The sequence below is a fragment of the Desulfovibrio sp. genome (assembly GCA_016208105.1).
GTDB lineage: Bacteria > Desulfobacterota > Desulfovibrionia > Desulfovibrionales > Desulfovibrionaceae > Fundidesulfovibrio.
Genome location: JACQYS010000011.1, coordinates 115,344 through 157,059 on the forward strand (window position 1 = coordinate 115,344; position 41,716 = coordinate 157,059).

Sequence of the window (41,716 nt, forward strand, 5' to 3'; positions counted from 1 at the left end):
TATCTCGCTTGATCTCGAATTCTCTCCCATCGCACTCACACTCGACCAATCCATTCCCTTCGGGCTGATAGTAAACGAGCTGGTCACCAACGCGCTCAAGCACGGATTCATCGGCAGGGATGCAGGCACGATACGCGTTTCGACCTCCGTTGCGGAGGGTGCCGTGGCCATCGTGGTCGAAGATGACGGCGTGGGCCTGCCCGAAGGCTTTTGCCTGGAAGCTGTGGAAACGCTCGGCCTTCAGCTGGTTGTTATTCTCACCGACCAGCTTCACGGAAAGCTCGCCATCGAGTCCGCCTCGGGAACCACCTTCCTTCTGCAATTTCCCCTGCGCGCCCAGGGGCAGTAGCGTCTTACGGGACAAACGAACCCTTGTGGACAGCTGCCGGGGCTTTTGCGCCCTGGAATCAACCGGAGAGTCATCGCGCGCTTCGCTCAACGCGGCCTGAAGCAGGGCTTCCTTCAACCCCGCCCCCCCGTATCCCCGCCAACAGTTAGCCCCCCTTATGAACCCAGGCGGGCGCTTGATCGCGATGCCTATTGCCAACATATTCTATAATGGATAAAGGCTGGGCAACTCCTCGATTAGATTCACGATGGGCGCCGAAAATTCGGCAAAGACGTTCCCATGGAAGAGGCCATGCCAATGTCTACAGTCCCCATCGCTGAACTCCAGATCGGCTCGATTCTCTCAGCCGACGTCAAGTCCAAGCAGGGGCGGCTGCTTCTGGTGGCCGGGACCAGGCTCGAAGAGCGGCACATCAAGATTCTCAAGACCTGGGGCGTGTACGAGGCCCCGGTGAACGGCGCGGAAACCGGGCAGGAAGAGCCCCGGACCGTCCAGTCCTCCCAGGCGCAGCAGCCTCCCCAGGCCCCCCAGGCTTCACCATCCCCCCAGGAGCCCAAGGTCGACATCTCCGTGTCGGACAAGGCCTGCCTGGCCTATTCCCAGTGCCGTTTCCTGCTCAGCAAGAATCCCGGCCCCATCGACAAGCTGCTCATGCGGCGCCATTTCCTCAAGACCAAGGAGCGCGTGGACTCGGGGCAGGTGAGGCTCAAGGAACTCACGTTCGCCAAGTGCGTGGCAGCGGCCGAACTGCCCAAAATGGCAGCCCTCGACCCGGACAGGATCATCTCCGGCAACACCCAGCTGGCTTCGCCGCCGCATGTGTTCCGCGAAATCATAAAGGCCTTGCAGGACCCCAAGTCCTCCGTGTCCTACCTGGCCGACGTTATCGCCAAGGACCCGGCCCTGACCGCCAGACTTCTGCGCATAGTCAACTCCCCGTTCTACGGCCAGACCCAGAAGATCGACACCCCGGCCCGGGCGCTGCTTATCCTCGGCGCCAAGAAGCTCACCTCGCTGGCCGCGGGCATCGCCATCATGAGCGTGTTCGAGGGCATCCCCCAGTCCGTTGTCAACATGGAGCTCTTCTGGAAGCATTCCTTAAGCTGCGGCGTGGTCTGCAAGCTTCTGGCGCTGCAGGTGGAGCCGGAGCTTGAGGATTCGCTCTTTCTGGCCGGCATGCTCCACGACATCGGCAAGCTGGTGATGCTAAAAGACCATGCCAAGCACGCCGCCCTGGTGCTTTCGGCCTCCCGCCAACTGGCCAAGCCCTCCTATGAAATCGAAAAGGCCGTGTGGGGCTTCACCCACGCCGACATCGGGGCCCGCCTGGCCGAACAGTGGAATTTCCCCACCAGCCTGGTGAACGCCATCCGCTTCCACCACTCGCATTCCTCGGCCGCGGACCACCACGAGAGCGATTTCGTGCACCTGGCCGACCACGTCGCTTGCGCCATGGAAATAGGCTCAAGCGGGGCCTGGCTCTTTCCGCCCCTCCTGCACGTGCGTCTGGGCCGCCACGCCCCGTCGCTCAATCTCCTGAAGGCCATCCTGCCCATGGCCGAACAGCAGACGGAAGAGATAGTGGGGTTGTTCCTCTTATGAGCGCAAAGCACCTGGACCAGTGCGCGAGCACGCTCATAAAAAGCCGCGTCCAGCATCTGGAGTGGCTGGCCAAGAACACCTTCGAGGCGCTGCAGGTTGCAGCTTCCATGAACAACTTAAATGCCAGCGTCAGCACCTTCAAATCGCCCGTGACCATCCTTCAGGCCGCGACCACCCGGTTGAAGGAGCTCATCACCTTCGACAGCTACGCCTTCTTCCTTGCCGACAAAGACTCCGACCTCCCTCTCGCCTTGTGTGAACCAGCAGAGAATGCTGGTTTTTTCAAGGGAGAACTGGACAGGTTGATAGACGACGGCACCATCCCGGACGTGCTGAACAACAAGGGCCCGCTGTTCAAGGTGAAGCCCAAAAGAAACGGCAGCTACCTTCTGCACAGCGTTGCCACCACGTCGCGCATCAGGGGCCTTTACATCGGCGACGTGGGTAATCGCAGAAAGCACATCCAGGACATATCGCTCTTTAGCCTCACAATAGTCTTAAACGCCACGGCCAGCCTTCTGGAAAGCTACGAGCTCTACAAGATGCTGCGCCAGGCCAATACGAAGCTCAAGAAAAAGATAACCAACCTGCGAAAGGAAGTGGCGCTCCGAAAGAAGACCGAGTCTTCGCTTGTGCAGTCGCAGCGGATGCTGAACCTGGTCATGGACAACATTCCGCAAAGCGTCTTCTGGAAGGGCACGGACCTCTGCTACCTTGGCTGCAACAAGAACTTCGCCGCCAGCGTTGGCTATGGCGATCCCTCAGGCGTTATCGGCAAAACTGACCAGGATCTCCCCTTCAAGCCCGAGGAGGCGGCCCGCTTCCAGGCGTCCGACAAGCGGGTGATCCGGGAAAACCGTTGCGAGCTGGACATCCAGGAGCCCGTCACCCTGGCGGACACGAGCACGCGCTGGCTGGAGACCAACCGGGTTCCCATGCACGACGGGCAGGGCAGAGTGATAGGGGTTCTGGGCACCTCCCACGACATCACCGAGCGCAAGGCCTATGACGACCAGCTCTCCCACCTGGCCCTGCACGACGCCCTGACCGGCCTGCCCAACCGGGTGCTCTTTTTCGAGCGGCTCTCCTGGGCCATGTCTCGCAGCAAGCGCAACACCCAGACTCGCTCCTGTGTGCTGCTCATGGACATGGACCGGTTCAAGCAGATCAACGACGCCCACGGCCACCTGCTTGGCGACAGGCTCTTGGTGGAACTCAGCAAGCGCATCTCGCGCTGCCTGCGCGAATCGGACATCCTCTCGCGCCTGGGCGGCGACGAATTCACCATCATGATCGAAGACATCGCCAGGGACGAAGACTACACGGCCATAGTCGAGCGCATAGTGGTTGAAATTGAAAAGCCGTTCAACATCCTGGGCAGGGTGGTGTACACGTCGGTGAGCATCGGAGTGGTGGAGGACATCGCCAAGTACACCAATCCCGAGGACATCCTGCGCGACGCGGACATCGCCATGTACGCGGCCAAGGGATTCGGCGGGCGCAGGGTCGAAGTGTACAAGGAGTCCATGCACGAGAGCGTGATACGCGTTACGGAAATGGAGCACGACCTGCACTACGGGTTCGACCACAACGAGTTCTCGGTGGTGTACCAGCCCATCTTCTCCATCCCCGAGCACACGTTGCGCGGGTTCGAGGTGCTGGCCCGCTGGACCCACTCCAAGTTAGGCCCCATCGGACCGGACGTGTTCATCCCCCTGGCCGAGAAGACCGGGCTGATCCTTGAACTGGGCGCGTTCGTTCTGCACAAGGCCTGCACGGACTTCAGCCGGTGGCGGGCCCAGTTCCCCGAGCAGTCCAAGGGGCTCTACCTGTCCATCAACCTCTCGGCCCGCCAGCTCTCCAACCCCGATCTGGTGGCGGAGATCAAGGGCATCCTTGCGGCCAACGACATCCCGCCGGAGCTCATAAACTTAGAAATCACCGAATCCATGGTCATGCAGGACCCGGACAACGCGCTGGCCATCCTGCGCCACTTAAAGCAGCTGGGTGTGGGCATCTTCCTGGACGATTTCGGGACAGGCTATTCCTCCCTGTCGCACCTGCAGAAGTTCCCCATCGACACCTTAAAGATCGACAAGAGCTTCATCTTCAACCTGTCTGGCGGCAAAAGCATGGAGAGCACGGCCATCGTCCGCTCCATCCTGGCCCTGGGCGGCAGCCTGGGCATGCAGGTGGTGGCTGAAGGCATAGAGAACATTTCCCAGCGCGATTCGCTCGTGGAACTGGGCTGCACCACCGGGCAGGGGTATCTCATGTCACGCCCCCTGCCGGCCGAGAAGGTGGTGTCCCACATGGCCGACATGTGAGGGGGCGGCGCTCCCCCTTGCCGGTATACCCTGATTGATCAATTCCCCCTTTCGGATTTCTCCCTGCCGGACGCTCTCATTGGCGATATAGCAAAACGCCATTGCGCATCTTTTCAGCATAGCATGCTTTCCGCCTGCCGGTCGCCTGTTCGATCTCTCTGACAAATATCCAACAATAAAACGGTATGTTAACCGTGAACAACAGTGGCTTTTCTGTGTGGAAAATGAGCGGCCAGGAAGCCATTGACAGATTTTTACGATATTGTATAACCTATAGTTATTTCTGATAGTGAACAATTGAACAATCGGAGTAAGCCATGTGGACTTCTGACCCAGCAAACAAAGGCGCACCAAAGATTGACATTCTACGCCACATGAAAGTTGGCGTGAAGCTGGTCGGCGGTTTCAGCTTGATGGCCTTCATATGCCTCGTTGTCGGCGGAATCGGCGTTTATTCGGTCCAGAACCTGGGAGGCCACGCCCAGGTGATGGGCCTTGTGAAAATGCCAACCCTGAAGAACCTGCACTCTCTCCAGCAATCCGTTGATGAACTCGTTATTTCCCAGCGGACCCTCCTCGTCCCAGACCTGGACAAGAATGTCGCGGCGGAACAGCTCAAGCGGGCCCAGGACGCCAGCGAGAATAACGCCAAGGCAATGGCCGAGCTTAACAAGCTGGCCCCGGAGGCCTCGGTTCAGAAGCAGTGGGAGCCCCTAAAGCAGTCCTTTGCCGCCGTGCAGAGCGCCAATGCCCAGTATCTGGCGGCAGTGAAGGAAAACAACCGGGCAAAGATGACTGAGCTGGCTTTCGGTATTTGCCGCGAGAGCCTTGGGAAGACCCAGGAGCTGCTGACGAGCCTCGTGAAAACCGTGAACAGCGACGTGGACACCGAGGCGCGCATCGCCCACGACAAGTCGAACAACATGCTGTGGGTCACGCTGGCCAGCATGGTCCTTGGCGCTGGTCTTGCCTTCTTCACCGGCATCCATGTGGCCTGGGATTCGGTACGGCCGCTTCGCAAACTGGTCCACTTTTCCAATGCAGTGGCCGGCGGCAAGCTGGACGAGCAGCTTAAGATCACCCGGCGCGACGATTTCGGCCAGCTGGCCGATGGATTGCGCTCAATGCTCAAGGCCTTAAACGACCAGATCGCCGACGCGCACTCCAAGGCCGCCCAGGCGGACGCGGAGTCCAAGCGGGCAAAGGATGCCTCGGACGGGGCTCACGCGGCCAAAGCAGAAGCCGAACGCGCCGCCCAGAGCATCAGCCAGACGGCCATGGAGCTTGAAAAGATCGTCGGCGTGGTGAAGGAGGCTTCCGAGGAGCTCCATTCCCAGGTGGAGTTGGCCAGCCAGGGCGCGGCCGTGCAGTCGGCCCGCGTGGCCGAGACCGCCACGGCAATGAGCGAGATGAACGCCACGGTGCTCGAAGTCGCCCAGAACGCCTCCCTGGCTGTCGAATCCGCCGAGGCCGCCCGCACGAAGGCCGGTGAAGGCTCCCAGGTGGTCACGAAGGTGGTGGACGGCATCTCGGCCTTGCAGCGGGTCTCTATGCGCCTTCAGGAAGACATGGGCAGCCTGGGGCTTCAGGCCGAAGGCATAGGCCGCATCATGAACGTCATCTCCGACATAGCGGACCAGACCAATCTTCTGGCCTTGAACGCGGCCATCGAGGCAGCCCGGGCGGGTGAAGCCGGACGCGGGTTCGCGGTGGTGGCCGACGAGGTCCGCAAGCTGGCCGAGAAGACCATGACCGCCACCAAGGAGGTCGGCGACGCCGTGAGCGGCATCCAATCCGGAACCAAGACGAACCTGGAGAACGTCAAGCTGGCGGTGGAAAATGTCGAGCAGGCCACGGCCCTGGCCGTCAAGAGCGGCGAAGCGCTCGGCGAGATCGTCCACCTGGTGGAGGTCTCCACGGATCAGATCCGCTCCATCGCCACGGCCAGCGAGCAGCAGTCGGCCACCAGCGAAGAGATCAACCGTAACATCGAGGAAATCCACCGCATATCATCCGAGACGGCGGATGCCATGTCCCGGTCCGCCCAGGCCGTGAACGACCTGGCCAGCCAGTCCAACGTGTTGCGCTCCCTGGTGGAGCAGATGAGGCTTCCGGGTTAGCGGCCTGTCTTGTACGGTAGGGCGGGGATTCACAGGAAGGAGACCAGGCAATGCACAAGCAGCTCGCAGGCAAGCGGATTCTCATCCAGGTGGCGGACACCTATGAAGACCTTGAACTCTGGTACCCCAAGCTTCGCATGCTGGAGGCCGGAGCCGAGGTGGTTGTCGCCGGTATCGACCCCTTGCGCCGCGACTACAAAGGAAAAAACGGCTATCCGTGCATTGCCGACGACGCCCTGGCGAACATGCGGGCCGAGGATTTCGACGCGCTTATCATCCCCGGCGGCTTCGCCCCGGACATCATCCGGCGCGACGCCAAGGCCCTCGCCCTCACCAAGGCTTTCTTCGATGCGGGAAAGCTGGTGGCGTTCATCTGCCACGCCGGCTGGGTTCCCATCTCCGCCAAGATCGTCAAAGGCTTTCGGTGCACGGGGTGCATCGCCCTCAAGGATGACCTGGAGAACGCGGGAGCCATCTGGGCGGACGCAAGCGTGGTGGTGGACCGCAACCTGATAAGCAGCCGCCGTCCGGCGGATCTTCCGGACTTCTGCGCGGCCATCATCGATTGGATGACCAGCGCCCACCCCAAGGCCTGACGCCTTTCCCGCACGCCGCGCCTCAACGGTCACCACCGCTTGGAAAACCACCAAGGGCCGCTTCGCCTTTCAGCCCATGCCCCGCGCCGGCTTTCCCGGAACCAAATCCCCACACCCAGAGCGATGAACTGGCATATTTGAACGAAGCCTTGATGGGGCGATGCGGCCCTGATATGTATTAATGTCCGGATTGACGCATGTTCCGGCAGGATTAGTTGTTCAAGGATCATCATCGATGCTAGTGGATACCGGACCGTTTTTACGGCTGCCGCTATTGAATAACGTGTTGCTTCCGTTCACGGCGCATCGGCTCACTGGAGAGCCGTCTGTTCACGGAACGGCTCTGGAGGCCTTGAACCGTGTTGAAGGGTAAAACCATGGCGCTCTCCCATCGATTGCTCATGGTCGTTTTCGTGTTGGCGTTTGCACTTGCCGTGGGCGAAGCCAGGGCGCAAACGCCCAAGAACACACTGGTTATCGGCACGATCAACATGCCGCCGCACAGCGTGGAGGACGGCTCCATGCCGTCCTTTAGCCGCGAACTCTTCAAGAGGATAATGGAGAGCCAGGGCTACTCGGTGGAGATTCGCTTCTACCCTTGGGCCCGCGCCTATGAACTGGGTAAGGCTGGCCTTGTGGACGCCGTCTGGCCTTCCATCCATCTCAAGGAAAGAGAAACCTGGTTCCGGTTCGGCCAGCCGGTGCTCAATACGAATTATGTCCTGATCAAAAGGCGGAATCTGCCCGTGGTATACGGTGGGCTGGAGGACGCAAAACCCTATACAATCGGAACCTTGCGGGGAGGAATCACCGGTTCGCCGCTCGACGGCGCCGCCCCGGGCTATCATGTCGAACCCGGAAACACGTTCGAGCAGAACCTCTTGAAGCTCGATGCCGGGCGGATCGATTTCATGACCAGCGAGCGCTATAATGGCGCGTATCTGCTCAACACGGAGTTCCCCGAACTGAACAGGTCCGTTGAAATGCAATTGCCGCCGATCAGCACGATCGGCTTCTATCTGATGTTCTCCAGCAATGGGACGGATGTGCAGGAAAAGATGGAGGCCTTTGAAAAAGGCCTGAGCGTGATGCGCTCGAATGGAGAACTGGCGCGGTTGCTGGAGCGCTACGGCTACGAGGTGGAGAGAGCGCTGCCCGATTGAAAGAAGGGCCAAGGCGGCCTGGCTTTGGTGAGCCAAGTTTCCAAGAAACCCCGGACCGCTCTCCCAATATGTTGTTCGTCAGGGTATTATTCAATTATTTCACTGAATATCCCGGCAGCTCCCGGCCTTTCCACAAAGCGAAGATGGCCGGGTAGAGCACAAGCTCCAGGATGGTTGAGGTCACCACGCCGCCGATCATGGGCGCGGCGATGCGCTTCATCACGTCCGAGCCTGCGCCTGTGGCGAACATCACGGGCAGAAGACCGGCCAGGATGACGGCCACGGTCATGATCTTCGGGCGTATGCGCTTCACGGCCCCGTGCATCACGGCATCATTTAGGTCCTCGCGGGTTCTCATGAGCCCCTTGTCCTGCCACTCCTTATGCGCCAGCTGCAGGTACAGAAGCATCACCACGCCGGTTTCCGCGTCCAGGCCAGCCAAAGCGATGATCCCCACCCACACCGCGATGCTCAAGTTGTAGCCCAACAGGTACAGAAGCCAGAACGAGCCAACCAGGGAGAAGGGCACGGCCAGCAGCACGATGCAGGTGGCCGGAAGCGATTTTGTGTTGAAGTAGATGAGCAGGAAGATGATGAAGATGGTCAGCGGGATGACCATGGTGAGCCGCTCGTGGGTGCTGACCATGTTCTCGTATTCGCCGCTCCACACCAGCCGGTAGCCTGCGGGCAGTTGCACGTTGGCGGCCACGGCCTTTTTGACGCTGTCCACGTAGCCGCCCACGTCGGTGCCGGTGAAGTCGATGTACACGTAGGCCGTTGGCAGCCCGCCCTCGCTCTTTATCATGGAGGGGCCGTTAGTGACTTTTATGTCCGCCAGTTCGCCCAGCGGCACCTGCAGGATCCTGCGGGGCGCCGGTTGCGAGCCCATCTTCGATTGCCCCTGTTCGCCCGGGGCCCCCACCGGCACCAGCATGGCCTTTATGGTGTCGATGTCCTGGCGCAGGTCGCGCGGGTAGCGCACGTTCACGGGGTAGCGCTCCCGGCCTTCGATGGTGGTGGTGAGGTTTCTCCCCCCCACGGCCGACTCGATTATGTCCTGCACTTCGGCCACGGTAAGGCCGTAGCGGGCGATGGCCAGGCGTTTGACCCGGATGTCCAGGTAGTAGCCGGTGTTCACCTTGTCCGCGAACACGGACAGGGTGTGGGGCACGGTTTTCACCACGCCTTCGAGCTGGGTGCCGATTTTTTCTATGACAGAAAGGTCCGGCCCCAGGATCTTTATGCCCACCGGGGTGCGGATGCCGGTGGAGAGCATGTCCACCCGGGCCTTGATGGGCATGGTGAAGGCGTTCACCACGCCCGGGATGTTGAGGCGATTGTTCAAGTCGTCCTTTAATTTATCCACGGTCATGCCCGGACGCCACTGGGACTCGGGCTTCAGGTTTATGACCGTCTCGAACATCTCCAGGGGCGCCGGGTCCGTGGCTGTTCCTGCCCGCCCGGCCTTGCCGAACACCTGGGCCACCTCGGGCACTTCGGCGATGATTGAGTCCTGCAGCTTAAGGATTCTGGAAGCCTCGGAAATGGCGATGCCGGGCATGGTCACGGGCATGTAGAAGAGCGTGCCCTCGTAGAGTGGCGGCATGAACTCCGAGCCCAGGCGCATGAGCGGCCACACGGACACGGCCATGATGACCACGGCCACGAAGATCACGCCCTTCTTGAAGCGCAGGGCCACGACCACCACGGGATGGTAGAGCGCCCGCAGGACGTGGCTTAAGGGGTTCTTGTCCTCCGGGCGCACCTTGCCCCTAATAAAGAGCGTCATGAGCATGGGGGTCAGGGTGATGGCCAGAAAGGCGGAGAAGAGCATGGCGAAGGTCTTGGTGTAAGCAAGAGGCTTGAAGAGCCGCCCGGCCTGGCCCTGCAGGGTGAACACGGGCAGAAAGCCCACGGTAATAACCAGGAGCGAGAAAAAGAGCGAAGGCCCGACTTCCTGGGCCGCCTCGATTATCACCTGGGCGCGCGAGCCGGGCTGGCCTGCGTGTTCCCAGTCCTCAAGCTTCTTGTGGGCGTTCTCCACCATGATGATGGCCGCGTCCACCATGGCCCCGATGGCGATGGCGATGCCGGACAGGCTCATGATGTTGGAGGTGACCCCCATGTAATACATGCAGATGAACGAGATGACGATGGCCAGGGGCAGGGTGAGGACTATCACCAGGGCGCTCGGCAGATGGAACAAAAACACCACGCACACGGCGCTTACCGCAATGGTGAGCTTTATGATCTCCTCGGTGAGCGTGGAGATGGCCCGGTGGATGAGGTCCGAGCGGTCATACGTCACCTCAAGCGTCACGCCCTCGGGCAAGGACGGCCCGATTTCGGCGATCTTGGCCTTCACCCGGTCGATAACCGAGAGCACGTTCTCGCCGAAGCGCACCACCACGATGCCTCCGGCCACCTCGCCCTGACCGTTCAAGTCCGCCACGCCACGGCGCATCTCCGGCCCGAGGGTCACCGAGGCCACGTCCTTTAAGAATATGGGTGTTCCCCGGTTGTCCGTGCCCACGGCCACATTCTCCAGGTCCGCGGTGCCCTTCACGTAGCCCCGGCCGCGCACCATGTACTCGGCCCCGGACATCTCGATGACCCGGCCCTCCACGTCGTTGTTGCTTAAGCGCACCGCCTCCAGCACCTTCTGCAGGGCCAGGCCGTAGGTGAAGAGCCGGCCAGGATCAACGGTGATCTGGTACTGCTTCACATAGCCGCCGAGCGATGCCACCTCGGACACGCCGGGCACGCTCTCCAGGGCCAGCTTCACGTTCCAGTCCTGCAGGGAGCGAAGTTTGGCCAGGTCGAGCTTTCCGGACTTGTCCACCAATGCGTAGGAGAAGCCCCAGCCAAGGCTTGTGGCGTCCGGGCCAAGCACCGGGTTCACGTCGGCCGGAATCTTGGCCCGTACCGACTGCAGATATTCCAGCACGCGTGAGCGCGCCCAGTAGATGTCCGTGCCTTCCTTGAAGATAACGTAGATGAAAGAGGACCCCAGAAACGAGAAACCGCGCACGGCCGTAACCCCGGGGGCGGCCAGAAGCGAGGTGACGATGGGGTAGGTGACTTGGTCTTCCACCAGGTCCGGGCTTCGCCCGGCCCACTCGGTGTAGATGATCACCTGGGGGTCCGAGAGGTCCGGGATGGCATCCAGCGGAGCGTTTCGCATGGCCCAAGCGCCCCAGGCGCCGAGCACCGCGCACATGAGGATGATTATGAGCCTGTTGCGGCCGGAAAAACCGATGATGTTCTGGATGAGCATGGTGGTGTCCGACGGGCGCTAGTGCTGGTGCCCGGTGCCGCCAGAGCTTTTGAGGCGGGTGTCCGCATCCAGGAGGAAGTTGGCCGAAGCGGCCACCGTGGCCCCCTGGGAAATACCGGAAACGATCTCCACGAAGCCCCCGGAGCGCAGGCCGGTCACCACGTCGCGGGGCTCGAAATTGTTGGGGCTTGATTCGAAGTAGACCACCTTGCGCAGTCCCGTGTCGATGATGGCCGACTCGGGCACGCTCAGGCGGTTGCCCAGGTCGGACCCCATCTGGATCTCGGCGTACATCTCGGGCTTTAATTGCCCCTTGGGGTTGGGCAGCACGAAGCGCACCCGGACGGTGCGGGTGTCGCCCGCGATAACCGGATAGATCTGGGCCACCTTGGCGGTAAGGGGCGGCCCGCCCACGCCGGTCAGGGTGATGAGCGCGGTCTGGCCTTCGCGGAAGTAGGGCAGGTTCTCCTCGTACACGTCGGCCAGCACCCAGACCGTGCTCAGGTCGGCCAGGTCGTAGAGCTTCTCGCCCGGCATCACCCGCATGCCCTGGGTGGCCTGCCGGGAGATCACGTAGCCGGTCACCGGGCTGGCGATGGCGTAGGTTCTGGAAGGCTTTCCGGTCTTCTCCAGGTGCGAGGCCAGGCCCCCGGCGTCCAGAAGCGCCAGGCGCTGCCTGGCTGCCGCCAGCAGATCCCGGCTGTCTGCGGACACAAGGCCTGCGTATTCCCCGGTGGAACCCTCCGGGGTCTTCACGGCGGTATTCTGCCAGCGCAGCATGTTCAGGTATTCGAGCTGTACGGCGTAGACCTCCGGGCTGTAGAGCTCCAGCAGGGTCTGGCCCTTTTTGACCTCCTGGCCGGTGTGGTTCACCAGCAGGCGCTCGATGAAGCCCTCGGTCTTGGTGGTCACGGTGGCCAGCTTGGTTTCGTCCGCGGCCACCCGGCCCGTGGCCCGGATGAACACCTTGAAGGGCCTTTGCGTGGCCTGGGCCGTGGTGACGCCTATGAGCCTGGCCTGCTCCGGGGTGATCATGGCCATGGGGGGCATGGTCCCGGCCGGAGCGGCCCCGTGCCCGGCATGGCCTCCCGCCGGGGCAGCTGACTGGACGGCTGGAGCCCCGTGCCCGGAGTGGTCAGCGGACGGCGCGGGCTTGGTCGCAGGCGGCGCAGCCTGGTGGGCGGAGTGGTCGGCACCGGATTGGGCCAGGGCCGGGTGGGACAACGCCAGGACAACAAGCAGGCCTGCCGCCAGTCCCATTACAGTAAACACCATTCTCGCTGTCATGGCCAAAGCCCGCATGACGTCTCTCCGTTCTGAATGTTTGAGGCTAAGCTATTGGCCCTGGTTCATCTTCTGCAACTGTTCCGGGGTCATTTCCTTCATCTCGCCGGGCTTGACCTCCTGCGCCCCATGCGACCCGTGCGCACCATGATCGGCAGGCATGGCCTTCATCTGCTCGGGGCTCATGAGCTTCATCTGCTCCGGAGTCATCTGCTTCATCTGTTCGGGCGTCATCTGGCGGATCTGGTCCGGGGTCATGTGCTTCATGAGGTCCGGAGGCATCTTGCGTATTTCCTCCGGGGTCATCTTGCGAATTTCATCGGGAGTCATCTTCTTCATCTGTTCCGGGGTCATCTGGTGGCCATGCCCGGAACCGGACCCGTGCCCGTGGGACATCTGGGCCTGGGCCAAGCCTCCAAGGGAAAGGAGCAGGGCTGCCGCTATCGAAAAAACAACTTTTTTGCCCATAATGAAAAACCTCACTGCTGGTTTGATTTGGCGTGCTGCTGGCCGGCCATGGCGTCCTTGTGCCCGCCGTTTCCGGTGCCGTTGACGGAATCGGGGGACTTGGGAAGGGTGAGCCCGTCGGTTATTCCGGCCAGGCTCTCCAGGCGGGCCACGGCCTTCTGTTTCTCGGCCAGCTGGGCCCAGTACTGGGCCTCGTAGTCCAAAAGGCTCTTGAGCCTTCCCACCACGGCGTAGATGTCTCCCTTTCCGCCCGCGTACCCGGCCATGGCCAGCTGGAAATCCTGGCGGACCTTGGGGAGCGTTCCGGTGGAGATGAGTTCGCTCAGGCGCTCCGCGGATTGGAGCATGGAGTAGTTCTCCCGGATGGAGGAGGCGATCATGTTCTTGCTCGCCTCCAGGTCGTACTTGGATTCAGACAGGTCGGACCTGGACTCCTTGAGCCCCTCGGCCTGTTTCATGAAAAAGAAGATGGGCACGGTCATGGAGACGCTGGCGCTCCACATGTCGATCCAGCGCTGGCGGTAGCCGGGCGTCCCGGTGATGTCGATTCCCTCTCCGACGGTCATGTAGGGTTCCTGGTTGGCCCTGTAGCCTTTCTGGCCGTACCCGGCGGAGAGGGTGACGTCCGGCACGAACTCCGCCTTGGCCTGCGACACCCTGGCCTCGGCCTTCTCCACCTTCTTCATGCGGGCCTTGTTCTCGGGCGAATCGAAGGCGGCCTTCACCAGGAGGTCGTCCAGGCTCTTCTTGTAGGGTGCCTTGGAGGGCTCGCCCGGTTTGCCGAGCGGCGATTTCACGTCCCGGCCAAGGGTGGCGTTCAGCATCCCCTCCAGGGTGTTTAGCCTCTGGCGGACCATCTCCACCTTTTCCATGAGCATGTATTTCTCGGTCTGGGCCATCACGGCCTCGCCCTGGCCGCCCATGGTGGAGGCGTACCGGGACAGGGCGGCCTTTTCCACCTGCTCCAGGAGCTTGGCCTTTTCCGCCAGAATCTCCATGGTGCGGTGGGCCACGAACAGGTCGTAGTAGAGCTCCTTCACCCGGGCCACCGTGGCCAGCTTGAGCGCCAGAAGCTGCAGGCTAAGGGTCTCGCTCTCCTTCTCGGCCACCTTGCCCTTCTGGATGAGCTTTCCCGGGAAGGGAATCGTCTGGGAGGCGCTGAAGGCCCACTGGGCGTCGTCGTACTTGCCGAAGGTGTAGGAGCTTAAGCCCACGTTGGTATACCCGGCCGATATGGAGGGGTCGGGCAGAGCCTTTGCCTGGGGAATGCGGTGCCGGGCTGAGGTCACCCTGGCCTGGGCGGCCGAAAGCTCCGGGTTCTGCTGGAGCGCTTCGGCCACCAGGGCGGGGAGGTCCAGGGCCTGGGCACTGACGGGGCCGCCTGTGGCGAGTACGGTTACGACGCAGCAGGAGAAAAGAAGAGCCAAGACCGATGATGATCGCCTTAACCGGCGGACGGGTATGCTCATGGTACGTCCCGAGTTGGAGTGAGGCCAGGGAGATTCTTATAATCCTTAATTGCTTCCATACTCTTTTGCAACGCTGACGGCATAAATTATCTAAATGCGCGTGCCGATCGCCTTTGTGAAGCGATGAGAATCGAGATTTAGCCAACGAAATATCGCTCCACGCTGTACCGGCCATTGCTGCAACAACGGGTTACCCCGCCATTTGAAACCCATGCCCTGGCTATTGCGAAAGGTTCAGAAACTGAAACATGGGCATGAGCGACCAGAAATCCTGAAGCGACGTGTTGGCATTGGCCTGGCCAGACTGGGTTGTCGCGGTTGTCTGGGTGGCCGGAACGGTCACGGTTGTCTGGCTGCCCCAGAAGGCAAACATGGGCATGCGGGAGAAGAAGCTCCCGGATGTGGTGGTCTGGGCAAAGGCCAGGGACGAGAAGGCCATAACCAGGATGAACAGGGCGGACGCGGTGAATTTCTTCATGATGATACTCTCCTTTTTTACTCCACTTTGCGGGCGGTGCAAGCAGGAATCGAACCAACAGAATAATCGTTTTAATTCAGAGTGTTGCCAAAATCAGTTCGCGCGGCCGTGTGCAAAGGGCTGCACAAGTTGGCTGCACACTGCACCGGAAGTGCAAGGAAAAGATGAGGATTGCGGGGTTTTCGAAAGGGGAGCTCAAGGGGGGGAAGCGGCCTGTGCCCGCCTGGCCGGGGTCAAAACAAATCGCACGGTTTTCTCTGATTCAATCAGGCCGGGGTTACCGGTCACCTGGCGTCGTGTTCCTGGCCCATGCACTGCAAGAGGCCCATGCTCCACAGGCAGTCCCCGCAGGGTATGGTCTCGCCGTAGCAGTCGTACTCGAAGTCCGTGGTTTCGATGTCGTCGCAGGGGTAGACGTTGCAGCCGGGGCAGTGGGGATAGCCGCATTCCAGAACTTCTGCCCTGAACTTCCTGTATGCCGGGCTGTTCCAGATCTCTTCGAGCGATGCGCTGGAGAGGTCGCCGAAAAAGCGCGGCGAAACCCGCTTTGCGTTCCCGAAAAAGTAACAGCTGAAGCTTCGCCACAAAAAATGGCAAGGGGAGACCCGGCCGTCCCAGGTAACGAAGGCCCCTCCCTGCTCCACGGCCAGGCAGGCCCGGCCGCTTACGGGCCGAAGCGGCGGCAGCACCAGTGAAAGGCCCTTGTCATCGGCCACGGCCTGAGCCCTGCCAAACACGGACTCGGCCTGCTGCAGATCGTCGCTTGAGAGCAGGTTGCCGATGTGGAAGGGGATGTCCGCCTGGAGGGCATGGTCGGACATGGTTTTCACGAAATCCACTATGCGCTGGTCCTCGTGGCTCTTGTTGTATTTCCAGAGCACCTGGAAATACTGGGTGATGTCGATGTCTTCCTGGCGCGCCCGTTCGGCCCACTGGTCGTAGAAGGCCACCGAGGGCCCGGTGTTCACCCCGAAAACAGGCTGGTCCGCCATGGACTGGTCGTAGGGCAGGATGTGGGAGACGATAAGGCGGGTAACTCCACGCTCGGCCAGCCAGGCAACCGTGGCCGGAAGCTCGCGTAAGTTGTCTCGCATGAGCACGAACTGGGCCCCCAGGAGAAGCGCCGCGTCCGGGTGTTCGCGCTTGGCTTCGCTCAAGGCGATAAGCGCCCGTTCCACATGGTTCAGGTTGCCGCCGCCCCGAAAGGACGTGAACATCTCCGGGGAGGTGGAATCAACAGACAGAAAAATCCGGTCCAGCCCGGCATCGATGAGCGACATGGCCCGGGCCGTGTCCAGCAGGTGGCCGTTGGTCTGGAAGCCCACCCAGCTTCCGGCGGGCATGGCCTCCTTGGCTTCCCGGATGAATCCCTCCAGCCCGGCATGCATGAGCGGCTCCCCGATGCCGCTTAAGATAAGGGCCTGAAGGTGCGGGAAGGCGGGCTTCAGGGCGCCGAAGGTCTCGGGGGACATGTCGCCCTCGCGTGGGTCTGCGCTGCCGGAGTGCTTGACGCACATGGGGCAGTGCAGGTTGCACCGGGAGGTGACTTCCACGAAGAGGCGGGAAGGGGAGTCCGTGGGTGCGGGCATGGTTCGGGGCGGTGCGGATACGTTCACGCGAAGTCCTTGGATGCGGAAACCCTTACGGGCCAAGCTCTTTTGAGTTTATTTGCCTGAAGGTGGCGAGTCAATCGGGGGAGCGACCCGCTGGGCCGGAAGGGACGGATATGGCTCTTGCTTGCCGGGCTGCCTGTGTAAAATGGGGGGAAGCAAGGAGGACGGAGGATTATTGGGCGCGTGGCCAGACCTCTTGGGTGGTGAGCCCAGCTCACCTCTGAGCCTGGTTTTTGCGCTCCTGGTAGGCGCTGTCCATGAGGTTCCAAAACCAGGCCCGGAACTCTTCGCGCTCTCGCATGGTGAACTTTTCGGAAGGGTCAAACGGTTCCAAAGCTTCCACGCGCACTTCCCCCGGGGTGGGCAGGAAGGCCCCCCGGGGCATGATGCGTTCCGTTCCTGTGAGTATTACCGGGGCCACGGGAACATTGCATTTAAGAGCCATGATCATGCCGCCGATCCTGAAATCCCCAAGTTTGTCGCCTGCTGACGAACGGGTCCCCTCCGGAAAGATGACCACGGACATGCCGCGCCCGCAGGCGTCGGCCGCTTGGTCGATGGCCTTCATGGCCTTGCGGGAGTTCTCGCGCGCGATGGGGATGTGCCCCATCCGCTTAAGGGCGTGCCCGAAGAGGAAAACCCTGGCCAGGCTTTCCTTGGCCACGAAGCGAACGTTCCAGCGGTTTAATGTTGCGAACAGGACAACGATGTCGAACTGGCTCGAATGGTTGGCCATGAAGGCGTATGTCGCCCGGGGATCGAGCCGGGAGAGGTCCGCATGCACGCGCACCCCTGACAAATAAAGGAGGAAGCTGGAACCATGCCGGGCGATTGTGTGGGCGACGATGGAGTTTTCGCCGATCCAGGCCGTCAGCAGGCACAGGAAGCTGACCACGCCCATGAGGGGAAGAACGAAGAGAAAAAACAGCGCCTTATGGATGTATACCATCACCTGCGCCCCGATTGCGCCGGGCCATGGCCTTGGCCAGCACCCGGTCCAGTTCCTCGTTGTCTATGGGTTTGGACAGGTAGTCGTCCATGCCTTCCTCCAGAAGGCGTTCACGGTCGCTTTTCAAGGCGTAGGCGGTCAGGGCCACCACCGTTATTTGGGCCTTGTCCGGGCCGGCCTCGCCCTGTCGGATGGCGGCCAGGGCCTCGTGGCCGTTCATTCCCGGCATGCGCACATCCATGAGCACAAGGTCGAAGTCCGTGGCCCTGAGCTTCTCTATGGCTTCGAATCCGTTCTGGGCAACGGTGACCTGATGCCCCAGCTGTTCGAGAAGCTCGCCCGCGTAGAGGCGGTTTATGAGATCGTCCTCGGCCAGGAGGATGCGCAGCTGGCCGGATTCGGCCGGGGCGCCGGGCACGGCCCTGGGGCGAGCGTGCGGCAAAGACTCGGCCAGGCCGAAGCGGGCGGTGAACGAGAAGGTTGACCCAGCTCCCACCACGCTCTCGGCCCAGATGTCCCCGCCCATCATTTCCACCAGCTTCCTGGAAATGGACAGCCCAAGCCCGGTTCCCCCATACTTGGCGTGGCTGGAGAGCCCGGCCTGGTCGAAGGGCTCGAACACGTCCATAAGCCTGTCCCCGTCGATGCCGATGCCCTCGTCGCTGACCGTGAAGAACAGGCGCACGGCCCCTGGCGTGTCGGGCTGGCCGTCCAAAGCCACAGACACCCTCACCGTTCCCGTGTCCGAGAACTTGATGGCGTTGCCTATGAGGTTGGTCAGCACCTGCCGAAGCCGCCCGCAGTCGCCCAAAAGGTGGTCGGGAACGCTTAAGTCGATGGATTTGTGGAAGCTCAGTCCCTTGGCGCGGGCGCTCACCAGAAAGGACATGAACATCGATTCCAGGCTCTCGCGCAGATTGAACGGCTTGTCCTCGAGAACGACCTTTCCGGACTCGATCTTCGAGAGGTCCAGGATGTCGTTTATGATCTCCAGAAGCGCCTTGCCGGACTGCTTGACGATCTGGAGGTATTCGCGGGCGTTCTGGGGGATGTCCTTCATGAGCGCCAGGTCGGTCATGCCGAGCACGCCGTTTAGGGGGGTGCGGATCTCGTGGCTCATGTTGGCCAAAAACTCGCTCTTGGCCCTGTTGGCTATCTCGGCCTCTTCCTTGGCCTTTTTCAAGGCGTTTTCCGCGAGTTTGAGCTCCGTGGCGTCCAGGAGCATGCCCACCGACCCGATGATCTCACCATGCGGATTTCTCAGGGGAGCGGCATTGCCCGTGACGTGCTTCACGGTGCCGTCGTCGAAATGGATATCCAAGACGAAGTCCTTGATGGCGATGCCCTCGGCCGCGGCGCGCTGGGCCGGCAGCTCTTCCGGCCTCAAGGGGCGTCCGTCGCGCATTTCCCGGTAATGGGTGGGCGCTTCCCGGCTTGGGGCTGTTTTGGAGAAGTTTGAACCTGGGGGCATGCGCAGGAGTTCATAGGCGGCCGGGTTGCCAACGATGCGGCTGGCGTCGCGGCCGGAGGATATCCAGATGGCCACGGGCGCCTGCTCCATGATCGATTCCAGCTCTGCGGTGCGCTGCTGGGCCTCTTCCAGGACCCGGACCAGTTCCTTCTCCAGCTCTTTTCGTTCGGTGATGTCCAGGTGGGTGCCAATCATGCGGCAGCGCGCCCCGGTGTCGTCCTCCACGAGCACCGCGCGGGTGAATATGGTCCGGTAGGAGCCGTTTCGGTGGCGCATCCTGAACTCGATCTGATAATCAGGGTAGGGTTGCTCCAGGAAGGCGCCAACGTGCCCCCACATCAGTTCGCGATCGTCGGGGTGCAGGCGTTTTTCGAACTCCTCCAGGCTGTTGGAAATCTCCTCATCGGTGTAGCCCAGCTGCATTTTCCATTGGGGGGAGAAATAGGTCTCTCCGGTGCGGGTGTTCCAGTCGAAGAAACCCAAATTGGCTGTCTCTATGGCCATTTGCAGCCGCTCCTGGCTTTCGAACAGGGTCTCTTCCAAAAGCTTTCGTTCGGTGACGTCCCTGCCCACGGACTGGATTTCCGTGAGCGTTCCGTCTTGTGCGAAGAAGGCCCTGTTGGAGAACTGAATCCAGCGGATGTTTCCGTGGGCGTCGCGGATACGGTTTTCGATGTGAACTACGGGATTATGGGGCGAAAGCCTGGCCAACTGCTTCTGTATGGCCTCCAGGTCCTCTTCAAGAGGTATGGGCTGCCACTTCGCGCCGATGAGTTCCTCCTTGGACCTGCCGAAAAAACGGCAATACCCGTCGTTGACGTAGAGGAACGTTCCGTCCGGGGCGAAGAGGCTTATAAGCTCCACCTGGTCTTCCACCAGGGAGCGGTAACGATCCTCGGTCAGTCCGAAGGAGGTTCCGGCCTGTTCCCTGCTTGTAGCGGGGGATGTAGCGGAGCGTTCGCAAAGCGCCTGACGCAACTGAGCGTTCTCCCGCTCCAGTTCGGCCTGGCGTTTAAGAAGTTCCTGGACCAGTGGCCGGGCCTGGGCGAGGTTCATGGAGGACACGTCCGGGGCGTCATGCGCGAGGTTGATTTTTCCTCTTCGAGGCAGGGAGCTTGAACCATTCGGATCTTTGGGACCCGGGCGAGCGTTACTCATCACCTTGCTCCAAAAGTTTCGTACTTAAGGCAAACCGGAGTCCCTGCCAGAGGGCATGTCCAGCGTAAGCACCCATGAACCTGGGACAAGTTTTAAAATATGTATACTTGGTTCGGCTGTGAGTCCAGCCGGGAATGCATGCGGGCGCGGCTTTAAAGACACGGGCGTTCGTAAAGCAGGGCCTTCAGCTTGCTGGGGCCTTTGTGCGATCTCTGCTCCCCGAAGTCCGCGCGTGGGGCAGCCTGATGACGAACCGCGTGCCCCGGCCGGGAGCGGAGTCCACCTCGATGGTGCCCCCCAGGTTGTCGGTGACGATGAAATAGGACACCGACAGCCCGAGCCCGGTGCCAGTGCCGGGTTTTTTCGTGGTGAAAAACGGTTCGAAAACCCTTTTTCGGGTGGATTCGTCCATGCCCGGACCGTTGTCCGCAATGGAGATGACCACGTGCGGGCCTTCCTGCCAGGTGGCAAGGGTGATGGCAGGGGCGTGTGAGCCTGAGCCCTCGGCCGCCATGGCCTGGGCCGCGTTTCGAAGGATATTCATCACCACCTGCTCCACCAGGCTGGCCGAGCAGCGCACAGGAGCGATACCCGGCTGGTAGTCGCGAGTGATGGCTATGTGCCTGAAATCATACTTTTTGGAGAGGTCGTAGTCGCTTTCACACAGGGCCAGCGCCTTGTCCAGAAGCTCGGCCACGTCCTCGAGTTCGGTGTTCGAATCCTGCTGGCGGCTGAAGCTTAACATGCCCTGCACGATCCTGGCCGCGCGTTCGGCTGATTCTCGCATGCTCTCGATTATTGGCAGAAGGCCGCGCCTTTGCATGTAGTCCTGGATGGTCTCCAGGCTGGTGCCCGCCTCTTTGGCCACGGCCCTGTTGCGCTGCGTATCCTTTTTCACGCGCCCCAGCAGCACCTGCGTGCCCTGGAGAATTCCCGAGAGCGGATTGTTGATCTCGTGGGCCATGCCAGCGGCCAAACCGCCCACGGACATCATCTTCTCGGTCTGCACCAGCACTTCCTGCATGCGCTTGAGCTCGGTGATATCCCTGGTGATGCCGAATACGCCGGTGATCTCTCCGGATTCGTCGCGCAGGGGGCTCTTCAAGCACAGAAGGTTGCGGTGGCCTCTCGTGGTGGTGAGAACTTCCTCGTAGTTCAGGGTGGCGCCCGTTCCCCTGACTATACGGTCCCTGCCCATGACCTTGGCCGCATCGTCCGGGGAAAAGTGGTCGGTGTCCTTGCGCCCGATGATCTCCTCCACGGGCTTGCCCACCATCCTGCCCACTTCCGAGTTGGCCAGAAGGTAGCGCCCCTCCAGGTCCTTGGCGAAAACGGCGTCAGTCGTCCCTTCGATTATGGAGTGCAGGAGCGCGCGGTGCCTGGCCAGATCCCGCTCCACACGCTTGCGTTCGGTGATGTCGGTCCAGCTGGAACGCACGGTCTCCCTGCCGTTCATGACAAGCTTCACCAGCCAGACCTCGCACAGAAGATCCTGGCCGGCCGCGTTGCGGATGGCCCGCTCCACGCGAACGGCTTCCCCGGCCTTGATCTTCATGACGTTTCGCTGGATGGTTTCCTCCTTTGGCCTGCCATCCGGCTGCTTGTCCGCGTAGAACCGGAAAACCCCGTTCTTCAGAAGGTCCTCGCGGCTGGTGGCGAACAGAGAAAGCGCGTTCTTGTTCGCCACGATGATCTGGTGGCTGTCGATGTCGTCCACGATGATCGCTTCCGGAGCCAGCTCCACAAGCAGTCTGAAGCGCTCCTCGTTCTCCTTGAGGGCTTCCTCCAGGCGTTTGTGCTCGGTGGTGTCGCGGCCGATGCTGTCCACCGAGGAGACGTTTCCCTCCTCGTCGTAATGCAGTTCAACCGTCCAGGACATGTGCCGCACCTCCCCGTGCTGCGACACGTGACGGTTTTCGATGGTCACGTGGGAGAGCCTGTCCGTCACCCAGCCTTTGAAGGCGTTCCAGGTGGCCTCGCGGTCCTCCTCGTGGATGAAGTCGAAGGCGGAAAGACCCATGCACTCTTCGGGCGTAAGACCGAACGACCTGGCGGCCGCCGGGTTGACGTAGAGAAAGCGCCCGCTGGCGTCCGCCTGGGTGACGAGGTTGTCCGTGCCCTCCACCAGCTCGCGGAACCGCTTCTCGCTTTTTTTGAGCGCCTCCTCGGCCCACTTGCGCTGGGTGATCACCTTGTCCAGGGCCTTGTTGGCCCGTATGAGCGCCTTGGTGCGTTTCTCAACCCGGTTTTCCAGGCCGTCGTGAGCCTTCTTGAGCGCTTCCTCGGCCCGCTTGCGCTCGGCCAGGTCCCAGGCCAGGTCGGCTAGTTGGGCAACGGATTCGATGTCGTTTTCAGTGTAGTCGCAGGCTTTGTTGCCAACTCCCAGGATGGCCACGATCTTGTTTAAGCGGAACACCGGCACCACCAGTTCGCGGATGATGGGGGCGTGCCCGGCCGGAAGGCCCTTCTTGTGGGCCAGCGAAGGGTAGTCGTTATGGATGACGGCCTGGCCTTTGTGGATGCAGTCGGTCCAGACCCCGGCCTGGGCCACGCTGTAGTGGGCGCCCTTGCCCTCGGCCTTGCACATGGTGCGGGTGGTGTTGGTGGACCAGGCCTGGAGCGACAGCGTCTTCTGGTCGCGCTTCAAAAAATGGAAAAAGCCTATCTGGCTCTCGGTGAGCATCTCCGCTTCATCGAGGGTGGCCACCAGAAGCCTCTCAAGGGCGCACGTGGAGGAGAGAAGCATCAGGCGGGACCGGGCCTGAAGCACTCTCTCAGTCCTGGCCTGCTCGAAGCCGCAGGTCGAAAGCTCGGCGATCAGGGCTTGGGCGTCTTGAAGCTCGGCGATGAGCTGTTCTTTGGTCTTCTCGTGGTCCCTCACAACCTCTCCTAGGATTGGTGCAGTGCAGGACCGCCACGGTAACAGTCAGGGCGGTGATACTCTTAAGTAATTTGCATGAAGACACATTTCCGTCAACGCCGAATACCGGACCGGCGGACATCGTGTCAGGATTGTGAGGAAGGAGCGGGAAGAATGACCGTGACCGTGGTGCCATCCGTCACCGACGAGGTGAACTCGATGTGTCCGCCGTGGGCCTTGGCGATGAGCTGGGCGCTGTAAGTTCCAAGGCCTTTGCCGTGGGTTTTGCCCGCGGTGCTGTATTTTTCGAAAAACCGCTCCCGGACCTCTTCGGACACCACGCCATGGTTGTGTATGGTGATGTACTGTTCGCGGTCCGAGCAGTCGCAGGAAATGGTGACCGCGCGGTTCTCGGGGGAGCCCTCGATAGCGTTCTTCACCAGGTTTATGAGCATGTCCTCGATGAGGAATTCCTCCCCGTACAGTACCGGTTTGGCGGCACCTGAGGTGATATCCAGCATTCCCGTCTGAACGAGGCTTACCCGGCGCGCCGTGATGAGCGACTGAAGAGACATCACCACGTCTTGCATCACGTCGCGCAGGTTGAAGTGGGCGGATTTCGGCTCGTAGGTGCCGTGCTCCATCTGGATGATTTTCTCGGAGGAGTCCACGAGCTTTATCACATGGCTCACGGCGTGCAGGATGCCTGGAACCGCCGCCTTCATCTCCTCGTCCAAACCATTCTCGCCGAAGGTGTACTGGGCCAATGAGTGCAGCCCGGACAGCGGCGCCTTTATGTCGTGGCGGATGATGCGCTCCACATCGATGCGGAATTGCTCGGCCCGTCTGCGGTCGGTGATGTCCGTGAACATGGCGAAACTGCCCTGGTATTCCCCTTCAGCGTCCACCAGCGGGGCCGTGCTGGCGATGAACCAGGCCTCGCCGCCGTCCTTTTTGCGCAGCCGCCTTTCATACCGGCTGGAAATGCCCATGCGGTGCTCGCGTTTGCGGTCCTCATGGTCCTCTTGGTCCTCGGGGAACAGGAAGATGTTCGGGGGTTTGCCGACGATGTCCTCAGGCTGGTACCCCAGCATCTGGGCCATGGTGGCGTTGGCGTAGGAGGTGAGGCCGTTTTCGTCCAGCACCCAGATACCCTCGGAAGCGGTCTGCACGATGGTGCGGTAGCGTTCCTGGGTTTCGCGCAGGGCCTCCCGGATCCGTTTGCGTTCGGTGATATCCTGGAAGGTGACGATGGCCCCCTGGATGCTCCCATCCGCGTCCCGGATCGGCGCGGCGTTCACCGCGGCCCAGGAATCCAGGCTGCCCGGGTACTTGAAGCGCAGCACCTCGCCAGTGACGGTCTCCCCGGCCAGGGCCCGAAATCCCGGGATGTTCTTCGGCATAACCGGGAGGCCGTCTTCAGTGGTTACCGACATGTAGGTGGGCCACTTCTCGTCGGAAATCACAAACCCTTCGCGCAGGAAGGGGAAGGCTTGCGAGGCGAAGGAGTTCAGGCGCACCACCGATCTGTCCGGCCCAAGGACGATGAGCCCCTCGGCAATGGAATCCAGCGTGGCGTTCAAGAGGGTCGCGCGTCTCTCGGCCTCGGCTTTGCTCTCGCGCAGGGCGTCCTCACGCTGTGCGAGAAGCTCCTTTGCCTTGGCGAGCGATTGGGCCACTTCGCCGGCCTCCTTGAATTCAATTGGGCCGGCCTGCGCAGTTCCACCAATGCCCATAGCCGTGGCCTGAGCGCTCAAGGTCTTTACGGATGTTGCGATCTTGTTGCCAAGACGTAGCGCGATGAAGACCCCGAGGCTTCCCAGAAGAACAGTGCCGCCAAGCGCCCAGGACAGCCACCGCCACAGGTCGCGCATCACGACGGCTTCGGGCACGCTGACCACCATGGTCCACCCGGATGCGGCCGACTGGCTGTACCCGGCCAGCACCGGAAAACCGGCCAGGCTCATGGCCTGGAAAACCCCTTCCGGTGCTAACTTCTTGTGGTTATCCAGCACAGGCATGGCCGCCTGTTTGCCGATGAATTTCTCCTGGTCCAGAGTTCGGGCAACCACCACGCCGCTATCGTCCAGGATTGTGGCCGTCCACTCCGGCGGGAGCTTTGGAAGATCCAAAACCTTGATAAGATTGTCCACGGGCAGGGTCATGGCCAGATCGTAGGCCACCCGCCCGTCTCGAATCACGGGCACGTCCACGCTCACGAGATTGCGACCGGTGACCGTTCCCTTGAACAGACCGCTGACGCTTTGCTTGCGGCTGGCGAAAAGCTCAATGAGACGGGGAGTCATGCGGCGTTTGGGCAGGGGCGATTTCAGGGGGAGGTAGGAATTGACGAGCTGCTGCCCTGTGGCGTCGGCCAGGATGATGTCCGCGTCCGGGTACTTGGCCAGAACCATCCGGGCCTGGGCGTGAAAACCGGCGTAGTCCGCGGTATTCAGGGCGGGAGATGTAGCCAGGACGTGCAGAGCGGTAATGATCTCGTTCTGTTCCTGATCCACGAGCAAGGAGAAGGTGCGGGTGGTTTCCAGGAGGTGCCGGGAGATGTCCTGTCGTTTCTCCTGGTAGACGGTGTACACCAGAAGGCAGGCGGCGATTCCCAGGGGGACCACGCAGGCCAGGATGAGGCTGACCAGCCTAAAGCGTATGGACAGGCGTGGCCTGCTTTGAGTGTTTTCTGGCCCGGTACCGGTATTCATGTCCCGCTCATCCCCCGGGTGAGACAGGTTGTTTGCGCAAACGCCTTGTCTCTTTGTCGCAGCGGCGAAAAGCCGGGCCGTGGTTCCCTCCCGGCGGGAAACTACGCGCCTAAGACGAGTAACAGATTCCGGCAATTGTGAACAGAAAAAGCTGATACGAAGCCATAGATGTATTCATAAATTCAATGCCTCTGTATCATCAACTCTTTCTTTATGCTGGTAGGATTACACTACTTTTTGACAATGGTGCGCGCTTGGCCACACGGTGAGGCGTTCACGCGCCGGCATCTGCGTCTGGATGGGGGGCCAGCTTAAAAAGCGCGGCCTCAAGAGTAGATGGCTACAGCACCCAATACGATTCTGAACAAACCATTGGCAGCCGGCCCTGCCAGCCTGGCGGTCATCCGGATTGTTCCCCAGGCTGCTCGGCAGCCTCAATGGTGAAGTACACATCCGTGCCGAGATCGACTTTTGAAAGAATGCACAGCGATCCATGCATCAGCTTTACTAGGCGCATAACGATTGTAAGGCCGAGTATCTTTTTCTGCACATGCTTTTTAACCATGGCCGGTTTTGGTTCGTCGAATTCAAATATGCTTTCTATGAGGATGTCCGGCATCCCGTAGCCGCTGTCGGACACGATGAACAGGATGTTTTTCAATTTTCCGGACTTGGCTTCGAAGATGGGGCTTGCGCACACCGTTATCTGGCCGGATTCCGAGAACTTGAAGGCGTTGGAGAGAAGGTTGAAGAGAACCTGCTTCACGTGGTCCTGGCGGCCCTTGAAGTAGGGGGGCAGGGCCTTGTCCAGCTCCAGGGTGAAGTAGATTCCCTTGGCCTCCATCTGGTGCTTGAACAGCTCCACCAGCGAGCTGATGGTCTTTTCCAGGTTGATGGGTCCGACCTTGGAGGGCATGACCACCGTGACCGGCTCGACGATGTTGAAGGTCTCATGGGCCACGGTCAGGGCGTCGATGGCGTCCTGGTCGAGCATGGTCCCTCTTGAGAGAAGGAGCACGCCGTTTCGGCTGACGATGTCCTCGGCCAGCACCATGTTGGGCTTGAGTTCGATTATGGCCGCGAACTTGAGCGCATAGCCGCCTTCCTCGGCGATGCATTTTTCCAAAGCCTCAAGCATTACCGGATCGTAGCGGTGCTTGTAGGCCTTCATTCTCCCGTAGGCTTCGTACGGGGCCAGCCCGGTGCTCAAAAGCATGTCGTACTCGACAGCCACCTTCAGAAAGCGCACGCTTTCGGACTGCCCCGGGTTGAATTCCTGGAACTGGGCGGCGATGATGGCCGCCACGGACTCCAGGCGGGGGATCTGCTCCAAAAGGTTGGCCCCGACGATGGGATGGCTGTGGTAGAGCTTCATGTCGCTCTTGGTCAGCTCCTTCCCGGCGGTTATGTCGTCCAATATTTTCCGAGGGATGGACATGCAGCCGATGTGCGAGAGCATGGTGGCCAGATCAAGCTCCCAGGGAATCTTTTTCTCAAGGGCCTTGGCCATGTTCTTTACCAGGTTGCGCACCCGCCGCGTGCGCCCGTAGGCCGCAGGGTTGGCCAGGCTCAGGGCCTCGATGAGCATGCGCACGCTTCCCATGAGCGTCTTCTGCAGGATCTCCTTCTCGGCGATGTTGGTGTAGTACTGCCTGATGCCCGCCTCGAGCGCCTTGAACATGGTTTCGGGAAGGCAGGGCTTGGTGAGAAAACGAAACACGTGCCCCTGGTTCAAGGCCTTGATCGCGACGTTCACATCCGCGAACCCGGTGAGCATGATGCACACGGTTTCCGGATGGAGCTCGCGGACTTTGATCAAGAACTCAATGCCGTCCATGCGCTTTAACTTGAGCGCGGAAACCACCACGGCGAACGGCCCGGATGCCCGGATTTGCGCCAGCGCCTGCGCGGGGTCGGAACTCGTGGCCACCTCGAAGTGCTTTTGCAGCATGGCCTGGCAGGATTCGAGGGCCTGCTGGTCGTCGTCGACGAAGAGTATTCGTGCTGGCATGTGCGTCGTACGTTGTGCGCCCGCAAAGGCGTTATTGGCTCTGTCCCGGAAATCTGACCGCCACGGGCTCCACGATGTTCAGGGTGGCCCCGGCCTTCAAGAGGCGCTGTATGACGGTGTTGTTTAACTCGCCGCTTTTGGACATGAGCAGAAGTCCCTCCCGGGTGACGATGTCTTCCTCCAGGGTCATTGTGGCGTTTAAGTCGCTTATGTTCACGTATTTGCGCTCGAAGCCGCTCTGCCTGGCGATAAGCTTGCCCAAAGCTTCCAGAATCGCCGGTTCGTAGCTTGACTTGTAGCCGAGCATCTTGCTGTAGGCTTCGTGGGGCAAAAGCCCCTTGCTGGTCAAAAGGTCATAGTCGGCGGCGGCCTTGAGAAACCTGGCCCCTTCGGGCTGGAGCGGATGAAGGTCCATGCTCTGCTCGGCCACCATGGCCGCCACTGGCTCCATGCGCGGGATGGCCTTCAAAAGGCCCGCGCCGATGGCGGGATGGGATTCGTAGAGGGCCTGCGCGTCCTTGGAGAGGTCCACGCCCGCGGCCAGGTCTTCCAGGACCTTGGGCGGGAGGCCCATGCACCCGATTTGGGACAGCATGGCCGCCAGATCGAGCTCCCAGGACACCTCTTTGTTTAGGATCTCCGCCATGCCCGCCACCAGGGCCTTGATGCGCTGCTCGCGCCCGAAGGCGAAGGGATTGGCCACGCTTAACGCCTCGGTGAGCACGCGGATGGTTCCTGTCAGCGTGCCCTGCAAAAGCTCCCGTTCCGATATGACCATGCGGTACTGTTTGATGCCCGCATCGATGGACGCGGCCAGGGTTTCGGTGGGGCAGGGCTTTGTCAACAGCTGGAAGATGTTCCCGGCGTCCACCGCCTTGACCGCTGCTTCCAGGTCGGCGAATCCGGTGAGCATGATGCACACCGTGTCCGGGGCCTGCTCACGCACCTTGGCCAGGAATTCGAAGCCGTCCATGCCGGGCATCTTGAGGTCGGACACCACCACCGCGAACGGGCCGCCGGACTGTAGCATCTCAAGTCCGGCCTCCGGGCCCACTGCGGTGAATACGGAGTACTTGGCGTGCAGGGTGCGCCGGAAGGAGTCCAGAACGAGCTGTTCGTCATCTACAAAAAGCACTTTGTCGGACATGGTGAGCCCTTGCATGCGAACGGGCGGCTGTGTGCCCGGCCCGCAGCCATCGATGCGGTCCGTTGAAGGCGCACATCCGCGCTGGCGCGCCTTCGTTCAGCCGGCGTCATTCTCTACATATTTCTGTACCAGATTGACCAGTCCTGCCAGAATGGCAAGTAAAGATTGAGTGGAGAGCATATGTTCGGCTCTTTTTGCGGCATGCGTTGAAGGGCGGGCCGCTTGCGGCCCAAGTGTCGGCGCCTGGAAAAGAAGCGGCCCCGCGAGTTGCAACGGGGCCGCCTTCACGGAGCTGTTCTCCGGTTTCCTCGTTGCGTGGGCTACAATCCGTGCCGCACCACCTCGCCAAGCCCCCACAGGGCCAGGAGCCAGCCGCACAGCACCACGGCCCAGCCGACGCACAGGGCCAGCCCGCGCCCGGCAGGGGGGAGGGCGGGGGGGGCCACGGCTGCGCCGCCTGAAGCCGAAAGCCTCGCCTCCCAGTCCCCGCGCTCATGGCGGATTTCCTCCATGGGCATGCTCCCGCTCACCATGGCCATGTCCATGGGAAAGCGCGACCGGCGCATGTGGGCCACCGTGAAGTGGATCAGGAAGATGTAGCCCATGGCCAGAAACGCCTCGTCGTGGTGCAGGGCCAGGGCGATGTTCAGCCACCAGCCAGGCACAAAGCGGGCGGAGGCCACCGGGTTCACCAGCAGAAGCCCGCTCCCGCCGATGATGGCAACGCCCCAGAACACCGCCCAGTAGTCGAACTTCTCCCAATAGGCCCAGCGGTCCAGGCTCGGGTGCTTGTTGAGCCCGAGCATCCAGCCCACGTGTTTGAAGAAGTCCGAGACGTCGCGCAGGCGGGGCATCATGGAATCCGGCCCGGGAACGAGCCCGCGCGGCGAAGTAAACAGCACATGGACGACGTGGGCCAAGAGGAGGGCCACCATGAAGAGTCCGCCGGCCTTGTGCGCGGCCAGAACCCCGGCCTGACCGCCGAAGAGCCCGGCCAGGCGCTCGCCCCAGACGCTCTCGCCGTAAAGCCTTGCGAAGCCAGTGACGGACTGCGCCATGAAGCAAAAGGCCATTAAAGCGTGGAAGACCCTCTGGGTGAATGTGAATCGCCGGATGTTCATGGCTTGCCTCCCTTGCCGCGGCGTTCACGCAGTTCGCGCAGGAGCCACAGCGCGGTATGCGGGATGAACAGAAGCAGCACGCCCAAGAGAAGTCCGTGCATGCCCCAGGAGACATAGGAGAGCGACTTGAACTCCCTGGCCGCCTCTTCCGAAAGAGGCGGGGGTTGGTGGACCACGAACTGGCCGAAGGACGCGCTGGCGTCCTCGTGGCATTTTGCGCACACGTAGGCGTGTTTGCGCACCGGGTTTAAGCGCGAGAAGAAGTGGTTCACGCTGGCCACCGGTTCCGGGCCATGGCACTGGCGGCAGGAGATGCCGCCGTGCGTGGAATGGGTGTTGCGCACGGCTCCGGCGTGGCAGTCCTCGCACTTCTTGTAGCGGTAGTAGGGGATGCCCGCGTGCGAATCAGCCAGGAACATGCGGTTGCGGGCTTCCGGTCCGGACACCGCGAAGCGGCCAGGAGTTCCCTCTTTGGACAGGCTGAAGGCGCCCCGACCCCTGGGCACGGCCTCGGTATTGTCGTAGCGGCCCGTACTCGCCTCGTATCCGTAATAGCCAGACCTGCGCGACGAAGACTCCCCCTGGCCATAGGACCAGGGCGGCGCGGCCAGCATGCAGCCCAGGGCGAGCAGGGCAATATATGCAGTTCTCATGACGCCCTCCGCTCGTCCGCCACGCTCGCCGGAAATGACCGGCGGATGCGGCGGACCGTTTGCGTCAGTTGCCGGCCTTTATCATGTCCACGCTGTCGATCACCTTGCCCTGGGGCTTTGGCAGCTGGGCCAGGGCGTCGTACTTCTTCTGGAGCGTGGCCAGGTCGTCCTTGGCGTGATGATGGCAGGTCACGCAGGAGTTGGGGATCTTGGGATCCTTCAGGGTTTCCTTGGGCAGGAGCGCCTTGAACACGTGGCTGTGCAGGTCGCCGGTCTCGGCGCTCTTCACCACCCGCGGCATGTGGCATCCCACGCAGTTGCCGAAGGAGTGGATGGCGTGGGCCTGGTTGGAGGCAGTTCTGGGATGGCAGGACAGACACTGCTTGGACCCGGACTCGCGGGTCTGGAAGCGGGTCTTGCCGATGCCCAGTTCGTGCACGTAGTGGCAGGACGTGCAGCTCACGCCTTCCACGAAGTGCTTGGACTGCTTCCAGTCGATGTACTGCTGGTGGTGGGCCTTGGAGAGTTCGTTGCCGTAGAGGTGCTGGGCGTCGCCAGCGGCGAAGGATGTGGACTTGAAATAGGTTTCCAGGGCCTTGCCCGGCAGGTAGCCCACCGGCCACTCGGCCTTGTCGTTCTTGGTGGACTTGCCCCGGTTGTGGCAGGAGCCGCATATCTGGGTGGCCACGCCGCTGGTGAGCTTGGCCGGGTTGACGATGGTGGTGCGCTTGTCGAACACCTGGGCCTTGGGCAGTGCCGCATGCCAGGAGCCTGGTCCGTGGCAGGCCTCGCAGCCCACGCTCGGCTCGAAGGTGTTCTTCTGAAGGTCCACGCCGGTGGCGTGGCAGCCGCCGCACTTGAGTATCCAGGAGCTCTTGTCCCAGGTGGCCTCGTTGTAGTTCACCCAGCGTCCGGTGTCGGAGTTGTACTGGATGGGCGCTATCACCAGCATGCCGTTCTTCTCAACGATGTAGCGCTGCTTCCACTGGCTGCCGATGGTGTAGAGCACCTCTTCGGGCTTGGGGATGTAGAATTCCTCGGGTTTTACCTTGAGGTTCTGGAGCTTGGCCAGGTCGGCCCTGATAGTAGCTGGGTCCAGGTCGGCTATGATGACGTCCTTGTCCTTGCGGGCGTCTCCCAGCATCCGGCTGTGCAGGGTCATCATCCAGGAGTCGAAGTGTTCAAGATGGCAGGATTTGCAACGCTCGGAACCGACATATGCCTTGGGCTTGGACGTGACCTCCGCCACGTTGACCTTTTCCCCTCCACCACCGCCGCAGGCCGTCAGAGCCAGTACCGCCAGTAAGCCCAGGAACAGGGATGCCCGTTTCATATGATGTTCCTCCTCGGTTGACTAAAAACGTGAACCACACCTCATGGAAGACAGTTTGGGTTCCTACATATCACGCCTGTTTCATTTTTGACAATGAATTATAGACATAATCGGTATGAAATGAGATTTGCGATTAAAAATTCAGATATATTCCGGCACGTTCTACGTTTCGAATAGTTTAAAAAATCGTAATACCACCCCTGGGGAGAGCGGTCGTGGCCGATTGTGGACACTTCCCCTTGCCATTCACGCCGTGGGCAAATTAGTGAGCGCGCATGAAGTCCATCGCCCTCCTCTTCAAGGCCCTCACCGACGAGACCCGACTGCGTATAGTGAACCTTCTTTCCCAGGGCGAGTTGTGCGTCTGCGACCTGACCCACGCCCTGAACATGCCCCAGTCCACGGTGTCTCGCCACCTGGCCACCCTCAAGAACGCCGGAGTGGTTACGGACCGGCGGTGCAGGACCTGGGCGTACTACCGGCTTTCGGACGCGGTCGAGCCTTTCGCGCGCGAGGTCCTGCAACTCCTGGCCAAACACATGGGCGGCATCGAAGAGGCGCTCGCGGACAGCGCCGCGCTGAAGGGGTTTCGCTTGAGCCCGGACAGAAACTGCGAACAGGCGCCGAAACGCGGTGCAAAACAGTGAGCCTGTGCCCCTTGGCGTAAACCCCTGGCCTTTGCCGGCGCGGACTCGCATGCCGGCGTCCACCTTTGTCAGACACAATCCGCACAAAAAAACGCCCCAGACATTGCCCTGGGGCGCTCGTTTGTTGGCCCAGGGCCGCTATGGCGGGGGACGGTTTCCAGCACCTGTACAGCCCGCTTGCTGGTTCCAGCCGCTGAAACGGGGGCAGGCCCCAATGGCGCGGCAGGCCTTGCCTGCATGAAAAAAAGGAGTATGAGGGCAGTATCAAGAAGAGTCGGCACGGGCATCACGAGCTTGTTCGTCGCGTTTGGCCCGCTGTCACCTCGATTTGTGGAGGATGTGTGACGTTGTAAGCCAAGAACCATCGTTTCAGGGGGTGGGTTGTGAAAAGCCTGCGAATCTCCTTGCTGTGGTTGGTGTTTGCGATGTCGCCCGCGACCGGCCTGACTCAGGTGATGGAAGGGCTCACGCCTGTCATCGACTCCCGGACCAGTGTGTCAATCTGGAACGACGCCATGCTGGAAGGTTTACTGAACGCCGTCACGCCACAGGGATCCGGCACGAGCGGCGTTTCCCCGTTTTCCGGAAGCTTGGGAGGGCAGTCGTCCTCTTTTCCTTTCCTGTCCATCGACGAGGTTATCGCCCAGATGCCCGCCAAGAACAGCACGATTCCCAGCGTGCTGGACGATCTAACGAGCCTGCTGCCTTCCGGCGGCGCAGCCGCACCCACGACATGGGGATCGTCTCTCCCGCCCTGGACGGGTTTCTATATCGGAGAGGGGGCCTACGGACAGTCCGGCAACCAGGGAAGCCAGACGTTCCCATTCATCATGTATTCGCCCTCGGACATGCCGTCCCTGCTGCCGGGCGCAACCGGGAGCATCCCCAGCGTGCTGGATGATGTAACGAGCCTGCTGCCTTCCAGGGCGACCACGACCCAGCAGGGCGGGGCGGGCGCAAACACCATGGGCGTTCAGACCGACTCCTCTTTTGAGATGTACGGCGGCGTATCAGTTTGGAGGTGGTCCGGGCCTTAAGGGGGGCCTCTTCAGCGCGGGGCAACCGCCGGAACGCACCACTGCCCGGCAGCCGTGTTCAGCTCGCCCGCCAGCTTCCCGTTCTCGTAAAAGCTCACCTTGGTGTAGGCGCGCTTCGGGATGAGGAGGCTCAGCTGGTTCTTCACCGTGTAGGTCGCCCTGGTTGTGGGCGCGGTGTACCTGTAGAAAAGGGTAAGCTCCGTCCCGTTCTCCACCACGCGCTCCACCGTGAAGACAGCGTCCATGTTTTCCGGGGCGGGCATCACCCTGGCAACCACGAGAACCTGTTCCTTTTCGAATGTTTGAGGCGAAGGAGCGTAAGGGCGCGCGCCTCCCATCACCGGAGCGGCATGGAACACGGCGGCGTACTGGGCGGGAAAGCTAAGCAGGGCGCACAGCACCGGAACAGTGTTCTCGTCCCAGTTCACGACGAAGTTCTGGTATTCGCCGGATGCGATGCGCGTATATGAAACGGCACGCTCCTGCGCCTGGGCCCCAGCGATCCCGCAGGCGTAGGGGAGGGCGCCCGCCAGCATGGCCACAGCCGCAACAGCTGCCGCCAGAATTGAGAAAATTGAGCGTTTGTGCATGGACCCTCCGCAAGACTAGTGCATGATGAGCGACTTGGCCACGTCGCCGACAACCGGATCAAAGGCCTCCTTGAGGGACGGGTGGTAGGTCAGCTCGAAAGACGCCTGGGCTTCTTTTCCCTTCACCGTCTTCCTGTAGAAGATATTGCCGTCCCTTATGCCTGATACCACGAAGAAATCCGGCCCCATGTGCTTGTAGGTCACCTGGAGGCCGGGCTCTTTGAGCGCCTCCTGGAAACCCTTTTGCAGCGGCGGGACCACGTTGTTGAAGTAGGCCCAGCAAGCCATGCTGGCCTTGTCGTCGCGCGAGGTGAACATCTTGCCGCCCCCGTCATCCGCTTCCTCCTGGGCCGTCAGGAGCTTCTTGGGCCAGGCGACCGTGTAGCCGTATTTGCTGTTGGCGTAGCAGCCGTAGACGTCGGTGCGGGCGCAAATGGCGTCCAGCTTGGCCTTTGCGTCGGCCGACATGCCAGACCCCTTGCCGGACTGGGCGCAGGCCAGGCCAACAGAGGCAACCAGAAGGACGGCCAGGAGCATGGGCGGGACTCGTGCGAACATGAACACCTCATCGTTAAAATGGCGACAGTGTGTAAGCGTTGCAAGAGTTACTTTACATGCCCGATATGAACAAGTTTATTAGCAGCCGCTGGAGAGTGGGGGGAGTGGGCAAGGCAATTCGCCCGGTGCCTGTTCAGGCGACAGTCGATTTCTTCAAGCTGTGCTTGAACTCCAACTCTGCTGTTTGCTGCTGGCGAAACGTGCTTGTCTCTGCACACTTCAGGCTAAGCATTTATCGACATTCTCCCGATTCAAAAATGGCTGGAATCGCAGAAACGCCTCTCTGATCCATCCTGGCTCTTTTTGCAGCCTCGGGTTCGAGTGACGAAGAAAAACGCCTCCAGATGCGATTTTGAAGGGTACGTTTTTCTGAATCCGTCTTAGATGCTGTTGATCTCGAATACGGCACTGTTGCTCCTCAGTGAGCGCCCCCTCGTGGCGTTCATCGAAGAGTCGAAGCCCTTCGTACGCAAGCCTTGGAGGAAAGGCACGCCGTTCCGGCCCAGTTCGGTCTTCAGGCTCCCCGGCACTTTTCATGGCGGCCTTCTTGTGGAAAAATCCCCCAGGTCCGATGCTTAGGCCGTTGCAACGGAGAGTGCAAAATCACGGAGGGCATCACATGCCAGGTAGAGACATCCGCGACCGCGCCCAGGGGGCCATCATGGGGGCCTTCGTGGGCGACGCCCTTGGCCTCGGGCCCCATTGGTACTACGACATAGGCGAGCTTCGCAGCGACTACGGCGACTGGATAACCGGCTACACCGACCCCAAACCCGGCCGCTACCACGACGGCATGAAGGCCGGCCAGCTCTCCCAGGCCGGGTTCATCTTAAAGCTCATGGTGTCGTCCCTGGTGTCGCGCGGGGGCTACGACAGGGCGGACTTCTGCCGCCGCCTGGACCAGGAACTGTTCCCGCTTCTCGACGGAACCCCTGTAAGCGGCCCCGGCAACTACACCAGCCAGTCCATCCGGGAGGCCTACCGGCTCCGGGTGGTCCAAAACCTGTCCTGGGATGAGACGGGCGGCCCGGCCGACACCACCGAGGGCATCGAGCGCGCCCTGGCCATCGCCGTGCGGTACGCCACAGAGCCAGCCAAACTCGCCTCCCACGTGGCGGACAACGTGGTGCTGACCCAGGCCGACGACCTGGTGGTCTCGCTTTCCGTGGCCTTCTGCTCGGTGCTGGGGCTCTTGGTTCGAGGCGAAAAGCTCGACGGCCAGCTCTCGGGCAAGCTCATGCGCCTGGTGAAGGACGGCCAGCTGCCCTTTCACGCCGTAACCCGCGACAACCTGCAACCGCCGCGCCCCGGCGACCCCGATCCGCCCAGGGCCGGGCGCTTCGCCTCCCCGGACGCGCTCCTGTCGCCGTCCTACATGGCTGCCGCAGCCGTTGACCCGGACATCCGCATCGAACCTGCCTGGAAGGTCTCGCTTGTGTACGGCATGCCCTGCGCCATCTACCATCAGCTCCCCGCCGCCTACTATCTGGCGGCCCGCTTCGGCGATGATTTCGAGGCGGCTGTGCTTCACAGCGTGAACGGCGGGGGCCAGAACCAGGCCCGCACCATCCTGTCCGGGGCCCTGTCGGGCGCCCAGACAGGCTTGTCCGGCATTCCAAGGCGCTTTATCGATGGGCTCGAAGAGGGCGGAATGCTTATGGAACTGGCGCAAGATCTGGCATCGCAGGTTGGTACGCAGTGAGGCCGGTGAACTCTCGCCAGTACACCCGGAGGCAGATGCATGAACCAGATACATACGGATGGCCACCCATGAGTTACAGGCTTTACCAGAGTCCTCTGGCCAGGCTCGCCCTGGTTTTCGTCCTGCTTCTGGGCCTGGCCGGTTGCGCGGCCAAGCCCGCCGTGCAGCCCCAGGTCGTTTCCGGCACCGTCCAGGTGGACGGCGTGGCCGTGGACTACACCGTCATGGGCCTGGGCGAACCGCTTCTTATGCTCACCGGCTACGCCATGACCCGGGACATGTGGGACCAGGAGTTCATAGACACTCTGGCTTCGAAGCATCGGCTCATTCTCATGGACAACAGGGGGATGGGGCAATCCCGCTTGGATCCCGGCGCGGAAGTGTCGATTGCCGGCATGGCCCGCGACGCGGCCGGGCTGCTTGACGCCATGGGGATTTCCGGGACGGGCGTTCTGGGCTGGTCCATGGGGGGCATGGTGGCCCAGGAGCTGGCGCTTGCCCGGCAGGACCTGGTGTGCTCCCTGGTGCTTGTGGCCAGCGCCTCGGACTCCGCCGCGCTCATTCCCGTGCTTGACGAGATGAACACAATGAGTCTGGACCAGATACGGGAAACCATGTTTCCCACCGGCTGGGTGTCCGCCCATCCCGAGACGTCCGGGCGCGTGCGGCGCCGCATTGCCCCGCCGGACATGAGCGTGCTCGCCCGCCAGTACCAGGCCATGCGCACCTGGCCCGGAACCTCCTCCAGGCTCATGAAGCTTCGCGCTCCGGTGCTTCTCCTGGTCGGCAAGAAGGACTGGGTCTGCCCGCCCGAACTCAGCCAGAACATGCTCGAGTTTCTGCAAGGCGGCCAGGCCACCCTGGAGGTGGTCGACCACGGCTCGCATTGGATGATGCACCAGTTCCCGGAGGAGCTGGCCGCACGGGTGGACGCGTTTCTGGCAGGCTCGCGGTGCGCGGGCACCCCGCTTGGCAAAAAGCGCCCCTGAAGATGATTGTTCAAAACCACGTGGTATGAGGATTCATAGGAACCCCTTCTACCCGCCAGCCGCCAGGAGGCGACCGCAATGGCCGTGAACCATTGGCTCTTGAAGTCCGAGCCGGGATGCTATTCCATAGACGATCTGGCCGCGGAGCCGGGCCAGACCACCAGTTGGACCGGAGTACGCAATTTCCAGGCCCGCAACTTCATCCGCGACCAGATGTCCGAGGGCGACCTGGCCATCTTCTACCACAGCGTGACCGAGCCTTCGGCCGTGGGCACCATGCGCGTGGTGCGGGCCGCCCACCCCGACGAGACCGCCTTTGACCCGCAGGACAGCCACTACGACCCCAAGTCCACCCCGGAAAAGCCACTCTGGTTCTCGGTGGACGTCGCCTTCGTAGGTAAATTCGCCACCCCTGTGCCCCTGGCGGCCATGCGCCGCACCCCGGCCCTTGCAGGCATGGAGCTTCTGCGCCGAGGGTCGCGGCTGTCGGTGATGCCCATCACCAAGGAGGAGTTTGAGATTGTGTGCAGGCTTGGCGGGTAGGGCGGGGAGCGATTTGCCGGGTAAGGGTGTTTGGGCTGACAGGAGAGACGGACTCACGAAAAGTGAGAGCTTAAGCCTGGAATAATTCCAGAAGTACTCAATAAGCCAAGAACTCAGTGCTGGGTCGGCTCGTCCTGGATTGAGCCGGCGCGCCTGGCCAGACAGCAGAAGAGATCGAACTCAGGAAATACCACGGTGCCCAGGGCCGGGCACCAGTAATACCTGAGGTCCAGCGTGTGGACGCCCTGTTCTTCCGGGGTGATGTGGTCCGCGCAGAAGTTGCATTCCATGTGTCCCTCCGGGGTTTTCCGTATCGTACCATATTTTTCCGAACTTGAAATGCGTGAAATCCCCCATTTTGACCGAGAACAACCCTACCTTTAAAATAATACTGTAATCCCAAGTGGTAAAATAGTTTTAACGCGTTTGACTGCACCTCCAGTAGTGCTATTTCAGAAGAAACCATCCGTTCAAGGTTTTGAAACCCACTCCCGGAGGTGTTTATGAAACGCATCGTATCTCTTTTCTTTGCCTGCTCGCTCCTTTTTTCCGCGTCCATCTGTTTGGCCATGGGGTCTTACCCGACAACGCCTCCCAACCTGGATATCACCACAGGTACCACGACGAACACCCAGCAGACCCAGCAGGATCTGGCAAACATGCAGAATATGTTCACAATGCTCGGGAACATGATGAAATCGCAGCAGGATATATCGCAGGGCATCGCTCAAAACTTGAGGTGATGTGCGCACCCATTTGGCTGGCCGGACAGGGCGGTAGGGATAATGCATCCCTGCCGCCCTTTTTGCTTACAGAGCTGATACATATTTCACTGCTAGCTCCATAACCATTGGGAGAAAATCCAGGAGAACAGGCATCACTTCCTCAGGGGGGCAAAAAAGCCCGCCTCACGGGAGACGGGCTTTGGATGTGCGAAAAAGGAGGTCCGCCGATCTGATCCTAGAGGTTGGTCAATAGTGTGGTGGGAACAGCAAGCTAACAGCAGATGACGGACCCGGATTCTTGGTATCACAAACAAGGAACCGGTCAAGGTTCGGGAGGTAACGTCGGGTCGTCATGTCGGCCGGGTCTGATTTCATTTTTGCCCGTGTTTTACGGTAATGGGTTGAATAATAACCGATAATCGTGGATAAAAGGGCGTATGCATACCCATACCACCTTCCCGAGGATTCCCGTGAAGAACGCCCCGCTGCTTGCCGTGCTCTTTCTGGCCCTGTGCCTCCTGTCCCCGACGATGTCCGCCACGGCGCAAACCGGTTCGGAGCCGACCGACGAAATGTACGCCGAGATGGTTGAGAACATCATCATGAAGAAGTGGCAGAACCCTCAAGAGGCCAAGGGCAAGAAGCTGGCCTGCCGGGTCCAGATAAGCATATCGGCGGAAGGCCAGCTTACGAAAGCGAAGCTCGTCAAGTCGTCCGGCATGAAGGTTTTCGACAAATCGGCCATGGACACGGTGGCCCAGGTCACGGATCTGCCCGCGCCTCCAGCCACGGTGGGGCCGTGTGAGATGGTGCTGGTGTTCTCCACGCAGTAGGGCAGGGGACCGCTTAGCGTCCCTCCCGGTCCTTGTAGTGGTCGAAATCCACCCGGACGTTAATGCTTCCTTGGGGTTGAGCGAGGATGTACCATGCGATCGACAGGGCGACGGTGATGGCCAGGACTCCGAACAGTATCCATAGGTATTCTGACATTTTCTTATTCTAGCAGATGCCCGTGGGCAAGGGAAGGCGACCGCCCCTGTCCGACCTTGGTATGAATTCAAGCAGTAAAGGATTCATCATGACAGACGCCTTCAGCGCCAAAGCCAAGACCTGGGACGACGACCCGCGAAAGGTGGCGGTGGCCAAAGCCATCTCCGCGGCCATGCTCGAAGCCCTGCCCCTTACACCGCAGACCACGCTCTTGGATTACGGCGCCGGGACCGGACTGGTGAGCCTGGCACTGGCGCCGCACGTGGGCATGCTCATAGCCGCTGACGAATCCGAGGCCATGCTCGACGTGTTGCGCTCCAAGCTTGCGGCCTCACCAAAGCACAACGTGCAGCTGTGGCAGTGGAACGTGGACCTGGCCACCCCGGACGACCTGCCGGTGATCGACGTGGTCACGGGGTCCATGGTGCTGCACCATGTGGAGGACGTTTCGGCAGCGGCCGCGATTTTTCACGCCATGCTCCGCCCGGGCGGAACCGTGGCTATGGCCGATCTGGACTTAGACGACGGGGAGTTCCACGGCACGGACATGCACGCCCACCACAACGGGTTCGACCGCGACTGGCTGCGCAAGGTGTTCGAGAAGGCGGGGTTTCATTCGGTTAGCTTCAGCGAGGCCCATCAGGTGGCCAAGAAGACGCAGAACGGCCAGGACCGCATGTTCACCATTTTCCTCATGACCGCGATCCGGAACTGACGTACGCCGTAAAGACAGCGCAAAAATAAAAGGAGGACGAAGTCCTCCCGGAGAGCACCGTGGACAACACACCGAAAGACAACATGATGATTCGCAGGATCATAGCGTACGTCATCGTGTTCGCGGCGTTTCATCTAGCCGGAACCATGGACGGCATACGCATCTCGGTGCAGTTCGGGGTGTTCTTTTCCGGTCTCATCGCCGCGACAATTCTAAGCTTCATACTCTTTTTGGTTATCGCCACGCTGGCGACGCCGAAAACCGGCAAATGGTTCAATGCGCTGGTGTTCGCCACGGAAATGGCGGCATCCGCGCTCATCTTGAAGCTGCTTCTGCCTCTTGTCCCCAGATTTTTGTGAAGCGGCGCAAGTCTGGTGCATGCGAGATACTGGTTGAGGCTGGTGTGTTCATTTTCCAAAATCTTGCGATTTAAAGCCAGCGTCCCGCTGATAAGCCAGAGCAATAATTGAAAGAGGACGAAGTCCACCGTCTCATTCTCTTGTATTTCGATCACTTCATGGAAACACGGTGCACTAAAGGGTGTGGAAATGCTGCGGAGTGCTCCGCACAACGTTGATCTTATGATAAATGTCAACGTAGATGGGATTTTGATTGTCTATGTAGGGTGTCTCTTGAATCCGTTCGCAAATGTTTGCATAGGCGGTTCCTGTCAGTTCTCCCTCCTGGAGAGGTAATTTTTCAGAATATCCGTAGTATCTGTCTGGAATCGTCAGCGAAGAAACGCTGCCGGAGAGTCCGAACAGGGGGAGTTGCAAGGGCTCTCTTCGGGCGGTCGCCATGGATGCGGTCGGGTCGGCCGTGAGCATGTACCCGACAATATGGTAATCTTCAGAACAGTAGTTCGTATGAAGGAACGATGCCCACCTGAATGTCCTGCATTTTATTTTTATATCTATCAGCCCGTTGATTTTTACGGATTTCCTGGGGCAACTCCGAACATCACAGCTCCGGGGATGATTTCTCCCTCGGCATCTTGAACAATTACCACCAGAGCCAGCCAGTAGCAGCCGCCGAATTGTGTGGTGAGGAGCCAGGC

At 60.9% G+C, this 41,716-nt stretch carries 34 protein-coding genes (1 of these 34 running past the window's edge); 15 read left to right on the forward strand and 19 right to left on the reverse strand.

Going from position 1 to position 41,716, the window contains the following annotated elements; translation table 11 throughout:
- The 6 genes from HY795_06535 to HY795_06560 all read left to right on the forward strand — a co-directional run.
- Positions 1 to 349: the final stretch of a PAS domain S-box protein gene (locus HY795_06535; GenBank protein MBI4804874.1), read on the forward strand. It extends 2,003 nt beyond the left edge of the window; only the last 349 of its 2,352 coding nucleotides appear in the window; its start codon lies off the left edge, out of view; its stop codon occupies positions 347 to 349.
- Between the two features lie 291 nt (positions 350 to 640).
- On the forward strand, positions 641 to 1,951 hold the full coding sequence (locus HY795_06540; protein MBI4804875.1) for an HDOD domain-containing protein: 1,311 nt from the start codon (positions 641 to 643) through the stop codon (positions 1,949 to 1,951).
- Positions 1,948 to 4,278, forward strand: coding sequence for an EAL domain-containing protein (locus HY795_06545; protein MBI4804876.1), 2,331 nt, complete (start codon positions 1,948 to 1,950; stop codon positions 4,276 to 4,278). The genes HY795_06540 and HY795_06545 overlap by 4 nt, the downstream gene beginning before the upstream one ends.
- A gap of 791 nt (positions 4,279 to 5,069) precedes the next feature.
- On the forward strand, positions 5,070 to 6,398 hold the full coding sequence (locus HY795_06550; protein MBI4804877.1) for a methyl-accepting chemotaxis protein: 1,329 nt from the start codon (positions 5,070 to 5,072) through the stop codon (positions 6,396 to 6,398).
- Between the two features lie 50 nt (positions 6,399 to 6,448).
- Entirely contained in the window at positions 6,449 to 6,994 is a 546-nt protein-coding gene (locus tag HY795_06555) for a type 1 glutamine amidotransferase (GenBank protein MBI4804878.1), read from the forward strand.
- A gap of 359 nt (positions 6,995 to 7,353) precedes the next feature.
- Positions 7,354 to 8,157, forward strand: coding sequence for a transporter substrate-binding domain-containing protein (locus HY795_06560; protein MBI4804879.1), 804 nt, complete (start codon positions 7,354 to 7,356; stop codon positions 8,155 to 8,157).
- Between the two features lie 94 nt (positions 8,158 to 8,251).
- Here the strand turns inward: HY795_06560 and HY795_06565 are convergent, their stop codons facing one another.
- The 15 genes from HY795_06565 to HY795_06635 form a co-directional block, all read right to left on the reverse strand.
- Positions 8,252 to 11,434, reverse strand: a complete 3,183-nt coding sequence (locus HY795_06565) for an efflux RND transporter permease subunit (GenBank protein ID MBI4804880.1) — start codon at positions 11,432 to 11,434, stop codon at positions 8,252 to 8,254.
- A gap of 18 nt (positions 11,435 to 11,452) precedes the next feature.
- Positions 11,453 to 12,736 (reverse strand): efflux RND transporter periplasmic adaptor subunit, encoded by a 1,284-nt coding sequence (locus tag HY795_06570; GenBank protein ID MBI4804881.1) that lies wholly within the window; start codon positions 12,734 to 12,736, stop codon positions 11,453 to 11,455.
- A gap of 33 nt (positions 12,737 to 12,769) precedes the next feature.
- Positions 12,770 to 13,186, reverse strand: coding sequence for a hypothetical protein (locus HY795_06575; GenBank protein MBI4804882.1), 417 nt, complete (start codon positions 13,184 to 13,186; stop codon positions 12,770 to 12,772).
- A gap of 11 nt (positions 13,187 to 13,197) precedes the next feature.
- Positions 13,198 to 14,655 carry a TolC family protein gene (locus HY795_06580; protein ID MBI4804883.1) on the reverse strand — a complete coding sequence of 486 codons (1,458 nt, stop codon included), beginning with the start codon at positions 14,653 to 14,655 and terminating at the stop codon, positions 13,198 to 13,200.
- Between the two features lie 220 nt (positions 14,656 to 14,875).
- Positions 14,876 to 15,133: a hypothetical protein gene (locus tag HY795_06585; GenBank protein MBI4804884.1), complete on the reverse strand. Its 258-nt coding sequence runs from the start codon at positions 15,131 to 15,133 to the stop codon at positions 14,876 to 14,878.
- A gap of 284 nt (positions 15,134 to 15,417) precedes the next feature.
- The gene (locus HY795_06590; GenBank protein ID MBI4804885.1) at positions 15,418 to 16,722 is read right to left on the reverse strand and encodes a radical SAM/SPASM family putative metalloenzyme maturase; all 1,305 of its coding nucleotides are present in this window, start codon (positions 16,720 to 16,722) and stop codon (positions 15,418 to 15,420) included.
- Positions 16,723 to 16,960: 238 nt separating this feature from the next.
- Positions 16,961 to 17,695 (reverse strand): 1-acyl-sn-glycerol-3-phosphate acyltransferase, encoded by a 735-nt coding sequence (locus tag HY795_06595; protein ID MBI4804886.1) that lies wholly within the window; start codon positions 17,693 to 17,695, stop codon positions 16,961 to 16,963.
- The gene (locus HY795_06600; protein ID MBI4804887.1) at positions 17,679 to 20,324 is read right to left on the reverse strand and encodes a PAS domain S-box protein; all 2,646 of its coding nucleotides are present in this window, start codon (positions 20,322 to 20,324) and stop codon (positions 17,679 to 17,681) included. The genes HY795_06595 and HY795_06600 overlap by 17 nt, the downstream gene beginning before the upstream one ends.
- Positions 20,325 to 20,508: 184 nt before the next feature.
- Positions 20,509 to 23,205 carry a PAS domain S-box protein gene (locus HY795_06605; GenBank protein ID MBI4804888.1) on the reverse strand — a complete coding sequence of 899 codons (2,697 nt, stop codon included), beginning with the start codon at positions 23,203 to 23,205 and terminating at the stop codon, positions 20,509 to 20,511.
- Positions 23,206 to 23,330: 125 nt separating this feature from the next.
- Positions 23,331 to 25,898, reverse strand: coding sequence for a PAS domain S-box protein (locus HY795_06610; GenBank protein ID MBI4804889.1), 2,568 nt, complete (start codon positions 25,896 to 25,898; stop codon positions 23,331 to 23,333).
- Between the two features lie 400 nt (positions 25,899 to 26,298).
- Positions 26,299 to 27,909: a response regulator gene (locus HY795_06615; GenBank protein ID MBI4804890.1), complete on the reverse strand. Its 1,611-nt coding sequence runs from the start codon at positions 27,907 to 27,909 to the stop codon at positions 26,299 to 26,301.
- Positions 27,910 to 27,940: 31 nt separating this feature from the next.
- A complete protein-coding gene (locus tag HY795_06620; protein MBI4804891.1) occupies positions 27,941 to 29,056 on the reverse strand; it encodes a response regulator in 1,116 nt (371 codons plus the stop codon).
- A gap of 320 nt (positions 29,057 to 29,376) precedes the next feature.
- Complete coding sequence (locus tag HY795_06625) at positions 29,377 to 30,177, reverse strand: cytochrome b/b6 domain-containing protein (protein ID MBI4804892.1); 801 nt, start codon at positions 30,175 to 30,177, stop codon at positions 29,377 to 29,379.
- Complete coding sequence (locus HY795_06630; GenBank protein ID MBI4804893.1) at positions 30,174 to 30,830, reverse strand: hypothetical protein; 657 nt, start codon at positions 30,828 to 30,830, stop codon at positions 30,174 to 30,176. The genes HY795_06625 and HY795_06630 overlap by 4 nt, the downstream gene beginning before the upstream one ends.
- 64 nt (positions 30,831 to 30,894) lie before the next feature.
- Entirely contained in the window at positions 30,895 to 32,163 is a 1,269-nt protein-coding gene (locus tag HY795_06635; protein MBI4804894.1) for an ammonia-forming cytochrome c nitrite reductase subunit c552, read from the reverse strand.
- A 275-nt stretch (positions 32,164 to 32,438) separates the two neighbouring features.
- Between HY795_06635 and HY795_06640 the strand changes: the two genes are divergently transcribed.
- Both HY795_06640 and HY795_06645 read left to right on the forward strand, forming a co-directional pair.
- Complete coding sequence (locus HY795_06640) at positions 32,439 to 32,810, forward strand: winged helix-turn-helix transcriptional regulator (protein ID MBI4804895.1); 372 nt, start codon at positions 32,439 to 32,441, stop codon at positions 32,808 to 32,810.
- Between the two features lie 425 nt (positions 32,811 to 33,235).
- Positions 33,236 to 33,847: a hypothetical protein gene (locus HY795_06645; protein ID MBI4804896.1), complete on the forward strand. Its 612-nt coding sequence runs from the start codon at positions 33,236 to 33,238 to the stop codon at positions 33,845 to 33,847.
- A gap of 11 nt (positions 33,848 to 33,858) precedes the next feature.
- On the opposite strand, the gene HY795_06650 is transcribed toward HY795_06645, so the two are convergent.
- Positions 33,859 to 34,437, reverse strand: coding sequence for a hypothetical protein (locus HY795_06650; GenBank protein MBI4804897.1), 579 nt, complete (start codon positions 34,435 to 34,437; stop codon positions 33,859 to 33,861).
- Positions 34,438 to 34,452: 15 nt separating this feature from the next.
- Positions 34,453 to 34,995, reverse strand: coding sequence for a hypothetical protein (locus HY795_06655; protein MBI4804898.1), 543 nt, complete (start codon positions 34,993 to 34,995; stop codon positions 34,453 to 34,455).
- Between the two features lie 619 nt (positions 34,996 to 35,614).
- On the opposite strand from HY795_06655, the gene HY795_06660 reads away from it, so the two are divergent.
- The 3 genes from HY795_06660 to HY795_06670 all read left to right on the forward strand — a co-directional run bounded on the left by HY795_06660 (position 35,615) and on the right by HY795_06670 (position 38,229).
- Complete coding sequence (locus HY795_06660) at positions 35,615 to 36,697, forward strand: ADP-ribosylglycohydrolase family protein (protein ID MBI4804899.1); 1,083 nt, start codon at positions 35,615 to 35,617, stop codon at positions 36,695 to 36,697.
- Positions 36,698 to 36,765: 68 nt separating this feature from the next.
- Positions 36,766 to 37,686: an alpha/beta hydrolase gene (locus HY795_06665; protein ID MBI4804900.1), complete on the forward strand. Its 921-nt coding sequence runs from the start codon at positions 36,766 to 36,768 to the stop codon at positions 37,684 to 37,686.
- A gap of 78 nt (positions 37,687 to 37,764) precedes the next feature.
- Positions 37,765 to 38,229 carry an EVE domain-containing protein gene (locus HY795_06670; protein MBI4804901.1) on the forward strand — a complete coding sequence of 155 codons (465 nt, stop codon included), beginning with the start codon at positions 37,765 to 37,767 and terminating at the stop codon, positions 38,227 to 38,229.
- Between the two features lie 113 nt (positions 38,230 to 38,342).
- Here HY795_06670 and HY795_06675 read toward each other — a convergent pair whose 3' ends face one another.
- Positions 38,343 to 38,519 (reverse strand): hypothetical protein, encoded by a 177-nt coding sequence (locus tag HY795_06675; protein MBI4804902.1) that lies wholly within the window; start codon positions 38,517 to 38,519, stop codon positions 38,343 to 38,345.
- A 213-nt stretch (positions 38,520 to 38,732) separates the two neighbouring features.
- Between HY795_06675 and HY795_06680 the strand changes: the two genes are divergently transcribed.
- The gene (locus HY795_06680) at positions 38,733 to 38,972 is read left to right on the forward strand and encodes a hypothetical protein (GenBank protein MBI4804903.1); all 240 of its coding nucleotides are present in this window, start codon (positions 38,733 to 38,735) and stop codon (positions 38,970 to 38,972) included.
- A 419-nt stretch (positions 38,973 to 39,391) separates the two neighbouring features.
- On the forward strand, positions 39,392 to 39,787 hold the full coding sequence (locus HY795_06685) for a TonB C-terminal domain-containing protein (GenBank protein ID MBI4804904.1): 396 nt from the start codon (positions 39,392 to 39,394) through the stop codon (positions 39,785 to 39,787).
- Between the two features lie 13 nt (positions 39,788 to 39,800).
- On the opposite strand, the gene HY795_06690 is transcribed toward HY795_06685, so the two are convergent.
- Positions 39,801 to 39,944, reverse strand: coding sequence for a hypothetical protein (locus HY795_06690; GenBank protein ID MBI4804905.1), 144 nt, complete (start codon positions 39,942 to 39,944; stop codon positions 39,801 to 39,803).
- A gap of 88 nt (positions 39,945 to 40,032) precedes the next feature.
- Between HY795_06690 and HY795_06695 the strand changes: the two genes are divergently transcribed.
- Both HY795_06695 and HY795_06700 read left to right on the forward strand, forming a co-directional pair.
- The gene (locus HY795_06695) at positions 40,033 to 40,659 is read left to right on the forward strand and encodes a methyltransferase domain-containing protein (GenBank protein MBI4804906.1); all 627 of its coding nucleotides are present in this window, start codon (positions 40,033 to 40,035) and stop codon (positions 40,657 to 40,659) included.
- Between the two features lie 59 nt (positions 40,660 to 40,718).
- Positions 40,719 to 41,018, forward strand: coding sequence for a hypothetical protein (locus HY795_06700; protein MBI4804907.1), 300 nt, complete (start codon positions 40,719 to 40,721; stop codon positions 41,016 to 41,018).
- The last annotated feature ends 698 nt before the right edge of the window (positions 41,019 to 41,716 follow it).

Bases quoted from the DNA above. Each gene is read 5' to 3' on its own strand.
- HY795_06555 (MBI4804878.1), top strand. From the start codon at position 6,449: ATGCACAAGCAGCTCGCAGGCAAGCGGATTCTCATCCAGGTGGCGGAC.
- HY795_06550 (MBI4804877.1), top strand. From the start codon at position 5,070: ATGACTGAGCTGGCTTTCGGTATTTGCCGCGAGAGCCTTGGGAAGACC.
- HY795_06610 (MBI4804889.1), bottom strand. From the start codon at position 25,898: ATGAATACCGGTACCGGGCCAGAAAACACTCAAAGCAGGCCACGCCTG.
- HY795_06590 (MBI4804885.1), bottom strand. From the start codon at position 16,722: ATGCCCGCACCCACGGACTCCCCTTCCCGCCTCTTCGTGGAAGTCACC.
- HY795_06625 (MBI4804892.1), bottom strand. From the start codon at position 30,177: ATGAACATCCGGCGATTCACATTCACCCAGAGGGTCTTCCACGCTTTA.
- HY795_06640 (MBI4804895.1), top strand. From the start codon at position 32,439: ATGAAGTCCATCGCCCTCCTCTTCAAGGCCCTCACCGACGAGACCCGA.
- HY795_06565 (MBI4804880.1), bottom strand. From the start codon at position 11,434: ATGCTCATCCAGAACATCATCGGTTTTTCCGGCCGCAACAGGCTCATA.
- HY795_06575 (MBI4804882.1), bottom strand. From the start codon at position 13,186: ATGGGCAAAAAAGTTGTTTTTTCGATAGCGGCAGCCCTGCTCCTTTCC.
- HY795_06675 (MBI4804902.1), bottom strand. From the start codon at position 38,519: ATGGAATGCAACTTCTGCGCGGACCACATCACCCCGGAAGAACAGGGC.
- HY795_06545 (MBI4804876.1), top strand. From the start codon at position 1,948: ATGAGCGCAAAGCACCTGGACCAGTGCGCGAGCACGCTCATAAAAAGC.
- HY795_06645 (MBI4804896.1), top strand. From the start codon at position 33,236: ATGTCGCCCGCGACCGGCCTGACTCAGGTGATGGAAGGGCTCACGCCT.
- HY795_06585 (MBI4804884.1), bottom strand. From the start codon at position 15,133: ATGAAGAAATTCACCGCGTCCGCCCTGTTCATCCTGGTTATGGCCTTC.
- HY795_06690 (MBI4804905.1), bottom strand. From the start codon at position 39,944: ATGTCAGAATACCTATGGATACTGTTCGGAGTCCTGGCCATCACCGTC.
- HY795_06595 (MBI4804886.1), bottom strand. From the start codon at position 17,695: ATGGTATACATCCATAAGGCGCTGTTTTTTCTCTTCGTTCTTCCCCTC.
- HY795_06650 (MBI4804897.1), bottom strand. From the start codon at position 34,437: ATGCACAAACGCTCAATTTTCTCAATTCTGGCGGCAGCTGTTGCGGCT.
- HY795_06685 (MBI4804904.1), top strand. From the start codon at position 39,392: ATGCATACCCATACCACCTTCCCGAGGATTCCCGTGAAGAACGCCCCG.
- HY795_06580 (MBI4804883.1), bottom strand. From the start codon at position 14,655: ATGAGCATACCCGTCCGCCGGTTAAGGCGATCATCATCGGTCTTGGCT.
- HY795_06670 (MBI4804901.1), top strand. From the start codon at position 37,765: ATGGCCGTGAACCATTGGCTCTTGAAGTCCGAGCCGGGATGCTATTCC.
- HY795_06615 (MBI4804890.1), bottom strand. From the start codon at position 27,909: ATGCCAGCACGAATACTCTTCGTCGACGACGACCAGCAGGCCCTCGAA.
- HY795_06680 (MBI4804903.1), top strand. From the start codon at position 38,733: ATGAAACGCATCGTATCTCTTTTCTTTGCCTGCTCGCTCCTTTTTTCC.
- HY795_06655 (MBI4804898.1), bottom strand. From the start codon at position 34,995: ATGTTCGCACGAGTCCCGCCCATGCTCCTGGCCGTCCTTCTGGTTGCC.
- HY795_06540 (MBI4804875.1), top strand. From the start codon at position 641: ATGCCAATGTCTACAGTCCCCATCGCTGAACTCCAGATCGGCTCGATT.
- HY795_06630 (MBI4804893.1), bottom strand. From the start codon at position 30,830: ATGAGAACTGCATATATTGCCCTGCTCGCCCTGGGCTGCATGCTGGCC.
- HY795_06695 (MBI4804906.1), top strand. From the start codon at position 40,033: ATGACAGACGCCTTCAGCGCCAAAGCCAAGACCTGGGACGACGACCCG.
- HY795_06635 (MBI4804894.1), bottom strand. From the start codon at position 32,163: ATGAAACGGGCATCCCTGTTCCTGGGCTTACTGGCGGTACTGGCTCTG.
- HY795_06665 (MBI4804900.1), top strand. From the start codon at position 36,766: ATGAGTTACAGGCTTTACCAGAGTCCTCTGGCCAGGCTCGCCCTGGTT.
- HY795_06660 (MBI4804899.1), top strand. From the start codon at position 35,615: ATGCCAGGTAGAGACATCCGCGACCGCGCCCAGGGGGCCATCATGGGG.
- HY795_06600 (MBI4804887.1), bottom strand. From the start codon at position 20,324: ATGAGTAACGCTCGCCCGGGTCCCAAAGATCCGAATGGTTCAAGCTCC.
- HY795_06620 (MBI4804891.1), bottom strand. From the start codon at position 29,056: ATGTCCGACAAAGTGCTTTTTGTAGATGACGAACAGCTCGTTCTGGAC.
- HY795_06570 (MBI4804881.1), bottom strand. From the start codon at position 12,736: ATGCGGGCTTTGGCCATGACAGCGAGAATGGTGTTTACTGTAATGGGA.